At 71.3% G+C, this 55,273-nt stretch carries 41 protein-coding genes (1 of these 41 running past the window's edge); 25 read left to right on the top strand and 16 right to left on the bottom strand.

Going from position 1 to position 55,273, the window contains the following annotated elements:
• From IE332_RS10215 to IE332_RS10240, 6 genes are all read left to right on the top strand, one after another.
• Positions 1-208: the end of an MFS transporter gene (locus tag IE332_RS10215; protein WP_189915228.1), read on the top strand. 1,181 nt of this gene lie to the left of the window's left edge; 208 of the gene's 1,389 nt are visible here — the last part of the coding sequence; the start codon falls outside the window, past its left edge; it ends in the stop codon at positions 206-208.
• Between the two features lie 55 nt (positions 209-263).
• Positions 264-2,183, top strand: a complete 1,920-nt coding sequence (locus IE332_RS10220) for a helix-turn-helix domain-containing protein (protein ID WP_189915229.1) — start codon at positions 264-266, stop codon at positions 2,181-2,183.
• A gap of 146 nt (positions 2,184-2,329) precedes the next feature.
• Positions 2,330-3,127 (top strand): lipoyl(octanoyl) transferase LipB, encoded by a 798-nt coding sequence (gene lipB / locus IE332_RS10225; protein ID WP_189915231.1) that lies wholly within the window; start codon positions 2,330-2,332, stop codon positions 3,125-3,127.
• Between the two features lie 189 nt (positions 3,128-3,316).
• Positions 3,317-4,270, top strand: coding sequence for a lipoyl synthase (lipA, locus tag IE332_RS10230; RefSeq protein ID WP_189915233.1), 954 nt, complete (start codon positions 3,317-3,319; stop codon positions 4,268-4,270).
• 222 nt (positions 4,271-4,492) lie between these two features.
• Positions 4,493-4,693 (top strand): hypothetical protein, encoded by a 201-nt coding sequence (locus tag IE332_RS10235; protein WP_189915235.1) that lies wholly within the window; start codon positions 4,493-4,495, stop codon positions 4,691-4,693.
• Positions 4,694-4,871: 178 nt separating this feature from the next.
• A complete protein-coding gene (locus IE332_RS10240; RefSeq protein ID WP_189915237.1) occupies positions 4,872-5,561 on the top strand; it encodes a DUF4191 domain-containing protein in 690 nt (229 codons plus the stop codon).
• Positions 5,562-5,722: 161 nt separating this feature from the next.
• On the opposite strand, the gene IE332_RS10245 is transcribed toward IE332_RS10240, so the two are convergent.
• Positions 5,723-6,190, bottom strand: a complete 468-nt coding sequence (locus IE332_RS10245; RefSeq protein WP_189915238.1) for an RDD family protein — start codon at positions 6,188-6,190, stop codon at positions 5,723-5,725.
• Between the two features lie 287 nt (positions 6,191-6,477).
• Here IE332_RS10245 and glnA point away from each other — a divergent pair, with 287 nt between their 5' ends.
• From glnA to IE332_RS10270, 5 genes are all read left to right on the top strand, one after another.
• Positions 6,478-7,890 carry a type I glutamate--ammonia ligase gene (gene glnA, locus IE332_RS10250; RefSeq protein ID WP_189915240.1) on the top strand — a complete coding sequence of 471 codons (1,413 nt, stop codon included), beginning with the start codon at positions 6,478-6,480 and terminating at the stop codon, positions 7,888-7,890.
• Between the two features lie 491 nt (positions 7,891-8,381).
• Positions 8,382-8,750, top strand: coding sequence for a hypothetical protein (locus tag IE332_RS10255; RefSeq protein ID WP_189915242.1), 369 nt, complete (start codon positions 8,382-8,384; stop codon positions 8,748-8,750).
• Positions 8,751-9,170: 420 nt separating this feature from the next.
• Positions 9,171-10,406 (top strand): helix-turn-helix domain-containing protein, encoded by a 1,236-nt coding sequence (locus tag IE332_RS10260; RefSeq protein WP_189915251.1) that lies wholly within the window; start codon positions 9,171-9,173, stop codon positions 10,404-10,406.
• A 14-nt stretch (positions 10,407-10,420) separates the two neighbouring features.
• Complete coding sequence (locus IE332_RS10265; RefSeq protein ID WP_189915252.1) at positions 10,421-11,029, top strand: hypothetical protein; 609 nt, start codon at positions 10,421-10,423, stop codon at positions 11,027-11,029.
• A 529-nt stretch (positions 11,030-11,558) separates the two neighbouring features.
• Positions 11,559-12,182, top strand: coding sequence for a hypothetical protein (locus tag IE332_RS10270; RefSeq protein ID WP_189915255.1), 624 nt, complete (start codon positions 11,559-11,561; stop codon positions 12,180-12,182).
• A 95-nt stretch (positions 12,183-12,277) separates the two neighbouring features.
• Here the strand turns inward: IE332_RS10270 and IE332_RS10275 are convergent, their stop codons facing one another.
• Positions 12,278-12,895, bottom strand: a complete 618-nt coding sequence (locus IE332_RS10275) for a hypothetical protein (RefSeq protein WP_189915257.1) — start codon at positions 12,893-12,895, stop codon at positions 12,278-12,280.
• Positions 12,896-13,100: 205 nt separating this feature from the next.
• Between IE332_RS10275 and IE332_RS10280 the strand changes: the two genes are divergently transcribed.
• The gene (locus IE332_RS10280; protein ID WP_189915259.1) at positions 13,101-14,279 is read left to right on the top strand and encodes a hypothetical protein; all 1,179 of its coding nucleotides are present in this window, start codon (positions 13,101-13,103) and stop codon (positions 14,277-14,279) included.
• Between the two features lie 168 nt (positions 14,280-14,447).
• Here IE332_RS10280 and IE332_RS10285 read toward each other — a convergent pair whose 3' ends face one another.
• Both IE332_RS10285 and IE332_RS10290 read right to left on the bottom strand, forming a co-directional pair.
• On the bottom strand, positions 14,448-15,758 hold the full coding sequence (locus IE332_RS10285; RefSeq protein ID WP_189915261.1) for a hypothetical protein: 1,311 nt from the start codon (positions 15,756-15,758) through the stop codon (positions 14,448-14,450).
• Between the two features lie 171 nt (positions 15,759-15,929).
• Positions 15,930-16,817, bottom strand: coding sequence for an abortive infection family protein (locus IE332_RS10290; RefSeq protein WP_189915264.1), 888 nt, complete (start codon positions 16,815-16,817; stop codon positions 15,930-15,932).
• Positions 16,818-17,513: 696 nt separating this feature from the next.
• On the opposite strand from IE332_RS10290, the gene IE332_RS10295 reads away from it, so the two are divergent.
• Positions 17,514-19,580 carry a Shedu anti-phage system protein SduA domain-containing protein gene (locus IE332_RS10295; protein ID WP_189915265.1) on the top strand — a complete coding sequence of 689 codons (2,067 nt, stop codon included), beginning with the start codon at positions 17,514-17,516 and terminating at the stop codon, positions 19,578-19,580.
• A gap of 552 nt (positions 19,581-20,132) precedes the next feature.
• Here the strand turns inward: IE332_RS10295 and IE332_RS10300 are convergent.
• A complete protein-coding gene (locus tag IE332_RS10300) occupies positions 20,133-21,095 on the bottom strand; it encodes a hypothetical protein (protein WP_189915267.1) in 963 nt (320 codons plus the stop codon).
• A 261-nt stretch (positions 21,096-21,356) separates the two neighbouring features.
• Here IE332_RS10300 and IE332_RS10305 point away from each other — a divergent pair, with 261 nt between their 5' ends.
• The 3 genes from IE332_RS10305 (at position 21,357) to IE332_RS10315 (ending at position 24,673) form a co-directional block, all read left to right on the top strand.
• Positions 21,357-22,700 carry a hypothetical protein gene (locus IE332_RS10305; protein ID WP_229928486.1) on the top strand — a complete coding sequence of 448 codons (1,344 nt, stop codon included), beginning with the start codon at positions 21,357-21,359 and terminating at the stop codon, positions 22,698-22,700.
• A 186-nt stretch (positions 22,701-22,886) separates the two neighbouring features.
• On the top strand, positions 22,887-23,129 hold the full coding sequence (locus tag IE332_RS10310; RefSeq protein ID WP_189915271.1) for a hypothetical protein: 243 nt from the start codon (positions 22,887-22,889) through the stop codon (positions 23,127-23,129).
• Between the two features lie 503 nt (positions 23,130-23,632).
• The gene (locus IE332_RS10315; RefSeq protein ID WP_189915273.1) at positions 23,633-24,673 is read left to right on the top strand and encodes a helix-turn-helix domain-containing protein; all 1,041 of its coding nucleotides are present in this window, start codon (positions 23,633-23,635) and stop codon (positions 24,671-24,673) included.
• A 183-nt stretch (positions 24,674-24,856) separates the two neighbouring features.
• On the opposite strand, the gene IE332_RS10320 is transcribed toward IE332_RS10315, so the two are convergent.
• A complete protein-coding gene (locus tag IE332_RS10320) occupies positions 24,857-27,337 on the bottom strand; it encodes a SpoIIE family protein phosphatase (RefSeq protein ID WP_373313695.1) in 2,481 nt (826 codons plus the stop codon).
• 160 nt (positions 27,338-27,497) lie between these two features.
• Positions 27,498-28,304: a helix-turn-helix transcriptional regulator gene (locus IE332_RS10325; protein WP_189915277.1), complete on the bottom strand. Its 807-nt coding sequence runs from the start codon at positions 28,302-28,304 to the stop codon at positions 27,498-27,500.
• A 104-nt stretch (positions 28,305-28,408) separates the two neighbouring features.
• Between IE332_RS10325 and IE332_RS10330 the strand changes: the two genes are divergently transcribed.
• Positions 28,409-31,423: a helix-turn-helix transcriptional regulator gene (locus IE332_RS10330; RefSeq protein WP_268256552.1), complete on the top strand. Its 3,015-nt coding sequence runs from the start codon at positions 28,409-28,411 to the stop codon at positions 31,421-31,423.
• Positions 31,424-31,470: 47 nt separating this feature from the next.
• Here IE332_RS10330 and IE332_RS10335 read toward each other — a convergent pair whose 3' ends face one another.
• Both IE332_RS10335 and IE332_RS10340 read right to left on the bottom strand, forming a co-directional pair.
• A complete protein-coding gene (locus IE332_RS10335) occupies positions 31,471-32,568 on the bottom strand; it encodes a PP2C family protein-serine/threonine phosphatase (RefSeq protein WP_189915281.1) in 1,098 nt (365 codons plus the stop codon).
• Positions 32,569-32,720: 152 nt separating this feature from the next.
• A complete protein-coding gene (locus IE332_RS10340) occupies positions 32,721-33,938 on the bottom strand; it encodes a cytochrome P450 (protein ID WP_189915283.1) in 1,218 nt (405 codons plus the stop codon).
• A 142-nt stretch (positions 33,939-34,080) separates the two neighbouring features.
• Here IE332_RS10340 and IE332_RS10345 point away from each other — a divergent pair, with 142 nt between their 5' ends.
• From IE332_RS10345 to IE332_RS10355, 3 genes are all read left to right on the top strand, one after another.
• Positions 34,081-34,437 (top strand): arsenate reductase family protein, encoded by a 357-nt coding sequence (locus IE332_RS10345; protein WP_189915285.1) that lies wholly within the window; start codon positions 34,081-34,083, stop codon positions 34,435-34,437.
• 193 nt (positions 34,438-34,630) lie between these two features.
• Positions 34,631-35,191 carry a DUF1697 domain-containing protein gene (locus IE332_RS10350; protein ID WP_189915287.1) on the top strand — a complete coding sequence of 187 codons (561 nt, stop codon included), beginning with the start codon at positions 34,631-34,633 and terminating at the stop codon, positions 35,189-35,191.
• A 181-nt stretch (positions 35,192-35,372) separates the two neighbouring features.
• Complete coding sequence (locus tag IE332_RS10355; RefSeq protein WP_189915289.1) at positions 35,373-35,918, top strand: FHA domain-containing protein; 546 nt, start codon at positions 35,373-35,375, stop codon at positions 35,916-35,918.
• Positions 35,919-35,947: 29 nt separating this feature from the next.
• On the opposite strand, the gene IE332_RS10360 is transcribed toward IE332_RS10355, so the two are convergent.
• Positions 35,948-36,910 carry a DUF1152 domain-containing protein gene (locus IE332_RS10360; protein WP_189915291.1) on the bottom strand — a complete coding sequence of 321 codons (963 nt, stop codon included), beginning with the start codon at positions 36,908-36,910 and terminating at the stop codon, positions 35,948-35,950.
• A gap of 95 nt (positions 36,911-37,005) precedes the next feature.
• Between IE332_RS10360 and IE332_RS10365 the strand changes: the two genes are divergently transcribed.
• The gene (locus tag IE332_RS10365) at positions 37,006-37,599 is read left to right on the top strand and encodes a DUF6891 domain-containing protein (protein ID WP_189915293.1); all 594 of its coding nucleotides are present in this window, start codon (positions 37,006-37,008) and stop codon (positions 37,597-37,599) included.
• Between the two features lie 151 nt (positions 37,600-37,750).
• Here IE332_RS10365 and IE332_RS10370 read toward each other — a convergent pair whose 3' ends face one another.
• Both IE332_RS10370 and IE332_RS10375 read right to left on the bottom strand, forming a co-directional pair.
• A complete protein-coding gene (locus tag IE332_RS10370) occupies positions 37,751-38,152 on the bottom strand; it encodes a hypothetical protein (RefSeq protein WP_189915294.1) in 402 nt (133 codons plus the stop codon).
• Between the two features lie 226 nt (positions 38,153-38,378).
• Positions 38,379-39,185 (bottom strand): hemerythrin domain-containing protein, encoded by an 807-nt coding sequence (locus tag IE332_RS10375; RefSeq protein ID WP_189915296.1) that lies wholly within the window; start codon positions 39,183-39,185, stop codon positions 38,379-38,381.
• A 223-nt stretch (positions 39,186-39,408) separates the two neighbouring features.
• Between IE332_RS10375 and IE332_RS10380 the strand changes: the two genes are divergently transcribed.
• Both IE332_RS10380 and IE332_RS10385 read left to right on the top strand, forming a co-directional pair.
• Entirely contained in the window at positions 39,409-39,915 is a 507-nt protein-coding gene (locus tag IE332_RS10380) for a SigE family RNA polymerase sigma factor (protein ID WP_189915298.1), read from the top strand.
• 144 nt (positions 39,916-40,059) lie between these two features.
• Positions 40,060-40,962 (top strand): hypothetical protein, encoded by a 903-nt coding sequence (locus IE332_RS10385; RefSeq protein ID WP_189915301.1) that lies wholly within the window; start codon positions 40,060-40,062, stop codon positions 40,960-40,962.
• A gap of 127 nt (positions 40,963-41,089) precedes the next feature.
• Here IE332_RS10385 and IE332_RS10390 read toward each other — a convergent pair whose 3' ends face one another.
• Entirely contained in the window at positions 41,090-42,142 is a 1,053-nt protein-coding gene (locus IE332_RS10390) for an alpha/beta hydrolase (RefSeq protein ID WP_229928488.1), read from the bottom strand.
• Between the two features lie 422 nt (positions 42,143-42,564).
• On the opposite strand from IE332_RS10390, the gene IE332_RS10395 reads away from it, so the two are divergent.
• Positions 42,565-43,308, top strand: coding sequence for an SDR family oxidoreductase (locus IE332_RS10395; RefSeq protein ID WP_189915446.1), 744 nt, complete (start codon positions 42,565-42,567; stop codon positions 43,306-43,308).
• Positions 43,309-43,439: 131 nt separating this feature from the next.
• Here the strand turns inward: IE332_RS10395 and IE332_RS10400 are convergent, their stop codons facing one another.
• The 3 genes from IE332_RS10400 to pulA form a co-directional block, all read right to left on the bottom strand.
• Positions 43,440-45,179, bottom strand: a complete 1,740-nt coding sequence (locus IE332_RS10400) for a carbohydrate-binding module family 20 domain-containing protein (protein ID WP_189915303.1) — start codon at positions 45,177-45,179, stop codon at positions 43,440-43,442.
• 328 nt (positions 45,180-45,507) lie between these two features.
• Positions 45,508-47,844 (bottom strand): M4 family metallopeptidase, encoded by a 2,337-nt coding sequence (locus tag IE332_RS10405; RefSeq protein ID WP_189915304.1) that lies wholly within the window; start codon positions 47,842-47,844, stop codon positions 45,508-45,510.
• 555 nt (positions 47,845-48,399) lie between these two features.
• On the bottom strand, positions 48,400-53,892 hold the full coding sequence (pulA, locus tag IE332_RS10410; RefSeq protein WP_229928489.1) for a pullulanase-type alpha-1,6-glucosidase: 5,493 nt from the start codon (positions 53,890-53,892) through the stop codon (positions 48,400-48,402).
• Positions 53,893-54,251: 359 nt separating this feature from the next.
• On the opposite strand from pulA, the gene IE332_RS10415 reads away from it, so the two are divergent.
• Positions 54,252-55,217 carry a phosphatase PAP2 family protein gene (locus tag IE332_RS10415; protein ID WP_189915308.1) on the top strand — a complete coding sequence of 322 codons (966 nt, stop codon included), beginning with the start codon at positions 54,252-54,254 and terminating at the stop codon, positions 55,215-55,217.
• Positions 55,218-55,273 lie beyond the last annotated feature (56 nt).

The following is a 55,273-nucleotide window of genomic DNA, read 5'->3' on the forward strand; positions in this document are numbered from 1 at the left end:
GCCGCTGATCGCCACCGCGCTGCTCAAGGACTACGGCAGCGCGACGCCGATCTCGGTGTACGTCGCCGGCGCCGCCGTGATCACCGTCTTCGCGGTGCTCTGCGGGCGGGAGACCAGGGGCCAGGACCTCGCGGACGTCGCCGACGTCGCCGACACCGAGGCGCCGGAGGCGGATACCACCCCGGTCGCGAAGCCCGCCACCGCCTGACGACCCAGCCGTTACTATCGCGCTTCCGCCCCACTGCCGATTGGCGGCACGCACCATGAACCACCCTCACGAAAGCGCCGCTCCCGCGCTGCGGCGGCTGCTCGACCTGCTCGTCTCGGGCGCCGCCACCGAGGACTTCGCCGACGTACTGGCCGACGCCCGCCGCCACGGGGCGTCGGCCACCGTCCTCACCGAGATCGACGACGCCACCTGGCAGGCCCTGCGGGTCCACCGCACCCTGCGTCAACACCGCCGCCGTGAGGCCGAGTTGACCGCCCTGTTCGACACCGCCGGGGACCTCGCCGCCTCCCGCGAACTGGACACCGTGCTCCAGGCGATCGTCCGCCGGGCCCGGATGCTGCTCGGCACCGACACCGCCTACCTGACCCTGCCGGACGAAGCCGCCGGCGACACCTACATGCGGGTCACCGACGGCTCGGTCTCCGTCCTGTTCCAGACCCTGCGGCTCAGCCTCGGCGACGGACTGGGCGGCCTGGTCGCCCAGACCGCCCGCCCGTACGCGACCCCCGACTACCGCACCGACGAACGCTTCCACCACACCGGCACGATCGACGCGGGCGTGCTCGACGAGGGCCTGGTGGCGATCATCGGGGTGCCGCTGCTGCTCGGCGGACAGGTCATCGGGGTGCTGTTCGCCGCCGACCGCTCACCCCGCGCCTTCTCCCCCGACGAGGTCGCGCTGCTCTGCACGCTGGCCGCGCACGCCGCGATCGCCCTCGACACCGCCAAGTCGCTCGCCGACACCCGGGCCGCGCTCGCCGAACTCAACGCCGCCAACGAGCTGGTGCGGGCCCACTCCGCCGCCGTCCAGCGCGCCGAGCAGGCACACGACCGGCTCACCGACCTGGTGCTGCGCGGCGCCGAGGTGCCGGACGTCGCCGCGGCCGTCGCGGCGCTGCTGGACGGGGACATAGCGGTCCTCGACGCCGAGGGCGAGCCGCTGGCCGGACGGTCCGCCCCCGCCGCCGAGCTGGCCGGGGCCGTCACCGCCTCCCGCACCGAGGGCCGGTCGGTGCGCCACGGCGAGCTGTGGGTCTGCACGGTGCTGGCCGGGCACGACACCCTGGGCACCCTGGTGCTGCGCGGACGGCCCGACCTCGACGACGCCGACCGGCGGCTGTTCGAGCGGGCCGGCGTGGTGACCGCGCTGCTCCTGCTGCTGCGCCGCTCGGTCGCCGAGACCGAGAACCGGGTCCGCGGCGAGCTGCTCACCGACCTGCTCAGCGCGCCCGACCGCGACCCGGCCGGGCTCACGGCACGCGGCCGCCGGCTCGGCGTCGACCTCGCCCGGCCGCACCTGGTCCTGGTCGCGGAGCCCGCCGAGCCGGACGGGCCGGCCGGACCCGACCGGGGACGGCTGGCCGGCGCCGCCCGCCGGTACCTGTTCGGCTCCCGGGGCGTCAGCGCCGAACACGGCGAGGCGGTGGTGCTGCTGGTGCCCGCCGAGGCGGCCGCGGCCGAGGACCCCGAGGAGACCGCCCGGCAGGCCGCCGAGCGGCTGGCCCGGCTGGCCGGGTTCCCGGTCACCGTCGGCGCCGGCCGCCCGTCCGCCGGCCCGGCCGCGCTGGCCACCTCGTACGCCGAGGGCCTGCGCTGCGTCCGGGCCCTGCGGGTGCTCGGCCGCGCCGGGGAGGGCGCCTCGGCCCGCTCGCTCGGCTTCCTCGGGGTGCTGCTCGGCGACGGCCACGACGTGGACGGCTTCGTCGGCGCCGCCCTCGGCCCGCTGCTCGCCTACGACGCCCGGCGCGGCACCGAACTGGTCCGCACCCTGCGCGCCTACTTCGACTGCGGCGGCAGCCTCACCCGGGCCAAGGACGAACTGCACGTCCACGTGAACACGGTGGTGCAGCGGCTGGACCGGGTCGAGGCGCTGCTCGGACGGGACTGGAACCACCCCGAGCGGTCGCTGGAGCTCCAGCTCGCGCTGCGCCTCCAGCTGCTCGCGGGCGGCTGAGGGACTCCACCGGGCCGGGGCGTACAGTGGCGAGGTTGGTCTCGAACACCTGGCAAGGAGCGGCAAGCGGTGAACGAGCGGAGCGAGCGGACGATCAAGGGCAGCGCGTCTCGCGACGTGACTGCCGAGCGGAGCGGGGCGGGCGCATGAGCGAGAACGTGCGTTTTGTTCACCTGGGCATAGGTGAGCGCACCGTGCCCTACCAGGAGGCGTGGCAGGAGCAGCAGCGGCTGCACGCGCTGCGGGTCGCGGACGAGATCCCCGACACCGTCCTGCTCCTGGAGCACCAGTCCGTGTACACCATGGGCAAGCGCACCAACCCCGCCGACCTGCCGCTGGACGGCACCCCGGTGGTCGAGGTCAACCGGGGCGGCGAGATCACCTGGCACGGCCCCGGCCAGCTGGTCGGCTACCCGATCGTCAAGCTGCCGGACCCGATCGACGTCATCGCCTACGTCCGCCGGCTGGAGGAGGCGCTGATCCGCACCGCCGGCCACTTCGGCATCGACACCGCCCGGGTCGAGGGCCGCAGCGGCGTCTGGGTGCTGGGCGAGTCCATCCCGGACGCCGTGGTCGACCCGGCCCAGGTGGTGGACATCGGCAAGCTGACCCTGCGGATGGGCCTGCCGCTGGGTATCGACCCGCGGCTGGCCGGCCCCGAGTACGCGCCCTCCAACGCCGGGCAGCGCGGCGACGACCGCAAGCTCGCCGCGATCGGCGTGCGGGTCGCCCGCGGGGTGACGATGCACGGCTTCGCGCTCAACTGCGACCCGGACATGACCTGGTTCGACAAGATCGTGCCGTGCGGGATCCGGGACGCCGGTGTGGCCTCGCTCACCGGCGAGCTGAAGCGCGGGCTGCCGGTCGCCGAGGCGGCGCCGGTGGTCGAGCGGCACCTGGCGGAGCTCTTCGCCGAGCTGCCCGAACCGGCGCTCAGCCGCTGATCCGGGCAGCTGGTCCGGGGGCCTCCGGCCGCCGGGCCGGCCTGTACTCCGCCGCAGTGCCCCCGAACCACTGGGAATCTACTGACCGGTAGCCGTGTTGCCCTGCGATTGCAGGGCGGTAGGCCCGGCGAAGCCCGTACAACCACAGGCGTACCCTGGGGGTACCCCGTCTAGTTCTAGGAGTCGCACGTGTCCGCTGTCGCGCCCGACGGCAGGAAGCTGCTCCGCCTGGAGGTCCGCAACAGCGAGACCCCCATCGAGCGGAAGCCCGAGTGGATCAAGACCCGCGCGAAGATGGGCCCGGAGTACAACGCCCTCCAGTCGCTGGTGAAGAAGGAGGGGCTGCACACGGTCTGCCAGGAGGCCGGCTGCCCCAACATCTTCGAGTGCTGGGAGGACCGCGAGGCGACCTTCCTCATCGGCGGTGACCAGTGCACCCGCCGCTGCGACTTCTGCCAGATCGACACCGGCAAGCCCGCCGAGTTCGACCGCGACGAGCCCCGCCGGGTCGCCGAGTCCATCGTCACCATGGACCTCAACTACGCCACCATCACCGGCGTCGCCCGCGACGACCTGGAGGACGGCGGCGCCTGGCTGTACGCCGAGACCGTGCGCCAGGTGCACGCGATGACCGCCGACCGCGCCACCGGCCGTACCGGCGTCGAGCTGCTCATCCCCGACTTCAACGCGGTGCCGGAGCAGCTGGCCGAGGTCTTCTCCTCCCGCCCCGAGGTGCTCGCGCACAACGTCGAGACGGTGCCGCGCATCTTCAAGCGGATCCGCCCGGCGTTCCGCTACGAGCGCTCGCTGGACGTCATCACCCAGGCCCGCGCGGCCGGGCTGGTCACCAAGTCCAACCTGATCCTGGGCATGGGCGAGACCCGCGAGGAGGTCAGCCAGGCGCTCGCCGACCTGGTCGGCGCCGGCTGCGAGCTCATCACCATCACCCAGTACCTGCGCCCCTCGCTGCGCCACCACCCGGTGGAGCGCTGGGTGAAGCCGCACGAGTTCGTCGAGCTCCAGCAGGAGGCCGAGGAGCTGGGCTTCGCCGGCGTCATGTCGGGCCCGCTGGTGCGCTCCTCGTACCGGGCCGGCCGGCTGTACCGGCAGGCGCTGGAGCGGCGCGAGCAGGCGTCGGTCTGACGGTCGCGACCGGGGCGGCCCAGGCGGCCCGTGCAGCCGGGTCGGACGGATCGAGCGGGTCGGACGGCACGGATTGAGCCATTGGAAGGGCGGAGCCGCGGCTCCGCCCTTCTGGTTTCACCACGCTTTGACTGCCTGGTCACGGGCTGGTAACACGAGGTGGGGACGATGGACGCCCAGTGGGTGTTCGATTCTTCTCAGCCACGAGAGGAGCTGTTCGGCATGGGGATGCGGATCCGGTCGGTGGGGGCGGCGCTGCGGTTCGCCGAGAGCGTCCTGCTCGCGCCCGGCCAGCAGCACGCGCGCCGCAACGCCTGGGCGGCGGTCTGCGAGGACCGCCGGTACGCGGCGGACCGCCGGCACGACGCGGTGGCGACGGCCGAGACGACGGGGACGGCGGGGGGCCGGGCCCTCCACCGGTGAAGGCGGCACCGGCCGACTCGCGCCGGTGCGGCGGCAGCGACCGCGGCACCACCCTCCGTACCGGGGCGGGTCCACGACGTCGCTGTGCGCGACAGCGTACGGGCACACGGGTCACGGTTCGGGCGAACGGGTACCCGGGCTTGGATATCCCGCACCGGTGCCACGTACCATGAGCGTTATGGCGAGGGAAACATCCGAGAACCCCGGACGGCTGAAGCAGATCCGTCTGGCGTACACCATGACCAAGAAGGTCGACACCAAGATCGGCCTGATCATCGCCGGCGTCGGCCTGCTGACCTTCGGCGTGTTCCTCGCCATCGGCTTCGCGATCGACCACCCTGTCTACCTGGGCATCCTGGGCTTCATCGTGGCCGTGCTGGCCATGGCGATCGTCTTCGGGCGCCGGGCCGAGCGCGCCGCGTTCGGACAGATGGAGGGGCAGCCGGGCGCTGTGGCCGCGGTGCTGAACAACATCCGGCGCGGCTGGAGCTCTAACACCACCCCGGTCGCGGTCACCCGCAACCAGGACGCGGTCTACCGCGCGGTGGGCCGGGCCGGCATCGCACTGATCGGCGAAGGCAACCCGAACCGGGTGCGCCAGCTGCTGGCCTCCGAGAAGAAGAAGATGGCCCGGGTCGTCGGCGACGTGCCGGTGCACGACATCGTGGTGGGCACCGGCGAGGGCGAGGTCCCGCTGAAGAAGCTGCAGATCCACCTGATGCGCCTGCCCCGTGCCATCACCGCCGCCCAGGTCACCGAGACCAACGACCGCCTGCGCGCGCTGGGCGACCTGCTCTCCAAGGCACCGATCCCCAAGGGCCCGATGCCCAAGGGCGCCCGGATGCCCAAGGGCGGCCAGGTTCGCTGACCCTCCCCCGTCCACACAGAACGGCCCCGCCGCGGAAACTCCGCAGCGGGGCCGTTCCGACGTTCAGCCGGCGGTTCCGGGGGCCGTTTCGGCCGGCAGTCCCGGGGCCCGGACTCAGATCCGTGACCCGGTCAGCTTTCGATCCGCGGCCCGTCCGGCTTTCAGATCCGGACCTCGACGGTGCCGACCGCCTTGTCGTGCAGGCCGCGGGTGTCGCGGTCCCAGACCAGCGGGGGCACCACCAGGCAGAGCAGCAGGGTGCGCAGCAGGACCTGCGGGATGGTCGCGCGGCCGCCGTCCAGGCGGATCACCCGGAGGCCGAACAGCCGCTTGCCCACCGTGGTGCCGGTCGTGGAGAGCAGCAGGGCCGCGACGAGGAAGAACAGCGGGCTGGTCCACAGGTTGGCCTCGGCCTGGTCACCGCGGGCGATCAGCCCGTACGAGACCAGCGCGACGAGCCAGCCGTCGACGAACAGGGCGCCGATCCGGCGGCCGGGGCCGGCCATCGAGCCGGGGCCCTCCTTGGGCAGTCCGAGGCGCTCGCCGCGGTAGCCGAAGTCGGCGCCCATCTTCTCGGCGGCCGCCCTGGGGCCGTCGATCCACGATCCCAACGCTTCTCTGGTGTCCACGAATCCACACTAACCGGGCTGACGGCGCACACCGTCACCGGCACCCCTCCGGGCGGGGCGTCGTCCCCGACCGGGTGAATCCGGGGCGCGGGGCGTTCCCAGGGCCCCGCCAAGTGGTCCAGACCACTTGGCGGAGGCGCCCCAGGTGGGCGGGGTGATTTGCCCCGTCCCGTACGTCTTTGCCGCCCGGACGGAGGGGGTGGTTAACATCTAGGAAACGAGAGGGTCACCGACCGGAAACGACCCGTTCCTAGGGTGAGCCCCATTCGCAACACCGAGGAGGATGGATGTTCAACAACGCCGCCGAAGTGAAGCAGTTCATCCAGGACAACGACGTCAAATTCGTCGACGTCCGTTTCTGTGACCTGCCGGGCGTCCTGCAACACTTCTCCGTACCTGCGGCGACCTTCGATCCGTCCGAGATCCTGATGTTCGACGGCTCGTCGATCCGCGGTTTCCAGGCCATCCACGAGTCCGACATGGCGCTCGTCCCGGACCTCGCCACGGCCCGGCTCGACCCCTTCCGGGCCGAGAAGCACCTCAACATCAACTTCTTCATCCAGGACCCGGTCACCGGCGAGGCCTACAGCCGCGACCCGCGCAACGTCGCCAAGAAGGCCGAGGCCTACCTCGCCTCCTCCGGCATCGCCGACACCGCGTTCTTCGGGCCCGAGGCCGAGTTCTACGTCTTCGACTCGGTCCGCTTCGACACCAGCGCCAACGCGTCCTTCTACCACATCGACTCGGAGGCCGGCGCCTGGAACAGCGGCGCCGCCGAGGGCGACGCGCGCGGCTACAAGGTCAAGTACAAGGGCGGCTACTTCCCCGTCCCGCCGGTCGACCACTTCGCCGACCTGCGCGCCGAGATGTCGCTCGAACTCGCCAAGGCCGGGCTGGAGGTCGAGCGCCAGCACCACGAGGTCGGCACGGCCGGCCAGGCGGAGATCAACTACCGGTTCAACACCCTGCTGCACGCCGCCGACGACCTGATGCTGTTCAAGTACATCATCAAGAACGTCGCCTGGCGCAACGGCAAGACCGCCACCTTCATGCCGAAGCCGATCTTCGGCGACAACGGCTCGGGCATGCACGTCCACCAGTCGCTGTGGACCGACGGCTCGCCGCTCTTCTACGACGAGCAGGGCTACGCCGGACTCTCCGACACCGCCCGCTACTACATCGGCGGCCTGCTGCGGCACGCCCCCTCGCTGCTGGCCTTCACCAACCCCTCGGTGAACTCCTACCACCGCCTGGTGCCGGGCTTCGAGGCGCCGGTCAACCTGGTCTACTCGCAGCGCAACCGCTCGGCCGCGATCCGCATCCCGATCACCGGCTCCAACGCCAAGGCCAAGCGCATCGAGTTCCGCGCACCGGACCCGTCCTCCAACCCGTACCTGGCCTTCTCCGCCATGCTGATGGCCGGCCTCGACGGCATCCGCAACAAGATCGAGCCGCTGCAGCCGGTCGACAAGGACCTCTACGAGCTGGCCCCCGAGGAGCACGCCAACGTCCCGCAGGTGCCCTCCTCCCTCCCGGCCGTCCTGGAGGCCCTGGAGGCCGACCACGAGTACCTGCTCGCGGGCAACGTGTTCACCCCGGACCTGATCGAGACCTGGATCGACTTCAAGCGCACCAACGAGATCGCCCCGATCGCCCTCCGGCCCCACCCGCACGAGTTCGAGCTCTACTACGACCTATAGGACCCCCTCTGACCTGCGGAAACGCGGTTTGATCTCTCATCGTTTCCGCAGGTCAGGCAGGGTCCTGACCTGCGGAAACGCATGGAGAGGGGTCGGCTGCAGTACCTCTGGGGCTCGCAATGTGAAATGAGTGTGAAATGAGCAGGGGTAGATCGAACTCGCGATGATGCCTTCTTGCCCTTGCCAGCACTGGGCAGTACGCCATCTCGCTACTCTCAGTAGCCATCACTCGGGACTCCCGACTCAACGGGTTCGATCTCTTACCGGCGCTGCGCCCCTCGGGCGAGGTGTCACCCGAGCCCGCCAAGCAGCCGTGCTCGCAGCCATCGGGTTCACCCAGGTGACCACTGCTGCGCTGCTGACCTCCGCGCTGGCCGGTACCCCGATCAGCCGCCTGCTGGACCGGCACGCTTCGAAGGTGGCGTGAGCCGAAGCGTTCTAGCAGCGTGAGGATGGCCGGATGGTCCAGCCGTGGGCCCAGGACCCGGGCCGTGGACGACCTGGCCGGCGATCTCGAGCAGGGCAGGTGGCCGGAGCCGACCTGCACGGCCGAGGAGACCGCACTGCACCTGGCGCTGCGCGAGGCGCCGGACTATCTGGACGACATCGAGGTCGGCGAATTCGCCGCGCACCAGGGTCTGCCGGTCCACCGTGACGACTACGACTTCGGCGGGTGCAGGGACCTATCCTTCCAGGACACCGATGTCCTGATGCTTTACAGCCCGGCGCACGACGGCATCGAAGACCCCGGCGGCGATGCCAACCGGCAGTTCGGCATCGGCGACCTGCGTGCGGCGGCCTGGTTCGAGCCGTTCCAGAACGTGACGCCCCGCGACCCCGGGCGCGGATTCCGCCGCTGAGAGCCGAGAACCGACGGCCAGTCGTCGGCTGGGAGGGAGCGCTGGACGCCTTCCCGGTCGGATCCTTGCCGGGGCGCCCGTGAGCGTCTCGGGCCGACCGGCTTCCCTCGGCTGTCGTCTGGGGGCGTTCGCCTCGCTCCACTGTTCGTGTGGGAGCCGCAGCGCGGACCGATCGGCCTGGAGCGTCGGATCACCGGCTTGTGCAGGTCGGGATCGCTGACCGAGTGGTTGGCTCCCTCGCCTTCCCGAGGAGGGGGCGGGAGCGCGTCTCGCGGGCGGAGTTGGCCTCGCTTGTGCTCGATATCTGCCCAACGGCGGCGTCAGGCACAGATTCGCAACAGTACTGTAGGGAGAGTTGCGATCGTTGCGAACTGTTGCCACCCTTGCATCAGGGGGAACGATGCCTGGTGGGAGGCACATATGGAGCACGCACTGACAGGCTTGGAGGCATTGGGTCTCCTTGCACCTACGGAGCCGGCCCCGATCACTTCCACTGACGCCGAGGTCGGGCGGCGAGTCGAGCGGGCCCGTCGACGCCAGGCACTGACCGGCGAAGGACTGGGCGGGCTCGTAGGGCTTGCCAAGGACCAGGTCTCGAAGATCGAGACGGGCAAGCGCAAGGTGCACGTCCGGGAACTGCCGAGGTTTGCCGAGGCGCTCGGCGTCACCGTCGGCTATCTCCTGGGGCAGGTGTGCCGTCCCACACTGGCGATGGCGCACCGGCTGGCCGGCAACGTGGGGCCCGATGAGGACAGCAACGCAAAGCGCCGCGCTCTGGAACTGCTGGAGGTCGAGGACATCTTGGCCCAGCGGGCCGAGTGGGTGCCAGCGGCTGGCAGCCGTCCCGGGAAGGACGTACTCAGGTTCGCCCGCGAGGAGATCCGCACGCCGCCTCGCAATCGGGACGAAGCGCAGCGCCAGGGAAAGAGGCTCGCGGAGTACACGCGCGAGGCGCTGGGGCTCGGATCGCACGAGCTGGGAGACCTGCCCGGACTCATCGAACGCCACTTCGGCGTCGATGTCGCGCTGTCCCCGTTGGGGACCGACGTGGACGGCCTGTGTGTCCACGGGGACAGTGTGGCGCTGATCGTGGCGAGCACCGACTTCTCCCAGGGGCACGTCCGCTTCACCCTCGCGCATGAACTCGGACACCATCTCTTCGGCGACCCCAGGGACGTCATCGACGAGGACGCCCAGGACATGTTCTCCGACAGCCAGCAGGAGCGGCGCGTCAACGCCTTCGCCGGGCACCTGCTGATGCCGGAGGAGGGCATCCGGGAGACCTTGGGATGGCTCAGCGCCGGACGCGTCACTGAACGCAGCATCGTGGCGCTGATGGAGCAGTTCGGCGTCTCCCTGCCCGCCCTGGTCTACCAGCTGTGCAAGATGCGTCTGATCACCTTCGACCAAGGAGCGATTCTCCGGAGCATGCACGTGGGAGACCTTGTCGACCGTCACCCGTCCGTCGCTCCGACGCGGGCCGGAATCACTGCGTTGCGAACCGTCCGGGCGCCCGAGCGGCTCCTGACTACCGCGGCAGAGGCTGCCCGCAAGGAGCAGGTGGGCCTCGGAGTTGTCGCGACCCTGCTGGAACGCGAGGACGACGAAGCGCTCTGGGATGCGGTGATGGAACCCGATGCCGAGGTGTTCGCCTGAGCGGGGGCGGCGCGGTGTCCACCCCCGCGCCGGCCAGGCCCGAGCTGTGGTTCCTCGACACCTCGTCCCTGATGACCCTTGCGGTTGACGAAGCGCTGCGGGAGGCGGTCAAGGGGGAGCTCTCTTGGCACAAGCGGGTCCTGCTCGATGTCGTGGTTGAAGAGCTGGAGCGCCTGGCCGGTGCGGGGAGGCCTGACGAGAAGGCGCTTGCCGCCGCTGCTCTTGGCCAGCTCGACTGGCTCGGGGCGCCCGTGCCCACCGACAACCTCGGCATCGATCCGTTGCGAGTCGTCGCGGTCCAGGACATCCTGCGCAGCGGGCGCCCGTTGAAGCACCCGGGAGAGCACTGGGCCGAGTCGGTGATCATGACCATGGCCGAGGGGCTGACGCTGGCCGCCCCGCACCTGCTCTCCGAGGACTACAACGCGCGCATCGAATCGGTCCGTCACAACTGCGCGCCGTACAGCGTGCACAAGCTGCTCGCCCGGATGGTCCAGGGCGGACGTCTCGCCGCCGACGACGCGGAGTCCTTCGCCGATGCCGTCATGGCAGCCGGGCGTGGGAACGACTACACCGCCGCCGAGTTCCTGTCCGGGAACCTCGGACGGGTCGGCAAGCCGTAGTCCAAGTCCAAGGCTGGCAGCACGAGCTCGTCCAGACACCCGTCTCCCGACGGAGGGGATGTAGGTGGCCCACCTGCTGGTGTCGTGGGCGACCCAGCCGAGTAGGGTCCGGTCGGTGAGGTGTACCGCGAACCGGCCGGGTTCGCGTTCCCAGCCCTCGACCAGCAGGTCGGCGTCGGGGATGGTCCACGTGGAGGTCGAGCAACCGAGACCGTGGGCGGCCTGCGAGGTGGCAGTGCGCTGGTCGGCGAGCGCAAGGCGCAGCTGCCCGGGAACCTCCGGAACCGGGGTGGTCCGCGCATCCGTCGGCGCCTGATGCTGCGCGGGCACCGAGGACAGGCCGCCTGCTGCGCGATCGGCTGTGCGGGTGCGGCGTTCTGCGGGCTGCCGGCGTCGCCTGCGGCGGGGGTGCGCGTGTCGTATCGGTTCAGCCCCTCTCCGGGCTTCGCATAGTCGCCGGGTACGGTGCTGACTGGACACAGCCAGGCGACAGAAGGACCGTCTGGCAACGATGGCGAGACGGGGGGCCATGCAGAACAACCGGTACGGGGGCGGCTGCGCAAAATGCTCGGTGTGGGTGTTCGAGGGGGGCGGCTTCCTCCACAAGACAGACGGCGGCTGGGTGGTGAAGTGCGCAACCTGCCGTGACCTTGGAGCACTCTATGAGTCCGAGGAGTTCGACCCGGCGGACATTGGTCTGCACCTGCCCACAGTGCGCTCGCCATTGACCGCAAGGTTCGTGTCACTGCGCGTCCTCGGACTGACCCGCGAGTGCTGGAAGTGCCACAGGGATACGACATGCCTCGCCGGGCTGTATCCGGAGAGGCCGGCACGCGGGTTCAACTCGCTGCACATAGGCGACGAGGACACACTCGCTCTCACGCAGAAGCTGCTGCAGCAAGGCGGACGGTCAGATCTCGCCGCGACGATCAAGAGCCGGTACAGCAGCACCATGGGTTCGCGGTACCTGTCCGTCGGCTGCGTCCACTGTGACGCTCTGCAGGGTGACTTCTACTTGCAGGACGAGGTCATCGAGCGTCTCCATCTGCATGGGTTGGGCGGCCTGGAGAACCTGCTGGTCGTGGATTGCCCGGTTCTCGACTGGTATCCAGTGGTCCACCAGAACAGCGGCGGGATCTGGATTGACAGCTGACGGGAGCTCTATGGCTCGGAGACGGCGGGCCTGGGGGCCCTGGCCATCGGTCTCGTGCGCGGTTCGACGCGTGCGGTTCGCCCAGGCTCACGCGCCTATCGCGAGAGGGATGGCTTGGTCATGTACATCTTGATGATGGAGGCCGGCACCCGGATCGGCTCGTAGGGCGCGATTTCGTCAGCGATCACCTGGGCCAGCTCGTCGATCGTCCGCACCACGTACCTGGGCGGGGTGATCCAGATTCGAGGGGTGGCGTCCCGGTCGTCGCTGTTGTGGATAATCTGAGCGTAGAAGTGCCCGAGGCCCTCTTCCCAACCCCAGGTGCTGTAGCGCTCCCAGCCCGGCATTGCGAAGTCGTGGAGTCCGCCGACGTTCTCCTCCGTGACCGGCTGGGGGATCGGCGAGTGCTTGTCGGTGTACGACGGCCCGTAGACGATCTCCCAGGTCCCGTCGGAGTGCTCGAGCACGTCCATCTTCACGTGCTGCTTGAGCTGGCGGATTTGCTGGCGGAACTCCTCCGCGGCAAACCCGGCCCGTGCCGCGAGTGCCGGCAGGTCGGTCTCGGTGACGTCAAGGCCCATGATCTCGGGAATCTCGTGGCCCCACATGCTGGTGGCGGGTTCAGCGTGCTCGGCCAGCACCAGCAGCACCCGCTTAGCGAGCGGGTCGGCGACGGCCAGCTGCTGCACGTACTTGATGGCCTGGTCGCTCACTCGAACTCCCGTTCCTTTGATCCTGGTTGGCAAGCCAGTGGCAGACGGATCACGCTACCGCGACGATCGGCCGGCTGGCGGCCGTTCCCCGGAGCGGCCGTTCGCGGCGTCGGAGTCGAGACGAAGGTGACCGGGCCTTGCGGAGCATCCCGTAGATCTGGGCAGAAGCCTGACGCAGTGCCAAGTCGATTGCGATGATCGGCGAATGCGTCCACTCCTAACCCTTGTCGGGCTTGCTGTCGTGTGCTGGATCGCGGACATCGCCAAGCCGACAGTCCTGCGGTGGTGGGAGCGGCTGGTGCTCCGCCCGGTGCGACGTCTGCGGGATCGACTGGTGGCAGAGCCCGTGAACGAGATAGTGGTCAGCGCGGGCCGCGTTCTGCCCCTTGTCGTGGGAGACCGGGTGCCGGACTTCCGGCCCGACTTGGTCGGCATGGCGATACACCGGTGCTTCGAGAAGGTCGTCAACGCCCTCCCGATCTATGCCGTCGCCGTGATCATCCTGGTGAGGATGGACGGCCAGAGCGTCATAGACGCCGTCCGGCACGCCGTGGCGGAGGCGAGCCACCCCAGTGCGGGCCATGTTGTGCATGATCCGCTCAGCTCGCTGCTGCTCGGGATCGTCTCGGTGCCGATCGTCATCGGCAAGAAGCTCCCCGTCCTGCTGTCGGAGCACGGCGCCGTCAAGCTCGTTCCGCTGCTGCTGGCCAGCGCTCTGGTCTTCGTCGTCCTGAGGAGGCTCATGCCCGCGGGCGTGGCCGATTCCCTTCGCAGGGAGCCTGGCCACCCGGCCTTGGAACGCAGGCACAGCTCGGTGAACTGGTCGGGAGTTGCCGTCCTCATCGCCACCGCGACCCGGTGCGCGCGTGTTCATCTGCAATGGAGCGCGGACCCGTCGCTGGACGCGCTTCCCCGGGTCTCGCTCAGAGCGGCGGAGCGGGAGATCCGAAAGGCCTACCAAGCGCGTGGGCACCGGCTGAGGCGACACCAGCGCCAGGTGGCGAAGGCGCACGCGGCGAAGGTGATCGGTGCGTTGCGGGCGGATGAGGCACGGGTGCTGTCGGAGCCTGCTGCGGCGTTTCAGGACCTCGCGGTCAAGCTGACGACGATTGCGAACAGGTACGCGGAGGGACGGTGCGCCGCGCTCCTGGAGGAGCAAGATCTCGGGGCGGAGCCGGTCGTGGACCGGCCGTTCCTACGCTGGCTGGGTGTTGCAGGTGGTGGTCTCGGCGTGCTTGCCGCAGTGACGTACTCGGGACTGCCGACCAGCTTGACCGGGCCCGCCGTCACTGTGGGAATCGCAACGCTGTTCCTCGCGCTGTTCCGCGGCAGTCAGCTGACCGACGCGGCTCAGGCGGCGAGCATGTTCCGTGCCAGCGCGTGACGATACAGGCCCGGACCGAGCGGCGGTAACTTCGGGGCCAAGACGGGCAGCGCGAGGCCGCGACCGGACGAGCCGTTCGGTCACGGCTCCGCTCTTCCCCTACGGTCAGCAGCCGTCCTCGGACGAGCAGGAGCCGCTTGCTGAGTCGCCCGCCGTGGCTGGGGTCCTTCAGAGGCGAGTCTCCGGTGCGGGTGCCCGGTTCCACAGGCCCCGGTAGCGCTCCAGCTCGTCGTCGTCGAGATCGCTGGGGCCGCAGATCCGAAGGCAAGTGGTGTCCCACTCGCGCGAGCCGCTGGTTCGCGGCGTGAGCAGAACACCGAGAGTTGCAGCATCGGTGAGGCCGGTCCGCTCGGACACCTCGTGGTGGCGCAGTTGGATGTAGGAGCGGAACGCTTCCCTGGTGATGCCGTCGGAGCGGGTGCAGCAGCCAGTAATGAGCTGCTGGGTGCCGTCGGGGTCAAGCATGCGGCGGAAGCGCCACTTGGTGCTGCCCTGCGCAACGTCCTGAACGTCGCCGAGCATGTCAAGCAGGAGCTCTCCCCACTCGGTGCGGGCGGAGACCGGGAGCCGGTCGAGATCGGACAGCAGGACGTGCCGGTCCTGCTCCGTCCCGCTGCTGGGCAGGGGGCTGGTGGCAATGTCTTCGAGCATGATCCGCGTCATGAGGTGGGCGCGTGTGCCCTCTCCACCGGCTGGCGCTTGGGGCAGGAGGGGTGCGGACCATTGCCAGCCTCCTTGGCCGACGAGGTCTGTGTCGATGACGGCTGGCTCGGCTTCGGCGTCGGCGGCTGCGAGCTCGTAGTAGCGCAGTGGCTCTTCGCCCAGAGCGCCCTTGGGCTCGGCTGCGGCGCGGAAGAGGTAGTCCACCACCGCGGTGGTGGAGCGCAGCTGGTCAAAGAGGAAGTCCCAGTCGCGTCGGGTGAGGGTGATCGCTGGGATACCGATCGGCTCCCAGTCCGGCACGGTCGCGTCGGGTACGCGCGGGTGGTCGAGCACCAGGACAGCGGCCCACTCGAAGGCGTCTCCCGCCACTGACAGCGTGCGGTCCCGGCCATTGACCATCTGGGCCGCCGCGAGATTGAGGGTGCGCACAGTTCCCTTCGCCTGCCGCATGCCTTTGCCGACGACCTTGTTGATCCAGGCCCGCTCGGCCTCGTCGGACTTGGGGGCAACGGTGCGGCATTTCACCTGGACAATCAACCCACGCCGGCCGGTGAGGACGACGCGGTCGCCGAGCTCACGCCGGCCGGAGCCCTTCTCGGCCATCGACGGATGGAAGACGAAATCGGGCAGCCCCCAGGTCGCCGCGGCCGCGTGGGTCGCAAGTTCTGCGCCCTTGCCCGGGTCAGTGTCGGGTGGCAGGGGCAGCGCGTCGGGGATGTGCCGGATGCAGACGCCAGCCGATGTCTCCATGATCAGGGTGACCTCGGCACCGTCGTTCGCCCGGCGCCATGTCATCTGGGGTTGCGCGTCGTCCATGGGGCCATTGGACACCGAGGCGAGGACATCTGGTGGAGCCCAGACGACGCCGGGTGTCGGCTGCCGCGTCTCGGGCCAGGACAGGGTTGGTCTACTCGACGGGCGGCGCGGTTCTGGCCGGACTCCTTCCGGACATCTTCCCGGGTGTGGCCCTCGCCTCGGCTAATGCGGTTATGGCCCGGCGTGCCCCGGCTGCGAAGGGGCCGGGGAAGCGGTTCGGCGCCACGGTGCGGCGGGGTCGCGGAGGGTGTCGAGCATCAGCTCGCACCAGGTGATCGCCGCGTTGGCCGCCAGGTGTGCGTGCCGGACACCGAGTCCGGTGGGGGCGCTGGCCTGGCCGTGGCCAGTGCCGTAGCCGCGGTTGCGCAGTTCGGCGATCCCTACCGCGATGGCCGCCGCTCCCCCGAGGATCTTCTTCACAGCGTCAGTCCCGTCCGGGCCGGGGATGACAGCGGAGGCGTCCAGAGCGAGGGCCTTCTGGGCCTGCTTGATCAGAGCAGGCATCTTGGCGTTCTCGTCGATGGGCAGGCCGCGTTCGCGCAGGACCGTCTTGGCGGTGGCCTCGATCAGCTGCTTGGCGCTGCCGATGGCACCGGCGGGGTCGTCGGAGAGGTCGCGGTGGACGCGGTCGAGCTCGGCGAGGATGCCCGAAGGGTCGCGCAGGCCGCTCAGGTCGTGGGTGCGAGGAGGTGTCTTGATCCAAAGGATCCGGCCGCGTTCGTCGACCGTCAGGCCGTCCCGCTCCAGCGGGACGGTAAGGTCCTCCAGCCACTTGCCCTGCCACTCGTCACGCCGGGCAACCCGCATCAGGTCTTCGAAGACCAGCAGAGCCCGCTCCACGTGGCTGCGGTCGCTCCAGTCGACCGCCTGCGCGTAGGACTGGAACGAGGAGCGCCGGGCACCTGTGTCCTGGTAGTTCAGCTCGTCCGGTGCGACGGGCGCGAAGCCCTGCCCCTCCCAGGCCACCGCGATGTCGCGGAGGTTGATGCCAGTGCAATGCGACCGGAAAGCGACCCGTGTGGCAGGGCTGATCAGCTCGGACCTGGTAGTTGCGGCCATGAAGGGAAGGTACCCCCCTACCCCGCATAGCGGTTGGAGATTTTCCGGGGCAGGAAAATAGCCACCCGCCGGGCTCTGGTCACGTTGTGAGCGAGCGGATCTGTTCGACGGCGGTGCGGGCGGTGCGGCCCACCCCGATCAGGGTGGTGGCGGCGGAGCCGGTCCGGTCGCCGCAGCCGAGCAGGTGGAACGTGGGTCCTCGACGCTGCGGGCGCCCTCCAGCGGGATGCGGCCACCGCAGCGGCGCAGTCCGACCCGGGCGAAGCCGGGGGCGAAAGCCAGTGCACGCCATCTGCTGGAACCCGTCATTCCCCTCGCCTTCCGGGTGTCCCCGCGCGGATCACGTCCCGTCAACAGCGCTCATTGAAAGTCAAGTTGGGCCATCTGAAAGGTGTCCCTGGACACTACGGGCGCACACCCGTCTTCGGCAGCGCGATCACGGACGTGCCGACCGGCACCGCCACCGCGCACAGGACATCTGATCTACTCTCCGCCAGTCGTGTCCGCTCCGTCCGAGCCAGTTCGTCAGGTCGGGCCCGACATGCCGGTGATCTCGGGAGGGCCGCGGCCCCGGGGCTGGCCCCAGCAGAACGCGGACCGACACTGGATGTACAGCCGCCACACCAGCTTGCAATGAGGACCTCAAAGACCGTTAATCTCCAGACGAGTTGGCGTGTGGGAGTCCATTCTGAACGCATGACCCCGCCCGATGCCTCTCCGACCGCACCCACAACCAAGATCACCACAGTGACGCGACGGGACATCTTTGACTACCTGCGCGGCACCGACGCTCCATGGTGGGGCCGGCTTGACGACGAGATCGCGTTCCTGGAGCGGCTCTACAAGCTCGACCAGTTGCCGTCGACCGACAGCCGATTCGCCACTGCGCGCGGCGACATCCTCCAGCACCGGTTCAACAACGACGACTGGGACGACGACTGGATCTTCACAGATCCCCGCCTGGAACTCCGATCCGGGCCGGACGACGTGCTGCTCGCCTTCCTCGTGCAGACCCTGCACCCGGAGGTGCTCCCTGATGCCGACCAAGCCTCACAGCGCGTCGACCGACTGAATCGCCTTCTGGAGCCGGATGGCTGGGCGCTTCGCGCCTTCGAGTTCCTGTCGGGCCGGCCGATCTACACACCGGTTCGGGTGCAAGCCGCCGGGCCTCTGGTGTCGCTGCCCCTGAACGACGATGACGCGGGCAAGCTCGACCTCGTTCTCGGCCAGATCTACAGCCTCCTCGACTGCGACGGCCAAGAGGCTACCCGCGACCTCCTACGCAAGGCCACGCTCACGTTGCGCCGTGATGGCGGCTTCTACCACCCCATGCCTGGCGACAACTGGACTGCCAACACCTACGAGGCCGTCCTCACCGTCGACCGCCCGCTTCTCTCGACGTTCACACCAGTGGTGGTCGATGCAATCTGGCAGCAGTTGGAAGTAGTGCTCGCGCGGCTCGGACGCGAAGACGTACAGTCACTCGTGGTCGAAGGCGACATGGGGCCGATGCCTTACATCTCGCACGACTGGAGAGGCCGCGCGGTCACACCGGCCTCCCCCGTGATCCGCGGTGCCCGCATCAGCTTCGCTTCCACCGACTTCGACGTTGTGCGCCAGGACTTCTCCGACCTTGAGATCCGCTCCACTGTGGACGGCGGCTTCCACTACCTCTACGACACTCGGGCGAACAGGCGCGTCACCGACTTCGTTCTCGATGACCGACCCCAGGTAGCGACGCTCTGCAACGTCACTATCGTCAGGAAGGGCGATACCTACTCCCCCCGCATCAAGCTGTGGAAGAAGGACAAGACCAAAGCCGAGAAGGCCGTGGTCATGGAGGTCATCCCCGGCACGGAGACCACACAGATCATCAAGGCAGTCGTCGACACCAGCGACGCCCACGAGAACTTCTGGAAGGTCATCAACTTCCTTCAAGGGTGCATCGGACTCCACATCCCGGGCGGTCGTGCCGGTCTCGCTGTAGGTGATGCCGATCAGCTCGCAGAGATGCTGACTGGCCAGGACCGGACCATGCTCCTTCAGGCGCTCAAAACCGCAATCGGTGGCTCCCTCACCGAAGAGGACATCCGGCTCATCAGCAACCGCAAGGCCCAACTCCGGCGCTTCGAGCGGCTGCTGAAAGACCCCGAACATTTTCAGAAGGAAAAAGAGCGAACCGTTAAGTCAAGCGAAGCGCTCTGGCAAGACTACTTCGAAGGGAACCCCTGGATCTTCGGTTACGGCCTCAACCTAGTCGCCTGCGAGGCACTCGACGACGGCAAGCTGGAACGCATCACCACCGGAGCCAACATCTTCACCGGAGCCGGCAAGCGGATCGACGCGATCATGCGCTCCAAGGGCTTCATCAGCAGCATGCTGTTCTGCGAGATCAAGACCCACGAGACGCCGCTGCTCGCCAAGACTCTCTACCGTGCCCCGGACGTCTACCAAGCTTCGACGGAACTCGGAGGCGGAGTCGCCCAGGTACAGAAGACTGTCCACAAGGCCCAGCGGCTGATCTCCGACGAACTGACGCGCCTGTATCAGGACGACGGCACCCCAACGGGCACCGAGCTCTCGACCACCAAGCCCCGCCAAGTCCTTGTGATCGGCAGCCTGAACGAATTCAAGCAGGACGGCGCCGTCAACCCGGAGAAGCTCAGTTCCTTCGAGCTCTACCGATCGTCCGTCCAAGGCATTGAGGTCATCACGTTCGACGAGCTCTACGATCGGGCCTGCTTCATCGTGGAGGACCGATAGGGCTCCGAGCCCCTACGCCGCCACGAGAAGCTGGTTCGAACCTCGTAGCGCCCTGTAGTGCCGAGCAGTGGGCCATCAGCGTGACCTGTCAGCACCGCGCGGCGCTTCTCGGCACCTCTCATCCGTTGAGGCCGCCGTGTGTGCACTGGTTGTGAAATGATCTTCCATGCGACCTATGTTTCTGCAGGTCAGAGGCATGTTCGATCAGAACTACGACCTGTAGCAGCGCCTCCGACCTGCGGGAACGCAGGTCGGCCTCTCACCGTTTCCGCAGGTCAGCACCTCGCTGGCCTGCGGAAACGTTCGCGCTCCGGGTAGCGGGTCACACCCCAGCTGGTTGTCGATGTGCAATGAGTGTGCCCGCAGATCGAACTGGTGGCGACCCGACTGTTCCTCGCGTTCGGCGCAGCCGACTTGTTGATCAAGATGTGGGACCGCCGGAACGCGGTACCAAGCCTGGTGGACGCAGAGAGCAGCTCGACCAGCCCGCGGGTGCTCTTCCTCTCCACCCCGCCCGGGCCTGTACTGTCGGCCGGCGGGTACGGGTCGGGACTACTCCGCAGAAGGTTCGGGAACGCGCCAGAGGATGGGGAAACGATCCGCGTCCGGCAGGCTGAGCGGGCCGGGTGGGCCTATCTGCTTGATCAGATAGCCGAAGACCATGTGGTGGGCCTCCTCGGACACGTCGTCCCAGGTGTCCGGGGTCACGATCATGACCTCTCTCATCAGGCTCAGATCCGACTCGTTCTCAAGCATCTCCGCCCGGTCGTCCCGGTCCATAGTCTCGTCGGCCCGCATCGCGCGAATCGACTCCGCGAGGAGATTGGGCTCCGCCCGCAAGCGGCGGCGCACTTCCCGGCAGCCGTACTGAAAGGCCGCGTACGCGTCCATCGCCTCCCGGTCCATATTCTGGTAGCCGAAGGGCGTGCCTTCGACGGCTCCGATGTAGTCGCCCTTCAGTGTGTGCAGCAGAACCCTCAGCGCGTGCTCGGCCCCGTCCTCCTCGATGAACTTCTCCATCGCCCGGATCCACACGTCCTCGGAGATGATCGGTTCGTGCGGGGCGGCGAGCCCGGGGGCGATCTGGATGGCGCTGAACGGGTTGACCAGGATGCCCATGACCATCTCGGGTGGCCACTTGCCGTCCTCACCGCCCCAGCCGCTGTTGGCCAGTTCCTGGAACGACTTCCGAGCTCCCTTCTCTCCTTCGCGGGCTCCCCGCCACAGCAGCAGGAATCTCCCGACCTCGGCTTCCTCATCCCGAGCGGGGCTGCACAGGGCCGCAAGGACCATGACGATGTCGTGCACCGTCTCCCAGCGCGGCATCTGCTTTCCGTTGATCGCGGACCGCACGGTCTCGTGGCTGGGTCCGGACAGCGGGTCCTCCCGCTCGCGGATCAGCGTGCTCACCTTTCGGAAACTCAGCTGACCGGCCGCCCGGTGCAGTTCCTGCAACGCGTCGACCAGTTCCCGGTGCCAGCCTTCTGGCCGGGACTCGTCCGGGGCGTCTACCACTTGGATCCTCCTGTTTCGGGGCCGGTGAACGGGCTCCGGCCGGGGGTGTCAAGTTTCGCTGCCGCGGCCTGCGACGCAGTCAGCTTCCGTCAAGTTCGACTCCCAATCGTCCGCTTGGTGACTAACGGCTAAACGCCGAGGTGAGCATGGTGAGGTCACCAGCGGAGCACGACACCCGAGGAGTTCACCCCCGTGCACATACCTGCCTACGCACACAGCACGATCCGTGCCGCCCTACCCGCCATACCAACGGGCCGGCAGATGGCGAGCCTGGACTGCTGCATGTGCGGCGCCCCGTTCGGCCGGGATCTCGGGGCGGTGCCGCTCGGCCCCGCTCCGGAGGCCGGTCTGTCCGGGTGCCGCCCGTGTCTGAGCCGACTGGTCACCTGGGCGCGGGAGACCCGGGACGCCGGCCTGACACAGAGCGCCGAGCAGGCTCGCAAGGATTCCGAGGCCTGGGAATCGGTCCGCGATCACTACTTGGCCCGGCTCGACGCCGTCCGGCAGGCCGCGGAGGAAGTCGCCGAGTTGGCCGGGAACGAAGAGGTCCCGCCGTTGCGGATCGCCTGGCTGTCGATATCGCTGGAGTCGGCCCACACCTGGATCCCCGACGCCCCGGAGCCTCCGGCCTCGGCCGACCGGGAGGACCACCTGCTGACGAACGCGGAGATGCTGATGGGCAGCGCCATGATCACAGCCCGTGGGGCCGTGGCCGACAGGCTCGTCTACCACCTGGTCAATGAGTCGCAGCCCGAGGAACCGGAGATGTGCCAGGAGTTGGACTGCCCTGAGGACTGCTCGGGGCGGCATGACACGTCGCACATCGACTGCGGACCGGACACCATTTTCCAGGACCTCCTGGAGTACGGCGTCTCCATCGAGGAGCCTGGCCCAGCTCCCCTGTCCCCGCAGCTCGCCGCACTCTTCGCGCCACGGCCGGAGGAGCCGCCCCCGCTGTTCCCGCTGCTGGAGGAGCAGGCCTCGGCCGCGTTCCCTCGTCTCGGGATCGATCCCGACGACCCGGAGGTCCTACTGAGCGCGGCGGCTGCCGGGCTGGCCGCCGAAGCCCTGCTGAACGAACCGCTCGACGCGATCCGCGCAGCACCCGGTGGGCCGGATGCCGGCGATGTCTTCGCACAGGGCGTCGACTTGTACCGTCGGGCTCGCAAAGCGCTCATCGCCGCCCGTGACGGCGGACCTGAACGACTGGGTGCGTTCACGGCCGTCGCCTCGGACCTGGATCTCCCGTGGGCGGGCGGCTCCCGTTTCACGCTACGCGCTGCGTCCGGTCCAGTCGCCGACTTCGTCCGAAACATCGGGGAACAGGTCTGGATCACCGAGGAGTTGATGCGTCGGCAGGGCTGGCGCGACGCCCTTCTGCACCGGGCGTTCACAGCTGCCTTCAAGGCCACACACCACTTCGGCATGCCCGGCTGGCCCGCCGTTGTCGACGCCGCGATGACGCGTCTTGCCTCGCTGGACCGACTGTCCGCACCCCCGGAGCTCGCCGATCTCGGTGACGTGGAGATCGCACTGCTCCAGGAGCCGGACCGGTTGGGAGTGAACGCGCTCGGGTGGCTCGCCCGTCATGTCCTCCTTGGCTAGCGGACGACCGCCTCGCCGGCCGCGGAGTCAGTCGTGCGAGCAGAAGGGGCGGAGTGTCGACATGTCCGGAGCCACCACCGGAGTCCTCGACCCCATCTGGCCGAGCCCTCGCGATGAGGAGTCGGGCAGGTTTCTGATCACGTCACCCCGAGGTGGGTCGGGCATCTGGGAAACGGGGGCAGCGCGGTGAGCTGGGATCAGGTGACTCTGCTCGTTCTCGCGTCGTTCGGCTGCGTCACCCTGCTACTGACGCAGATCAGCGAAGTGCTCTCGAAGTTGCCTCCGATCATCCGTGCTTGGCGGCGGGTCCAGGACGAACTGCGCCGCAGCGGCCATGACCGTTCGGTTCCCGACCGGACCGACCCGGAGGAACCCACGGAGGAGGGAGGAGAAGCGAGGGAAGCCGTGGAACAACGGGAAGGGGGCTGAAGCGAACTGGCCGGTGCCCCGGCCACGGTTCGGCAGGTCGGCCGGTCCGGGCAGCACCACACCGAGGGCGACGCCGCATCTCCGTGCCTGTACTCGAAGATGGCCGCCGAAGACCGGTCCTTGCGGCTCAGGGGGTATCAGGTGTGCCGATTCGGTGACCACGAACTCGGGCCACAGACAGCACCCGTGGCATGTCGGGCATTCGTCGCGGCTGCAGTCGACCTCAAAGTCGCTGAGTTCAACGACCCCGTACCTCAAATGATCAGTAGCACTGCGTAGCACCTCACGGTAGACCGCTGACGCGACCTCGTGGCCCCCGCTCGGCGCTTCTCTCCACCTCTCGTCGCCATGGCCGCACGCCGATGACGTGCCGGGACCCGTCACCCCGTCGCCAAACCATAGTTCACTCGATCGGACCAAAAGAACCGGTGCGCTTCCCCCTTGGCTCGGCGCGTCGGCCAAACTCATTCGAGCAGACGACTTTCGCAATGAGGAGCAGGAAATTGGCGGATATCTTCGATTACATCCAGAATTACGTCAGAACTTCACTCGGCCCGGGACCGATCTGCGTCCACGTAGAGAACATCCGGGACTGCAGCATCAAGCAGCATCCGGATTATTCCAAATTTCGAGACTCGGCCATCACCGCAGGACGCCGCTCTCGCCCAGGGTCTCGATGTCGTTTGTGGGAGTCCATGGTCGGCATGGGCCGCATCTACGACTCAGACGGCGACGACACCTGGCAGATGATCATCATGGACTGCCTGTCACCCGTCCTCCGCTCGCGATCCTGGCGCATATCCCGGGAGCTCGGCGCCGATCGGGCAGACATCCAGTCAGACATGGTGGAGGTCGCGCTCGAGGTCTGGCATAACACAATAACTGGTGTCCCTGCGCACCATATCCGGGGCACCATGGCGAAAGAAGCCGTCTCCAAAGCCTATACAAGGGTGAAAGTCAGCGGCCGCGAAACCACTCGGGAGGGCATGGGGGCTTTCGCTTCACCGAAGAACTCGCCCCAGGCCACCGCGTTTCTTCCACCATTGATCGTCGGTGCCTCCAGTTCCCAAAGCCCCCACGCCGCTGAAATCATCAGGGGCGAGCAGGTCGGAGCCATGCTTCAGGCGCTGGAGCACATCGGCCTCGCACGAACCCACCATGCGGAGATCCGCTCCGGAACCAAGAAGAGCACTGCCCCGTCCATGCCGAATCTGGCCCGCGCGGGACTCCCCGGAGTGGACCACTATTACAGGCTCTCCGACCTCCTTCCTGCACACATCGGAATTCAGCAGGCTGCAGAATTCCTGGGCATCTCGGAGACGACCGCGCTCCGGATGATCCGTGATGCATCGTTCCCTTGCCCCGTGACGCGGATGGGCCGGTCCTACAGGGTGCCGGTGAAGGCGTTCATGGCGAGCCTGGGGATCCCGGACTCCCCCATCCACCCGGACGATGTCGAGAACGGAGCCGACCACGCTGCCAGTGTCATCAGTGGGATCGACATCGCCGAAGTACCCCAAGGGCTCGACTGCCCCGACTTCTGATCACACACAGGTCACGCAAAGGACCTCAGGCTTCTCGCCACGCTCACGCCATTGCCGGCGTCACCTGGGTCCTGGACGTCGCCGCGCCGTACACCGGCTGACCCGACCGACCCGCCTGATCCGCCCGCGCCGTCCGGCCGCCGCCACGCCCCCGCGGGCGGCCCGGACGGCGCGGGCACCGGCTCAGTGGAGGGGCATCTCGGCCCAGATGGTCTTGCCGGTGAGGCTGTGCCGGGTGCCCCAGCGGTGGGCCATCTGGGCGACGAGCATCAGGCCGCGGCCGCCCTCCTCCCAGTCGCGGGCGCGGCGCAGGTGCGGGGCGGTGCTGCTGGCGTCCGAGACCTCGCAGATGAGGACCTGGTCGCGGATCAGGCGCAGGGTGATCGGCGGGGCGGCGTAGCGGATCGCGTTGGTCACCAGTTCGCTGACGATCAGTTCGGCCGGATAGATCTGCTCGCCCGCGCCCCACTCGGACAGCCGTTGGGAGACCGCCTTGCGGGCGGTGGCGACCGCGGACGGGTCGGGCGGGATCTCCCAGGTGGCGACGTGGTCGTCGTCCAGGGCGCGGGTGCGCGCGATGACCAGGGCGACGTCGTCCCGGGGGCGCCCCACCACCAGGTCGTCGACGACCGCGTCGCAGGCGTCCTCCAGCGACGGCCCGGTGCGTGCCAGCACCCGGCACAGCCGTCGGTACCCCTCGTCGACGTCGCGCTCGCGGGTCTCGATCAGACCGTTGGAGAACAGCGCCACCAGGCTGCCTTCGGCCAGTTCCACCGTGGTCGCCTCGAAGGGCAGCCCGCCGACGCCGAGCGGCGGGCCGATCGAGATCCCGGCGGCGTCCGGCGAGCGCCCCGGCGGCACGATCACCGGCGGCGGATGCCCGGCACTGGCCATCGTGAACGTCCGGGACACCGGATCGTAGACGGCGTAGCAGCAGGTGGCCCCGATCTCGCCGACCTCCCCACTGGCCCCGGCCTCCGACGACAGCCGCACCACGAGGTCGTCCAGTCTGGTCAGCAGCTCGTCCGGCGGCAGGTCCACGTCCGAGAGCGTGCGCACGGCGGTGCGCAGCCGGCCCATGGTCGCGGTGGCGCGGATGCCGTGGCCCACGACGTCGCCGACGACCAGGGCGATCCGGCCGCCGGAGAGCGGGATCAGGTCGAACCAGTCACCGCCGACCCCTGAGCGTGTCGACGCCGGGATGTACCGGGAGGCCGCCTCCATCGCCGCCTGCTCCGGCACGCTCCGCGGCAGGAGGCTGTGCTGCAGGGAGAGCGCGGTCTCACGCTCACGGGTGTACCTGCGGGCGTTGTCGATCGCGACGGCGGCTCTGGCGGCCAGCTCGTCGGCCAGCAGGAGATCGTCCTGCCCGAACCGTTCCATGCGGTCGGCGCGGCTGCGGCGGTAGAACACGGCGACACCGAGCGTCACCCCGCGGGCGCGCAACGGCACCGCCATCATCGAGTGGTAGCCCTGGTCCCGGATGATCGCGGCGCGGCGGCTGTCCACCGCCATCCAGTGGACGAATTCGGGGTCCTCGGCGTTGCAGAGCACTCCGGCGCCCGTGGCGAGCGCGCGCGCCGGCGGCGAGAACTCCGGGTAGCTGTCGGTGGTGCCGATCTCCAGCACGGTGGGCAGCCGCGTGCCCGGGGCGAAGCGGTGCACGATGCGCCGGAGCATCACACTGCCGGAGACCTCGCCGTCGGTCGGTTCGGTGTCGGCTTCGAGGGCGGTGAGCAGGTCGACGCTCGCGAAGTCAGCGAGCTCGGGGACCGTCACCTCCAGCAGCTCGCGCGCGGTCCGGCTCAGATCCAGCGTGCTGCCGATCCTGCTGGCGGCCTCGTTGAGCAGCACCAGACGCTTGCGCGCCCAGAACTGCTCGGTCATGTCCCGGGCGACGAGGGCGACGCCGTGCACCGTGCCCTCGGGGTCCTTCAGGGGGGCGAGGTCGACGGACCACGCGTGGATCCGCCGCTGGCCCCCCGTGCGCTGGAAGGTCTCCAGGTGCACCGGCTCGCCGCCCTCCAGGGCGCGGCGCAGTCCCTCGGCGAGCTGCACGGCCTGCGGCTGGGTGGTGATGTCGAGGATGCCCAGGCCGCGCACCGCGCTGTCCGGCAGGCCGACGACGGGGACCATGGCCTGATTGGAGCGGCGGTACCTCAGCTGCGCGTCGTACAGCGAGACCGAGCAGCGCGGCAGCTGCTCCAGGGCCCACCGTGCGAGGTCCTCGTCCTCGGGCCGGGGATCCGACCCCGTCAGCGGGCAGACGACGCGCCAGCTGTCCGGCGGGTCGTCCGGTGCGTCGTCCGGTGCGTCGTCCGGTGCGTGATCGCGCGGCACGCCGCGGTGCGCGACCACGGTCACGTCCACGCGCCGCCCGTCGCGGTGCCGCAGGGCGAGCGGGCCGCTCAACCGGTCCGGGTTCCGGGCCAGGGCCTGCCGTACGTCGGGTGGGACGGGCTCGACCAGCAGGTCCGCCGCCGGCCGGCCCACGACCTCGTCGGCGCGATAGCCCAGTAGCCGCTCGGCGTTGGCGTTCCAGCGTGTCACGCACCCGTGACCATCGACGATCGCCACCACCGTGCCCGATTCGCTGCCACCCCGTGGGGTCGGCCGGCCCTCTGGAAGGCGCCCATCCTGGTTCGTCACGGCATGATCACTCACACAATCGCGGGGGCACCAGCCTAGCCCGGCCGGTCGAGGGGCAACAACAGCACCGAAGGGCCGTCGGCCGGACACACCCGGCCGCCGGGGCGGCGCCTGGAAGGGCCCGGCGGCCGGTCGGTGGCCGGCGGGCCCTTCGGTGGTTCGTGGGCGCGCGGGGTCAGTGCTCCGGGCGGAGCAGGCCCAGGCCCGCCGCGTGCACCCCCGCCTGGAAGCGGCTGACCGCACCCAGTTCCTGGAGGATCGCGGCCACGTGCCGGCGGCAGGTGCGGAGCGAGAGGCCGGTCCGGCGGGCGATCTGCTCGTCCTTGGCTCCCGCCGCCAGCAGCGCCAGGATCTCCCGCTTCACCCGGTCCTCGGCCAGCGGCGAGGCTCCGGCGGCCGGCTCCCGGCGGGGTGGGGCCGCCCGGACCCACACCGCCTCGAAGAGCTGCTGCGCCAGCCCGACGGACACCGGGTCCCGGCTGACCGTCACCCGGGGTTCGCCGCCGGCCGTCCGGTCCGGTAGGACCACCGTGTCGCCGTCGACGAGCAGGAGGTCCCGCACGGGGGCGGCGGCGACCCGTACCCGTGCGCCGCCGGAGCCGCACAGCCGGCGGATCCGCCGGGCGGCGGCGGACGCCCCCGGCCCCCGGTCCAGCACCGCCACCAGGTCCACGCCCGGCGGGAGGAGGCCGGCCCGGCCGGCCGGCGGAGGGAAGAACTCCTCCGGGGTCCGGCCGACCGAGCCCAGCCAGGCGACCTGGGAACGGGCCTGCGCGGCCAGGCTGCCCAGCAGTCCGCGCACGGCCTCCGTCCCGGCCACCCGGGTGACCGCGCCGCCGCCGGTCCGGCCCACACCGGCCGGCGGCGCCGCGGTCGGCTCCGATCGCAGGGCCCGTAAGAGCGGCGGCGGCTCAGCCAGTTGATCTGCCGCCAGCTGCAACGCGTGCTGCCGGTAGGCGACTTCACCCGTCCCGTACGTCATTGGCCCTGTTCCCCCTGACAATCCGAGGCCTGCTGCCCGACCGGATCAACCCGAGGGTGACGGGGCTTGACGGTCGGTCGGAAGGATCCGCGGATCCGGAATCTATGCGCGCCCAAGATCGCTGGGTATCCGTAGAAGTACTGAAACGCTCTTACGTAGGCACGGTGTCGCCCCGTAGGGTCGGACCGATCGGGGGCAGCCTCCGCCGGAGGACCGGCGGGCGTCGATCGGGGTACGAGCTGAGCGGGAAGCGCGGATCCGAGCCGCGACCGGCACCGACCGGCCTGGTCGGACGGCACACCGAGGTCCGGCGGTGGGACGAGGTGCTCGACCTGCTCACCGAGCGCGGGCACACGGTCGAGGTGGTGGGCGACCCAGGGATCGGCAAGACCCGGCTCCTGGCCGAGTTCGTCTCGCGCGCCGCCCGCCGGGGAGCCCGGGTGCTCTCCGGGCGCGCCGCGGAAGCCGGGTCGACGGTCCCCCTGCACGTCTACCGGGACGTGCTGGGCGAGCGGCTGGACGGCGACGGCCCGCGGCCCCCGCGGTACGACGCGGTACGGCGGCTGCTCTGCCGGACGGCCGAGCAGCGGCCGACCGTCCTCGTCCTCGACGACCTGCACTGGGCCGACCCGGCCTCCGCCGAACTCACCGACTACCTGATCCGGCACCCGGTCACCGCGCCGTTCGTGCTGCTGCTCGCCCACCGGCCGCGCCAGTCGCCGCTGCGGCTGCTCGGCGCCCTCGCCGACGGCGCCGCCGCCGGGACCGTCGTCCGGATGCCGCTCGCCGCCCTCGACCGGGAGGCCTGCGCCGACCTCGTCGCCGCCCACGGCGCCGCCGCGTACACCCCCTCCCACACCTCCCCGCACGCCCCCGCCCACACCTCGCCGCACACCTCCGCGCACACCGAGGCCGAGGTGGACCGGCTGCACCGGCAGAGCGGCGGCAACCCGCTCCTGCTGCTCGCCCTGGCCGCCGCCCGGCGCGCCGACCCGCCGGACCCCGGCCGGAGCGCCGACCGGCCGCCCGAGCTGGTCACCAGCGCCCTGCTCGGCGAGATCGCCGGGCTGGACCGCGACGCCCGGCTGGTCCTCGACGCCGCCGCCGTGATCGGCGACCGCACCGGCCTGGAGACCCTCGGCCTGGTCGCCGGGCTGCGGCCCGACCCCGTCCGGCACGCCACCGCCGACCTGGTCCGCCGGGACCTGCTGCGCCCCGTCCCCGACACCGGCCTGTTCGAGCCGCGGCACCCGCTGCTCGCCCGGACCGTCCACGAGCACACCGAACCGGTCTGGCGGCTCGGCGCCCACCGCCGCGCCCTCGACGGCCTCACCCGCGACGGCGGTCCGCTGGCCGACCGCGCCCGGCACGCCGCGCTCTGCCTCGGCGGCCACGACGACGACGCCGTCCGCCTCCTCGAACAGGCCGCCACCGAGCACCTCCACCACACGCCGCGGCGCGTCCTCGGCTGGCTGGAGGCCGCCGACCGGGGCCTGCCCGACCGGCCGTCCACCCGGGAGCAGCGGCTGCGCCTGGCGCTGCTCCGCGGCCGCGCGCTCACCGCCTGCGGCCGGCTCCCCGAGGCCCGGGCCCTGCTGCACGACACCCTGCGCCGGATCCCCCGGCAGTCCGGCGCGCTGCGCACCGAGACCGTCACCCTCACCGCCCGCGCCGAGCGGATGCTCGGCCGGTACCCGGAGGCCGCCGCCCTGCTCGCCGAACCGGCCGGCCCCGGGGCGGGCACCGCGCCCGGCGTCGAGTTCGTCCACGAGTACGGCACCGTCGCGCTGCTGAGCGGCGACTACCCGGCCGTCGCGCCCCGGATCGACACCGCCGCCGACGACGCCAGGCAGCTGGGCGACCACCCGGCCGAGGCCCTGCTGCGCGCCCTCGCCGGCCTCGGGCGCGCCCAGCTCGGCGACGGCGGCGCGGCCGTACCGGCGCTCGACCGCGCCGCGGCCCTGGTCGACGGGCTCGCCGACGCCGACCTCGTCCAGCACATGGAGGTGCTGGCCCAGCTCGGCTGGGCCGAGGTGCTCACCGACCGTCCCACCGACGCCGCCCGCCACCTGCGGCGCGGCCTCGACCTGGCGCGCCGCCACGGGCAGCGCCACCTCCTCCCCCACCTCGTCCTCGGCGAGGGCTTCCGGCTGCTGTGGACCGGCGGCCTCGCCGCGGCGGCCTCGGCGGCGCGGGAGGCCGCCGCCGAGGCCCGGGCGCTGGACAACCGCGACCTGCTCGGGCTGGCGCTGGCCCTGGAGGCCGGGGCGGCCCAGTGGCGCGACGGCGCCCGGGACGCCGGCCTCGCCGTCGACCTCGCCACCCGGGCCGTCCGGGCCGGCGGGCACCCGCACACCTGGTGGCACCGCAGCGCCGCCATGGTGCTCGCCCAGACCCAGCTCGCGGCCGGCCGGCCCGCCGAGTGCCGCCGTACGGTCGTCGAGTACGGCGGTGGCGAGGGCCTCCCCCGGATCGGCACGGTCCTGCTGCCCGGGGCGCTCGCCACGCTCTCCACCGCGGCGCTGCTCGAAGGCGACCTGTACACGGCCGCGCACTGGGCGGACCGGGCGGTGGCCGAGGCCGAGCGGGGCGCCATCGGCTCCCAGCTCGGTTTCGCCGAACGGGCCCGCGCCGCCGTGCTGGCCGCCCGGGGCGAGCACGCCGAGGCGCTGCTGCTGTTCTCCCGCGCCGCCGACCGGCTGCGGGCCGCCGGGTTCCGGGTGCACCAGGCCTGGACGCTGACGCTGGGCGCACCGCTGCACCGCGCCCTGGGCCGGCCCGCCGACACCGAGCAGTGGCTGCGCCAGGCCGCCGCGCTGGCGGCCGAGACCGGGGCGAAGCGGGTCCGCGAGCGGGTCCGGGCCGTCCGGCAGGAGGCCGCGGCGGCCCACGCGGCCCCCGGCCCGGACGAACTCCTCGGCTCGCTCACCACCCGGGAGCGGCAGATCGCCGAACTGGTCCGGGCCGGCTCCCGCACCAGGGACATCGCGACCGACCTGTTCCTCAGCCCGCGCACCGTGGAGAGCCACCTGGCCAGGGTCTACCGGAAGCTCGGGGTCGCCTCCCGCTCCGCGCTGGCCGCGGCGCTGGACCCGGAGCACACCCGCCGGCCGGGCTGAGCGCGGCAACCCGGCAGCCCGGCACGGGCTTCAGGGACGTCCGGGTCTCACGGGACGTCCGGGGTGAGGGCCAGCACCGCGAGGTCGTCGGCGAGCAGGCCCGCGTAGCGGTGGACGTCCTGGGCCAGGAAGGAGACCAGCCGGTCGGGCGCGGTGGTGCCGAGGGCGGCGAGGCGCGGGGCCAGCGGGTAGAAGGTGCCGGTGGCGTCGCGGGCCTCGCTGACGCCGTCGGTGTACAGCAGCACCGTGTGGCCCGGGGGCAGCGCGACGGTGGTCGGCTTGCCGCGCTCCTCGGCGGGCCCGAGGTGGCCGAGGCCCAGCGGGAGCTCGTCCGCGCACGGTACCGGGGATATCGCGCCGCCGCCGAGCAGCAGCGGGGTGGTGTGGCCGCGGTTGACGATCTCCACGCAGTCGGAGCCCGGCCGGTACTGCAGCAGGACGGCGGTGGCGAACAGCTCGTCGTCACCGCGGTCGTCGGCGTCGCGCAGCACCGCGCGGTCCAGCTGGTCGGCGAGGTCGACCAGCCCCGGGGTGTCGTACGCGGCCGCCCGGAACGCGCCCAGGACGTCGGCGACCGTACGGACCGCGCCGAGGCCCTTGCCGCGGACGTCGCCGAGCAGCACCCGGACGCCGAAGCGGGTGTCGCACACCTCGTACAGGTCGCCGCCGACCAGCACGTCGGCCTGGGCCGGGCGGTAGAGGCCGGCCACCCGCAGCCCGCCGGACCGCTCGGGCACCGGCCGCAGCACGGTGCGCTGCAGGGTCTCGGCGACCGTACGGGCCTGCAGCAGGGTGCGGTTCTGCCGGGTGCGCTGCCAGGACAGGGCGGTGCCCATCACCCCGGAGAGCAGGGTGGCGATGTAGACCCAGACGTGGTGCTGCTCGTCGACGTGGCCCGCGCGCAGGGCCAGGGCGATCTGGAGCGCCAGGGAGCCGACGGTGGCGGCGGCGGTGAGCGCCGGGCCGTAGCTGAACGCGACCACCACCGGCAGCGCGGTGAGCAGGAAGCCCGCCGCGACGGCGTCCGGGACGACGGCCTCGGTGATCAGGTCCAGCACCAGCAGGACCACCGGGAGCCAGAGGACCCAGCGCGGCGACCGGGGCTCCAGCGCGGCTGGGCGCGGCGGGCGGGACGCTGTGGGCACGGCGGGACCTCCTGGCAGGCGGCCGTTCCAGGGGAATGATCCTGGAATGACCGGTTCGTCCCTCCATGCTCTCCCACGGACGGCCCAGCCACGAACGGCCGAACGTCCCGTCCACCGGGGCCGCGCGGTTCACCGGACGGCGCAGGACAGGGCTACCGGACGGTCACCGGCAGCGTCTCGTAACCGCGCAGCACCAGCCGGTCCCGCCGGGTGGCGACCCCGCCCGGGGCGAGCCGCGGGAAGCGGTCGAGCAGGGCGGGCACCGCGACCTCCGCCTCCAGCCGGGCCAGCTGGGAGCCCAGGCAGAAGTGCTGGCCGCCGCCGAAGCTCAGCGGCTGGCTGTCGGTGCGGGTCGGGTCGAACACGTCGGGGCGCTCGTACCGGGCCGGGTCGCGGTTGACCGCGCCGATCAGCAGGGTCAGCTCGCTGCCCGGCGGGGTCGGCACCCCGTCGACGGCCAGGCCCTCCGCCAGCGCGACCCGCCCGGTGGCCTGCACCGGGGAGTCGAAGCGCAGCACCTCGTCGGTGAAGCCGGCCGGGGTGACCGCGCCGGTGCGCAGCCCGGCGGCCGCCTCGGGGTGGCGGAACAGCAGGGCCAGGCCGTTGCCCAGCAGGTTGGTGGTGGTCTCGAAGCCGGCCACCAGCAGCAGCACCAGATTGGCCAGCAGCTCCTCGGCGGACAGCCGCCCGTCGTCCTCGGCGGCGATCCGGGCCAGGTCGCTGACCAGGTCGTCCTGCGGGCGGGCCAGCCGCTCGGCGGCCAACTCGGTGAAGTAGCGGGACAGCTCGTCCGCGGCCGCGTCGGCCTCGGCGAGCCCGCCGAGGCCCTCGCTGATCTCCAGGACGACGGTCAGGTCGGAGGTGAGCCCGCGGAAGCGGTAGCGGTCCCGCTCGGGGACGCCGAGCAGCTCGCAGATCACCCCGACCGGCAGCCGGAAGGCGAAGGCGTCCATGAAGTCCACCGGCGAGCCGTCCGCGCCCTGCCCGGCCATCTCGTCCAGCAGCCGGTCCACCGCCCGCTCCACCGCCGGGCGCAGCGCGGCGACCCGGCGGGCGGTGAACACCGAGGCGATCAGCGAGCGGACCCGCGGCTGGTCCGGGGCGTTGCGCTGGAGGATCGAGCGGCCGAAGAGGGCGAGCGAGGAGTGTTCGACGTACTCCGGAAGCACGCCCGCCATCATGTCCGCGGTGGCGACGCCGAAGGCCGGCGTGCGCAGCACCTTGTTGACCGCCGCGTAGCCGCTCACCACGAAGACCCCGTCCCCGGCCGGCACCGCCGGGCCGAGCTCGCGCGCCTTCGCGTACAGCGGGTACGGGTCGGCCCTGACCGCCGGGCTGGTCAGAAACTCGATGATCGCCGCGCCGTCCATCCGGTGCTCCCCTCCCGAGACCACGCTTCCCGGGTCGTGAACCCCCGGCGGGTACCGCACAGTTCCCGGGGCGGGCGACCCGGCCGGCTCCCCGGTCGGACGCGGGCCGGTCGGGCGCGGGCGGCTCGGTAGGCTGGCCGGCATGGAGATCTGGATCAACCCGCGCTGCGGCAAGTGCCGGACGGCGCTCGGCGAGCTGGACGCCGCCGGGGTCGAGTACACCGTGCGGCGCTACCTGGAGGAGCCGCCGACCGCGGCCGAACTGGAGGAGGTGCTGGGGCGCCTGGGCCTGGAGCCCTGGGACATCACCCGCACCGACGAGCAGGCCGCGAAGGACCTGGGGATGAAGGACTGGCCCCGGGAGGCGGGCGAGCGGGCCCGCTGGATCGCGGCGATGGCCGAGCACCCGATCCTGATCCAGCGCCCGATCATCACCGCGGACGACGGGCACGCCGTCGTGGCCCGCACGCCGGAAGCGCTCGCGTCCGTGCTGTCCTGAGGCGGCCGGTCCGAGGGCGGGCCGTCAGTGGGCCGGCCCGTCAGTGGAGCCTGACCGTCTCCACCGGCCGGCCCGCGTGCCAGTTGCGGACCATCAGGTGCCCGCCCTCGACGGCGGTGTGCCCGGTGTCGGGGCCCGGTGTCGGGGCCCGGTGTCGGGGCCCGGTGTCGGGGCCCGGTGCCACACTGGCGGGGTGACCACCACGACCACGTACATCGCGTTCCTGCGGGCCGTCAACGTCGGCGGGCGCACCGTGAAGATGGAGCGGCTGCGGGCGCTCTTCGCCGAGCTGGGCCTGGGGAACGTCCGCTCGTACATCCAGAGCGGCAACGTCTTCTTCACCACCGACGGGCCGGCCGGCGCACCGGAGCGCGCCGCGCTGACCCGGCGGATCGAGGAGCACCTGGAGCAGGCGCTCGGCTACCCGGTGCCGGTGATGCTGCGGACGGTGGACGAGGTGGCCGGGCTGCTCGCCGCCGACCACTTCCGGGAGGTCGAGGTGACGCCGGACGTCCGGCTGGTCGTCGCCTTCCTCTCCGAGCCGCTGCCCGCCGAACTCGCCCGTCCGCACCGCTCGCCCAAGGGCGACGTCGAGGTGCTCGGCGCCGATCCGGGGGCCGCCTACGTGGTGATCCACCTGCGGGACGGCAAGTGGGTCACCAAGGACATGTTCGGCAAGGGCTACCGGGGTTCGGTCACCTCCCGGTTCCTGCACACCACCGAGAAGATCCTCGCCGCCGCCCGCAAGGCCTGACGGCTCGCGGCACCCGCCGCCCGCAAGGCCTGACGACCCGTACGGCCTGCGGGAACCCCGGCGCGGACCGCCCGGAACCACGTGGCCGGACAGGGCGTCTGGACTCGCGTGACGTACGAAGCACGCGCCCGCGCCCGGCGTGATCTGGACAGCCCCGGTCGGCCGAGCCGACAATTCGGCCATGACGCCTCCTGAGTTCCCCACCGGCCGGATCCGGCCCTCCGACGCCGAACGGGACCAGGCGCTCGGGGTGCTGAAGGACGGCGCGGGCAGCGGGCGGCTCTCCCACGACACCTTCCTCGGCCGGATGGACATCGTCCTGCAGGCCAACAGCCGGAGCGAGTTGGACGCGGCGGTGGCCGGCCTGCCCACCGGCGGCCCGGTGGAACGCTTCGTGCTGCGCACGGTCGGCCGGGTCTCCGGCTTCGGCGACCGGATCAACCGGGCCTGGCGCACCGAGCGGCTGCCCGGGCTGAGCCTGCCGCAGGCCGGCGCCGGGACGCTCACGATCGGCCGGATCCCCGGCTCGGGGCTGCGGCTGCACAACGCCTCGGTCTCCCGGAGCCACGCCGAACTGCGGCAGGAGAACGGCGACTGGGTGCTGTACGACCTCGGCTCGACCAACGGCACGCACGTCAACGGGCGCCGGATCGCGGGCGGCGTCCGGGTGCGGCCGGGCGACCAGGTGCGGTTCGGGGACCTGGAGTTCCGGCTCGTCGCCCTCTGACCTCCCGCTCCGGGGCGGCGGCGCGGCGGTCAGTGCGGGAACTGCCGGGGCGGCCGCTGCCGGGGCAGCTCGTCCTGGAACTCCGCGATGGCGGTGGCGATCTGGCGGGTCACCACGGTGCGCTCCAGCCGGTCCAGGTAGCGGTTCTCCGCGGCCAGCGCCTCGACCGTGACGCCGAAGTACATCGCCATCAGCGGGTTGACGAACAGCTCGCTGCCGTCGGTCCGCTCGGTGAACCGGACGTCGCCGAACTCGCCGCGCAGCGCCGCCGCCACCGAGCCGTTGACGATGCTGGGGTGCTCGGGGAAGGCGGCCCTGGCGTGCTCGACGGCGTCCAGGTAGAGCACCGCCTCCCGGCTGGCGCGTGGGATGGAGAAGGCGCCGAGGTAGCCGCCGGCCCGGTCCAGCGCGGCGAGGTTCTCCAGCACCAGCGAGTGGTTGACGCCGTGGTAGGAGTCGACGCCGAAGCCCAGGCAGGCGACCAGCCGCTCCGGCACCTCCCGGAGCCCGGCCACCGCCGCCAGGCTGGCCATGTCCTCCTCCGGGGTGCCGAGTCCGGCCTCGTCGCCGCGCATCAGGATGTCCGTGCCGCCGTCCACCAGCAGGACGGCGTCGACGCCGAGGCGGCCGACCAGTGCGCGGTAGGCCTCGCGCAGCGGCTGCACGCCCACCGACGGGAAGGCCCACACGGTGTCGGGCATCCCGTGCAGGTTCAGCCAGCGGGCCAGGGTGCGCTCGGGGAAGTAGCCCACGGGGCCGGCGGTGTCCGGCCCGATCCTGGCCACGTCGGGCTCCGCCCACACGTCGAGCGGCAGCCCGTAGAGGTGGGTGAAGGAGAGGTTGGCCAGGTGCACCTCCTTGCCCGCGGCGCGCAGGGCGAGGGCGATCGGCAGCCCGGCGTACACGTCGAAGCCGCCGCCGGCCCCGGCGATCAGGATGCGGTCGGCGGCCAGCAGCCGGGTGATCAGCGGGGGTTGCAGCAGAGAGGTCACCGGCGGACGGTAGCACCGGGCGCCCGGGGCGGACCGGGCGGCCCTGGCGGGCCCCGGCAGCCCTGATTGTCAGTGGCGGGTGCGACGATGCGGGCATGACCCAGGAGACGGCTCTCACCCCCGACGTGCTGCGCGAAGCCCAGGAGCGGGCCCGCGAGTTGATCCGGTGCGGCTTCCAGGAGCCGGACGAGATAGCCGAGTCCCTGGTCGAGGTCCTCGACGACCAGGGGCTCACCGAGGAGGAGGCGGAGCGGATCGTCGCTCCGCTGTGGAGCGAGCGGCTGGCCGAGCAGGCCGCGTGGCCGGAGGTCACGGACGTCGACCGGCTGGCTGACGCCTTCGACGCGCTGGAGGACCAGGGCATCGTCGCGGCCATGGACTTCACCTGCTGCGCCGGCTGCGGCTACGCCGAGATCGGCGCCGAGGCCGAGGCGGGCTCCTCCGGTTTCGTCTTCTTCCACCAGCAGGACACCGAGTCGGCGGCCGCCGGGCGCGGACTGATGCTCCGGTACGGGGTGTTCCACACCGAGGGCGAGCCGGTCGAGGTCGCGGAGCGCCGGACGGCGGGGATCGGGCGGACGGTGGTCGCCGCGCTGGAGGCGGCCGGGCTTCCCGCGGAGTGGGACGGGTCGCCGCGCACGGCGATCCGGGTCGCTCCGCTGGAGTGGCTCAACCGCCTTCCGGAGTAGGCCTCGGCCGGGCAGGCGTCGGCCGGGCGCGCGCGGCGCGGGTCGAGGGTGGCTCGGGTCGAGGGCGGCAAGGGTCGAGGGCGGCAAGGGTCGAGGGCGGAACCTCTCGCGTTCAGGGGGTGCCGAGGGCGGCGGTGAGCACCGGGAAGGGTCAGTCGCGCTCGATGTGCACCTCGGCGAAGTGGTCGCTCCGGTCCGACTTGCGGATGGTGACCCGGACGTTGCCGACGGCGGTCTCGGAGTCCTTGCTCACGGTCTTCTTGTTGTCGCCGATGGTCACCTCGGCCCCGCTGTCGCTGATGTGACCGACCGTCATCTTCATCGGGTTGTCGCCGCCGAAGACCTTGACGGTCTTCGAGGCGTCCACGCCGTCGGTCTTGATGCCGACGGTGCACTTGTGGTCGTCAAGGCAGAGCGCCACCCCGCCCTCGCAGGCGGCCAGTCCGGCGCCGAGCGTCAGGACGGCGCCTGCGGCGACGATCGCCGAGCCGATCCGGAAGCGGGTCCGCAGGCTGGTGCGGTGGGCCTTGGCAGTGCTGCTCGCTGTGGTCATGTCCTCGACGGTAGTGGACCGGACACGCCCCGCCATCAACCGTCGGCGGGAGGCCTGCCCTGGTGGAGCCCGGATCGGCCGGGCGATCGAACCCCGAGAGCGGTGGGTCGAATCCCCTAGGGGACTCCGGGAGTTGTCCGGCAGCCGGGCGCCCGACGCGCCGTCAGCATATGCCGGAGGTCTGTGCCACGCGCGTAGATCGATGAGCCGCGAAAAGGCCCGCCGGTCAGTCGGCGATGATCCCCAGGACGGTCCCCGGAGCGTCGCCCGGGCCCTCGCCGAAGCCGTCCTCCGCACCGCCGCCCGGCCCCCACAGCGGCGCGGTGCAACGCTGGTAGGTCGCCTGCCAGTGCGGCCAGTTGCGGGCCACGTCGTCGTCGCACTCGGCCAGCAGCCGGTCCACCTCCGCCGGGTCCACACCGTCCAGCAGCCAGGCCAGCGCGTCCGCCGTGCCCGGGCCGTCCGCCACGCGCAGCAGGTCGAGCAGCTCGCCCAGGCCGCCGAGCCGGGAGCCGTCGGCGACCACCCGCTCCATCCGGGGCAGCAACTGGCGCTCCTCGATCCGCAGGTGGGTCTCCAGCCGGGCCGCCAGGTCCTCCATCGCGTAGGCGACCGGCCAGGCGCTGCCGGTGTCCCGGCTGGCGATCCGGACCAGCGTGGTGACCCGGGTGAACGAGTGGTCGAGGTTGTGGTGGTCGGCCTCCAGCCAGTTGAGCAGCAGTCGCAGCTCGGGGGCGAAGCGGCGCACGATCGGCCAGATCCGGGTGTCCTGCTGCTCGTGGTGGCAGGTCAGCATCGCGGTCATGAAGGTCCAGTGCCGCAGCAGCGCCTCGCCCTTGTCCTCCTCCTCGGGCTGGAGCAGCCGGAGCGCGTTGGGCAGCCGGGCGAGGTCGCGGCGCAGTGCGGCGTGCACCAGCCGCAGCCCGGAGAACCGCACGGTCGACGGTTCGTCGTCCCCGCCCCGCGGGTCGGCGCCGGGCTGACCCTGCGCGGGCACGGCGGGAGCGGGCTGGGGCAGCAGGCGGATCGGCATGGGACTCTCTTCACGGCTTGGGGCAGGACGGGTGGGGCGGCCGGTGAGGACCACCCCAGCCAAGGTGCCCGCAGTCGATCAGAGGCGAATCAATGTCCGATTGACGCGCAGGTCAGGGCGTTTATCGGGGCGGACGCAACGCCCCGCGACCCCCGCCCCGTGTAACCGGACGAGGGTGCGCACGTCGCGCGCGCCGGGGAGTCCAGGGGAACAGCGAGGCCGCATGTCACCGGAGCAGGAGCAGTCGTTCGACGAGTTCGTCGCGGCGCGGTACGCCGCGCTGCGCCGCACCGGCTACCTGCTCTGCGGCGACTGGCACCTCGCCGAGGACCTCGCGCAGACCACGCTGGTGAAGCTGTACGCGCGCTGGAACCGGCTGCGCGACCCGGAGTCCGCGGCCGGATACGCCCGGACCACCCTGGTCCGCAGCTACATCGACACCCGGCGGCTGCGCCGCTCGCACGAGATGCCCTCGCCGGAGCTGCCGGAGCCGACGGCGGCCGACCAGGCGGACCCGGAGCGCCGGCTGGCCCTGCTGGCCGCGCTGGCGCAGGTCAGTCCGGCCTACCGGGCGGCGCTGGTGCTGCGGTTCTGGGAGGACCAGTCGGTCGAGGCGACGGCGGCGGCCCTGCGCCAGAGCCCCGGCACGGTGAAGTCCAACACCAGCCGAGGGCTGGCCCAGCTGCGGGTGATCCTCGGCGACTCGCTGCGGGAGATCGCGGCGAGCTGAGCCGGGCCGCCGGGCCCGGACCGGACCGGAGCGGACCGGACCGGACCGGACCGGACTGCGGGACCCGGACCGGACCGCGGGGCGAACGAACAGAACGAGAAGAACGAGATGAGCGGGACGAGCGAGAGACGAGAGGGAAGCGGGTTGAACCGGGACGATCCGGCGTTCGACGCCGACGACATGGACGCGCTGTTCCGCGCGGTCCTGGACCAGCAGGAGCCGGCCACTCCCCTGGCGTTGCTGCCGGAGGTCCGCCGCTCCGGCGTACGGCTGCGCCGCCGGCGACGGCTGCTGGCCACCGGCGCGACCGCCGCGGCGGTGGGCCTGCTGGCCACGGCGGGCTGGGCGGTCCACGGCCGGACCGCGGCGGCGCCGGAGCGGACGCTCCCCCCGGCGGCGGGCGTGCGGGGCGCGCCCGCCGCGCCGACGAGCCCGCCGCCCGCCGCGACGACCGGCCCGCCACCCGCGACCACCGTCGCGACGACCGCCGCCACCGCGGCCACCGGGACGGGCGGGACGGCCACGACCGGCGGCCGGGCCCTGTTCGCCCTCCTGCAGAACCACCTGCCCGAGGACTTCCGAGAGATCTCCGCGGGCACCACGACGGACGACTTCCTGCTGACCAGGCACGACGGCGGAACGGTCCAGGTCAGCCGGCGCTCGGACGGGCCGTCCGGGCCGTTCGGCGGCACCACCTCGCCGTGCGAGCTGCGCACGACCGACTGGGGCCCGATGAGCCCGGACGGCGAGGACTGCGTGGGCATGCCGCTGCCGGACGGCTCGATGGTCTGGGTGCTGCACCCGCTCACGTTCGTTCCGCACGGCCAGGAGTCCGAGATCCGCGTCATCACCCCGGACCGCCTGGTCTACGCCCTGCACTTCGCCCGGGCCGAGGCCCAGCCGGAGCCGTCCGACCAGACCGTGGCACTGCCGCAGCTGCTGATGCTGGCCGGGCGGTCGGGGTTCCTGGCGGCGCTCCGGGACGGTTTGGGGGATTCCCCGGCCCCCGGGTCGTCGACCCCCCGGCCACCGTCCGCGACGCCCTGACCGCGGCCCCTGACCGCACGCGACGCCCTGACCGCGGCCCCTGACCACGGCCCCTGCCGCGGCCCTCTGACCGCGCGCGGCCGCCGGAGTCAGTGACCCCGGCGGCCGCGCGGAAGCCGGACCGGCCTCAGTCGGCCGCCGGGCCGGCCAGGTTCTTGGTCAGCCACTCCAGGGTGTCCGGGATCATCTTCTTGAAGTCCGAGGTCAGGTGCTTGCCGCCGGGCTGCTCGTAGTAGGTGATGCCCACCGGCGGGGCGGCCTTGGCCACCCAGTTCTTGACCACCTTGGTCTCGTACGGGTTGGCCCCGCCCGCCGTGACCAGCATCTTCACGTCGGCCTTGCCCTCGGCGACCATCACGTCCGGGTTGTTGGCCGCGCGCTCGGCGTCGTGGCCCTTCCACAGCAGCGAGTCCGGGATGAAGTAGCCGTCGATCGGCACCGCGGCCTTGTAGACGTCCGGGAACTGGAGGGCGAGCTTGGCGCTGCAGAAGCCGCCGGTGGAGGCGCCCATCACGCCCCAGCCGTCGCGGCCCTTCACGGTGCGGAAGTTGGCGCGGACGAAGTCGGGGAGGTCCTGGGCCATCCAGGTCGCCATCTTGGGCTGGCCCGGGATGTCGGAGCAGTCCAGCGCGTTCTTCTCGTCGCTGTTGAAGTTCTGCACCGGCATGATCATGATGAACGGGTGGGACTTGCCCTCCTTGACCAGCCGCTCGTTCTCCTCCTGGATCGGCAGCTGGTTGTCGGTCCAGGTGTTGTAGCCGTTGCTCTGGCCGCCCGCGAAGAGGGTGAGCACCGGGAAGCCGGTCTTGGCGAACTTGGGGTCGTTGTACTCGGGCGGCAGCCAGACCCAGACCTTGCCGGAGACGCCGGACTTCGCACCGGCCACGGTGGTCACGAAGATCGGACCGGCGGCGGTGTCCCGGGCCTTGGTGAGGTTGGCGTTCGGGCCGGTCGGCATCAGCACCTTGCCCGTGGAGGGCGCGGTGCTCGGGGTGCCCGAGGCGCTGCCGCCGGCCGTCGCGGTGCCCGTGGTGGTGCCGGTCCCGGCCGGGGTGGCGCCCGCCGTGGCACTGTCCCCCTTCCCACCGCCGGAGCTCCCGCAGGCCGCGAGCGAGGCGGCCAGGGCGAGCACGGCGGCGCCGGACAGGACGGCACGGTAACGGGACGACTGCCTAAGCACGGTGAGGACTCTCCGACCGATGTCGCGCCCGGTCCGTCTGACCGGGCGGCGGCCCCCCGGTGGGGCCGGACAGACCCGGGGGCGCAACGCGGGTAGGGCCCCCGGGGTGGTGGTGCGCCGTCCCTCGCGGGGGCGCGCCTTCCTGCGATCTTATGACGTGACCCGGGGTGGGCCGGTTGCGCGTCGGCCACCGGAAATCCAATGTTTGTTCGCGATCGGGTAAAGCCCTCGGCTCAGCCCGCCGGACGGCGGGGGTCGAACGGCGGGTTTCACAACCACGTGTGCGTCCGAGCGCCGGATTCCGGGTGTTTTCGACCAGTGACGCCGGGCCGCGGATCCGGAACGATCTCTCCCGGGACCGGCTGGAGAGCGACCGGGCCGCCACCGCCACCGCCACCGCCACCGCCACCGAGGAGAGTGCCATGCCCCAGCAGATCGCCGTCGTCACCGGAGCGGGGAGCGGCGTCGGCCGGGCCGTCGCGGTCGAGCTGGCCGCGGCCGGCTGGCTCCCCGTGCTGGCCGGCCGCCGGGCCGAGCCGCTGCGGGAGACCGCCCGGCTCTGCGCCGCCCCGGCCGACGTGCTGCCGACCGACGTCACCGACCCTGCCGCCGTGGACGCCCTGTTCGCCGCGACCGCCGAGCGGCACGGCCGGGTGGACCTGCTGTTCAACAACGCCGGCAGCTTCGGCCCGGCCGTCCCGGTGGAGGAGCTGGAGGTCGAGGCCTGGCGGGCCGTGGTCGACCTCAACCTGACCGGCGCCTTCCTCTGCGCCCGGGCGGCGTTCCGGCAGATGAAGGCCCAGGACCCGCGGGGCGGCCGGATCATCAACAACGGGTCGATCTCGGCGCACGTCCCGCGCCCGCACTCGATCGCCTACACCGCGACCAAGCACGCGGTCACCGGTCTGACCAAGTCGCTCTCCCTGGACGGCCGCCCGTACCGGATCGCCTGCGGGCAGATCGACATCGGCAACGCGGCGACCGACATGACGGCGGCGATGGGCGCGGGCGTCCGGCAGGCGGACGGCCGGATCGCCCCCGAGCCGACCATGGACGTGGCCGACGTCGCCCGCACCGTGCGGCACATGGCCGCGCTGCCGCTGGAGGCGAATGTGCAGTTCGCCACGGTCATGGCGACGGCCATGCCGTACATCGGGCGCGGCTGAGACCCCTCCCCGAGGCCACTCCCCGAGGCCACTCCCCGAGGCCCCGGCTCACGACGGGGGAACCCCGTCAGGCGAGGCTGACGGGGTTCCCGGGACCGGCGGCCGGGGGCGTCCGGAACCGCGGCGGCGGGCTACGGCCGCCAGGCGTCGTTCAGGGTGACCGTCCCCGAGGAGGGCGCGGTCGCCGTCCGGTTGGCTCCGGACTCCCAGGTCACCGCGCCGCTCGCGTCCTTGCGGAGGTACTTGTACTGGAAGGCCGTACCGCCCGGCAGCGAGAGCGACAGCGACCAGACCGGGTAGCCGGCCGAGGAGAGCGGCAGCGCCTTGGCCGGGTCCCAGCCGCCGAGCGCCGAGACGTCGCCGACCACGTAGATGTTCTGGCCGGGCGTGGTGGTCGCGTTCACGTTGAACGAGGCGCCGGTGGCCGTCGCCACCCCGCCCTGGACGTACAGCGCGACCGCGTCGCCCGCGCCGACCGTCGCGGTGAACTGCCCGTTGCCGTTGACCTGGTAGGTCGGGCCGGTGCAGCCGCCGCCCGGCTGCGGGTCGCCGTGCTGGACGTCGCAGTAGGTGCCGGCCGGCAGCCCGGTCTGGAAGGTCTGGGTGATCGCGCCGCTCTCGTGGTTGATCGCGACGTAGCCCTTGTTGCCGCGGCCGAAGGCGATCGCGTTGTTGCCGTTGGACCACCAGTTGGTCACCCCGGTGCCGGCGACGGCGTTGCGGAAGCCGACCATGTTGGCGACCTGACGCCAGGCGTGGACGCAGTTCCAGCCGTCCTGGTAGCAGGCGTTGACGGTGCCGCCGTTCGGCGGGCCGTCGTCCTTGTTGGTGAAGGCGTAGCCGGAGTAGACGTTGGGCGAGCCGTACGGCGAGGCCAGCAGGAAGACGTTGGCCAGCGTGTAGGTGTTGCCGTAGGTGTAGTTGAGGGTGGAGCCGTTGCGCTCGGTGTCCCAGTTGTCGATGAAGCTCCGCGCCTGGTTGCCCGGCAGGTAGCCCCAGGAGGCGCCCCAGCCGTTGAGGTTGGCGAGCTTGTCGGCGGTGAACATCCGCTTGAGGTCGGTGCCGACCCGGAACTCGTCGACGTCGCCGGTGCCGGTGTACTCGGTGGGCTGGATCGGCTCGCCGGCGCCGTAGATGACCTCCTGCGCCCAGTAGGCCTTGGGGTTGGCCGTCCTGGCCTTGATCGCGGCGAGGTCGGCGGCGGCGATGTGCTTGGCGGCGTCGATCCGGTAGCCGTCCACGCCGAGTGAGCCGAGGTCGTCGAGGTAGTGCGCGATGGTGGTCTGGACGTACGCGCTGCCGGTGTCCAGGTCGGAGAGGTTGACCAGTTCGCAGTTCTGGACGTTGCCGCGGTCCTGGTAGTTGCTGATCGCCTGGCGGCAGGAGTGGAAGTCCTGGTCCTGGTAGGTGCCGGGGTAGCCGTACTTGGTGTACGCGGTGCCGCCGGTGCCGGTGCCGGAGCCGGCCGACATGTGGTTGACCACCGCGTCGGCGATCACCTTGACGCCGGCCGCGTGGCAGGTGTCGACCATGTTCTTGAACGAGGTGCGGTCGCCGAGCCGACCGGCGATCCGGTAGCTGACCGGCTGGTAGGAGGTCCACCACTGCGGGCCCTGGATGTGCTCCTGCGGCGGCGAGACCTCGACGAAGCCGTAGCCCTTCGGGCCGAGCGTCGAGGTGCAGGCCTGGGCGACGGAGTCGAAGCGCCACTCGAAGAGGGTGGCGGTGACGTCCTTGCCGTTGTTCGCGGGCGGGGAGGCCTGGGCGGCGGGGGCGCCGAGGGTGGTGCCGAGCGAGAGCGCGAGCGCCGCCGAGGCGGCGAGGGCGCCGGCCGCGCGGGCGGGCCGTCGGGTGGGGGCGGTGGTGACCACGTCGTCTCCTGGGGGGTGGCTGGGGTGGGGCAGCCGAGGTGAAGCCTGCAGGAAGTTTCTGTAACTTGCCGGAAACTTGCAGCGCCGAACTTAGAGTCAGCGGGAGGCACCGTCAAGGTCTCGGGAAGATACGTTTCTGCATCGCCGGAATCCGCGCGCCGCCGCCCCTGGCTCCGCGCGCCGCGCCCCCTGGTTCCGCGCGCCACCACGCCGGAGTCCGCGCGCCGCCACCCCTGGCACGGGCGCACGACAAGGGCCCGGCAGCCGTAGCCACCGGGCCCCTCACCTGTCCTGGTTCACCGGTCCCTCACGGGGAGCCGGTCCGGGTTCAGCCGGTCTGGACGGCGGTGTCGTCGATCACGAAGCTGGTCTGCAGCGAGGAGTCCTCGACCGCGTTGAACTTCACGGTGACCGTCTGGCCCGCGTAGGCCGACAGGTCGAAGGTGCGCTGCTGGTAGCCGGCCGCGGCGTCCACGTTGGAGTAGGTCTTCAGCGCGGTGCCGTTGACCGACACGGTCAGCTTGTCGTAGGCGGTGCTGCCCGACTCGGCGGTGTCGACGTGCAGCCAGAAGCTCAGCGTCGCCTTGCAGCCCGCCGGGATGGTCACCGTCTGCGACAGCGTGTCGGTGTGGCTGGAGCCGTAGCCGTCCATCCACGCCTTCCACGAACCGCCGTGCGCGGCCTGGCTGGCGCTGTTGTCCACCACGCCGGAGGTCGAGGTCCACGGCGAGGCGGAACCGGTCTCGAAGCCCGCGTTGCCGAGCAGCTGCGCCGGGGTGCAGGAGCCGCCGCCACCGGTGGTCACGGTCCAGGTGAAGCTGGTCGAACCGGTCTTGCCGGCCGAGTCCTTGGCCGTCACGGTGACGTTGGAGGTGCCCGCCGCGGTCGGGGTGCCGGTGATCACGCCGGTGGAGGCGTTGATGGCCAGGCCGGCCGGCAGACCGGTGGCCGAGTAGGACAGCGGAGCGGTGCCGCCCGAGGCCTTGATGGACAGGTTGACCGCGGTGCCGACGGCGGTCGACTGGTTGCCCGGGCTGGTGACGGTGACGCCGCCCGGGTTGGGCAGCCCGCCGACGTTGACGGCGGCCCAGGCGGTGGCGACCGCGTTGTACTCGGCGCTGTTCGCGCCGTACAGGTCGGTGGCCGCGTCCAGGGTCGCGGTACGGGCCTTCGCGTAGTCGGTGGTGGAGGTCATGTGCGCGGTCAGCGCCTTGTACCAGACCTGCGCGGCCTTGTCCCGGCCGATGCCGGTGACGGTGATGTTGTTGACCGTCGGGCTGTTGTAGCTGACGCCGTTGATGACCTTGGCGCCGCTGCCCTCGGCCAGCAGGTAGAAGAAGTGGTTGGCGACACCGGACGAGTAGTGCACGTCCAGGTTGCCGACGCCCGAGTACCAGGAGTCGGCCGAGGTGCCGTCCTTGGAGGGCTTGTCCATGTAGCGCAGCGGCGTGCCGTTGCCGTTGATGTCGATCAGCTCGCCGACCAGGTAGTCCGGGTTGTCGGCGGGCAGGTTGGCGTAGAACTCGACCATGTTGCCGAAGATGTCCGAGGTGGCCTCGTTGAGGCCGCCGGACTCGCCCGAGTAGTTCAGGTTGGCGGTGGCCGAGGTGACGCCGTGGCTCATCTCGTGGCCCGCGACGTCCAGCTCGGTCAGCGGGTGGGTGTCGCCCGAGCCGTCGCCGTAGGTCATGCAGAAGCAGCCGTCGTCCCAGAACGCGTTGACGTAGCCGGTGTCGTAGTGGACCCGGCTCATGGCGCCGACGCCGTCGTTGCGGATGCCGTTGCGGCCGAAGGTGTTCTTGTAGAAGTCCCAGGTGGCGGCGGCGCCGAACTGGGCGTCCACGGCGGCCGACTCGCGGTTGCTGGCCTGGCCGTTGCCCCAGGTGTCCGAGGACTTGGAGAACAGCGTGCCGTTGCCGGTGGTGCCGTTCTTCATGTCGGTGGTGTTCTGGCCGCCGCGGCTGGCGTCCTTCAGCGAGAAGGTCGAGCCGCTCTGGGTGGTGGTCAGCGGCACGTTGCCGACGAAGACGCCGGTGCCGGAGCCGCGCTTGATGCCGTCGGCCTTGCTGAGCACGTCGCCGGTCTTGGCGTCGGTCACCACGTGCAGCTTGCTCGGGGTGCCGTCGGACTCGCGGCCGGCGACGACGGTCTCCCAGGCGAGCTTCGGGGTGCCGTCCGCGGCCCATACCACCAGGCGCGGGGCGGTGTCGACGGCGGAGCCCTCCTCGGCGGCCAGCGCGGCGGCCTGGGCCTTCGGCGCGGCCAGGGCCGGGGTGGTCTCGACGCCGGCGAGGTTGGCCTCGCTGGCCTTGGTCACGCTCTTGGTGGCACCGTTCGCGTCCTGGTGGACGATCAGGTCGCCGCCGAGGACCGGGAGTCCGGCGTAGGTGCGCTCGTAGCGCAGGTGGCGACTGCCGTTGGCGTCCTGGACGACGTCCTTGGTGACCAGCTTCTCCTGGCCGCTCAGGTTCAGGGCCTGGGCGATCGAGGAGGTCTGCTGGTTCGCCGAGGCGATCAGCGCGGCCCGGCTGGCCTGCTGGGTGGCGACGGCGGTCGGCGCGTCCGGCGTGGCCGCCTGGGCGATGACCGGTATGCCGGTGACCAGCAGCGCGGTGGAGGCGGCCAGGACGACCGCCGCCTTCCGGGCGTGAGCGTAACGGGACATGCGGACTCCTTTTCCGACCGACGCTGGTTCGCGCCGGTGGAGAGAAACCTGGGCCGCGGGGTTGCGGCGCAGTGGGGGCCCCCGCCGGGTGCGACGGAGGTGCGGTAGCGGGTTGCGGTGCACACAACCCGTTGCAGGGTCGGGACGCGCTGCACCTTGGCTCGAACAGCTGCACCGGGAGGTGGGGCCCCCACGTCTGCAGCCGGAGGAATCGTGGCAGCAAACCGGCCGCCAATGACAGATGCATGCCACTGATTGGCCGGTTCATTACCGAAACCGTATGCATGGCGGTCCGTCAGTTGTGTTACCCGGACACGAACTCGTGAACACGGTTTTCATGACCTGCACAAGGTTCGATCACTATCGGCGGTCACTGACCAGCAGTCGGAACCACCGTTCGTACCGCCGGGTAGCGCGCAGCGCCGAACGGGCGCGGCACGTCACAGTTCCGGCCGTGCCTGCGGTTGTTTCCGGCCATTGTGTGGCCGGAACGGAACCGGGCCCCGAACCGCCTCAACGGCGGCGCGGGGCCCGGTAATCAGCGGGGTGCACCGGTCAGTGCTGGACGAACACCGCCACGGTCCGGCCCGGCACGGTGAACGTGCCGGTCGCGGCGTCGAAGCCGGCCCCCTTCACCACCGGGTCCGCGCCGCCCGCCTGGACGGGGTGCAGCGCCTGGCCCGTCCCCCGCAGGGCCGCGACGGTCTGCGCCTGCGCGGTGGGCGTGGCGTTGAAGACCACCGTGACGCCCTTCTCCGCGCCCGCCAGCCCGGTGCCGTCCAGGTGCAGGGTGATCACCCCGGGCGTCTCACCGGCGGTGCCGGAGAGCGGGTACGACAGCCGCTGCTGGACGGCGGCCAGGGTGGGCAGCGCGAACAGCGGCGAGGACTGCTTGATCCGCAGGAACTCCTGGTACTGCGCCGAGGCCGCCCGGATGTCGGCCGCGCCGACGGCCAGCCTCGGATCGGCCAGCAGGGACTGCGCGGTGGGCCACATCGCCTTGTTGTCGGCCGCCGGCGGCAGCCCGCGGCCCCAGCCGTTGCCGGCCACGGCCCCCGTCAATGGATCGGGCCAGTGGATCGCGTTGAACCAGTCGCCCGAGTCGTAGGCGTTGGAGTCGAGCGACTTGGAGCGCAGCAGGTCGCTGCCGGCCTGGGCGAAGCCCGCGCCCTGGGTGAGCGCGGTGAGCGAGAGCCCGAGGGCCTGCATCCGGGCCCGGTCGGCGGCCGCGGTGCCGGTCGGCAGCTTGTACGCGAGGGCGTCGAAGAGGTCGGTGTTGTCGTGGGCGTCCACGTACTCCACCGCCTCGCCGGGCTCGGCCGCGTACCCGGTCGGGGCGCCGTTGTAGTCGACCTGGGCGCCGGTGACGGCCTTCCCGGAGCTGTCGGTGAAGGAGTACCCGGCCAGGTTGCCGGTCAGTCCCACCTTCAACTGGTCCATCTGGTGCAGCAGTCGGGCCTTCTGCTGGTCCGGGGTGCCGTTCGCGGCCGAGCCGTTCGGGTCCGTGAACAGGCCCGAGGCGAAGCCCTGCTGCGGCGCGGAGTCGAGCATGAAGTTGCCGCCGCGGGCGGCGTCCCGGAACCGGTCGTCGAAGGTCGCGATGCCGGTGCCGGCCATGTTGGCCTGGGTGGCCTGCTCGAACCGGGCGTTGTTCGCGACGACGCCGAAGTTCCAGCCCTCGCCGTACAGGAGGACGTTCTTCCCGTCCACGCCGTCCGAGTCCGGCGTCATCTTGCGCAGCGCGGCCCGCACGTCCAGCATGGTGGACTTCGGGTCAAGGCCCATCAGGTCGAAGCGGAAGCCGTCCACCTTGTACTCGCGGGCCCACAGGGTCACCGAGTCGACCACCAGCCGGTTCATCATGGCGTGCTCGGGCGCCGTGTCGGCGCAGCAGCTGTCCGTCGTGACCTTGCCGTCGGCGTCCAGCCGCTGGTAGTAGCCGGGCACCACCTTGTCCAGCACCGAGTGCTCGGCCTGGCCACTGGCCGCGGTGTGGTTGTAGACCACGTCGAGCACCACCCTCAGCCCGGCGGCGTGCATCGCCTGCACCATCTGCCGGAACTGCACCGTCCGGGCCGTGCCGGTCGGGTCGGTGGCGTAGGAGCCCTCCGGCACGTTGTAGTGCAGCGGGTCGTAGCCCCAGTTGTAGGCGTCGTCGGCGGCGACGGCCGCCACGCACTCCTGCTGCTTCGGGCCGTCCTTCGGCAGGGACTTCAGGTCGCAGGCGGGCAGCTTCTGGTCCGCCCGGTTCTCCCGGATGGTGGCGATGTCGAAGGTCGGCAGCAGGTGGATCGTGGTCACCCCGGCCGCCGCGAGCTCCTTCAGGTGCTTCATGCCGGCCGAGTTCGACTCGGTGAACGCCAGGTAGGTGCCGCGCTCGCCGGCCGGGACGGTCGGGTCCTCCACCGAGAAGTCCCGGACGTGCAGTTCCTGGATCTGCTCCCGCCCAAGCGGGACGGCCTGCGGGCGGGCGTGGTCGTCCCAGCCCGCGGGCTTCAGCTCCTTGGCGTCGAGGTTCGCGACCAGGCTGCGCCGGGAGTCGGTCGACAGCGCCACCGAGTACGGGTCGGTGACGGTGTCGACCACCACCTGCCGTACCGAGGGCGCCCAGACCTTCACCTGGTACAGGTAGTACTTGCCGTCCAACTCCCGCTTGTCACGGACGACTTCCCAGACGCCGGTCTCGTCGTCGAGCTTCAGCGGCAGGGTCCTCGGGGTGCCGCCGGTGGCGACGTCGAAGACCTGGACGGACACCTCCTGGGCGGTCGGCGCCCACAGCGAGAGCGCCACCTTGCCGTCGTAGTACGCCGGGCCGAAGTCGACCTTGCCGGTCCGCCCGGCGTAGAGGTCGTCCAGCGCGCCCGGGGTCTGCACCCCGGTCGCCGCCAGGACGGCGCCGCTGGGCAGGTGCTCGGTGAACAGCAGCTGGCCGCGGAGCGCGGCCGGGACGCGGGCGGTGTCCCGGGCGTCCACGGTGAAGGCCCGGTAGCCCGCCAGGTGCGGGTACTTCGCCTTCTGCGCGTCGGTCAGCCCGCCCTTGACGGGGGTGAGCCGCAGCCACCGGCCGGGCTTGCTCAGCACGCCCTTGTCGGCCGTGATGCCGCCCGCCGGGTCGTACACCAGCTGGGCGCTGGTGCCGCCGGCCAGGGCCTCGTCGCCGGCGCCGTAGTTCGCCGGGACGACGACGGTCCTCGCGTCGATCCACTGCGCCTTGGCGCTGCCGAGGTCCACCTGCGAGGAGGCGGCCGGGTTCTGCGGCAGCAGGTAGCCCTCGCGGCCGCCGAGGATCCACACCTCCCTGCCGTTGACCGCGAGGTCCAGCGACTGGTCGGCGGGCAGGTCCTTGTCGTTGCCCCGGTGCAGGATGTAGCTGAGGCTGGTCGCGCCGGGGGCCAGCGGCACCTCGAAGACGGCGCCGAAGGAGTCGCGGCGGGCCGGGGTCAGCGGCTTGCCCCAGTCGGTGGGGGTGGCGGCGCCGGTCCAGTCGTGCAGGCCCCAGCCGTCGTAGTCGCCGTCGGCCCGGTTGTAGTGGATGACGGCGGTGTTCGCCGGCGGCGTGCCGGCGGGGCCGGGGGCGGTGGTGCGCACCGCCGGGTCGCCCTGCTTCAGCCAGACCTCGCCGGTGCTGCCGACGTCGATGTGCCGGTCGGCGTCCACGTCCTTGACGCCGTTCTTCTCCACGATGAACCCGACGTCCGAGGCGCCCGGCTTGAGCTTCACGTAGGCGAAGGCGCCGTACGCGTCCCGCCCGGTGAAGGCGTGCCCGGCCGGCCACGGGGTGGTCTCGCCGTCGGCGAGGTCGCCCCAGGCGTAGAGGTTCCAGCCGTCGTAGTCGCCGTCCGGCCGGTTGTAGTGGACGACGGCGTACGGGCGGGCGCCGGCGGTGGGCACCGGCTTCGGCGCGGGGGTGCCGGTGGTGAAGCTCGCGGTGGCGGAGCGCAGGTGGCCGCCGGAGTCCTGGACGACGGCCTTGTACCGCACGACCGTGCCCGGGGCGACCGCGCCCAGGTCCTGGGTCACCGCGTACGTCCCGGTGTCGGCGGTGCCCAGCGTCTGCCAGGGCCCGTCGCCGATCTGGGCGGCGAAGCTCACCCGGTCGAAGCCGCCGCCGTCGACGGTGGCGCCCACCGTGACCAGCCCGGTGGAACCGTCCGCGGGCGGCCGCACCGAGAGCCGCGGCGCGGCGGCCGGGGCCGCGAGCCTGCCGCCCGCCTTGAGCACGAGGGAGGAGAGCGCCGGCACGGTGACGGTGACCTTGCGGTCCGCGCCGCTGGTGATCCGGCCGCCCGCCGCCGGGTAGACCGGGTCGAAGCCCATGCCGGCCGAGAAGGTGTCCAGGGTGACGGTCTTCGCCTCGGTGGCGTTGTTGACCGCCACCAGGTACTCGACCTGCTGCCCGGCGTCGATCCGGGAGAAGGCGTAGACGCCCGCGCCGTCGGCGGCGTACCGCTCGATCTGGGCGCCGTCGGCCAGCGCGGGGTTGTCGCGGCGCAGCTGGGCCAGCCCCGCGATGCCCCGGTAGAGCGCGCCGTCCTGCCCGTACCGGTCGGCCGGGCCGGGGGTGCCGCCGAGCACCCGGTCGGCGTTGTAGGAGGGGGTCTTCGAGGCGAACAGGTCCTGCCGGGCGTCCTTGTCGCCGCCCGCGCCGGTGAAGCCCTGCTCGTCGCCGTAGTAGACGACGGGCTGGCCGCGGGTGAGGAACTGCAGCTCACTCGCGAGCCGGTCCTTCTTCAGCAGGGTCGCCTCGTCGGCGCCCGGGTTGTCGGCGAGCAGGAAGGAGCCGAAGCGGCCCATGTCGTGGTTGCCGAGGAAGGTGGGCAGCTCGTACGCGTCGGTGTCGGCGCCGGTGTAGCGGTAGTCCTGGCCGTAGACATCGGCGAGGTTCTTCGCCGAGCCGCCCTGGGAGACGTACGAGCGGGCGGCGCCCTGGAACGGGAAGTCCAGGGTGGCCTGCAGTTTGCCCTTGGTGACGTAGGGCGAGGTGATCGCCGGGTCGCCGGAGTAGACCTCGCCGAACATGAAGAACTTCTTGTTGCCCTGCTTGGCGGCGAAGTCCTTGAGCGCGGGCGCCCACTGCTGCCAGAACGCCATGTCGACGTGCTTGACGGTGTCGATCCGGAAGCCGTCCACGCCGGCGTCCTTCACCCACTGCTGGTAGACCTTCTCGAAGCCCTTCACCACCCGGGGGTTCTGGGTGTCGAGGTCGTCCAGGCCGCTGAAGTCGCCCTCGGTGGCGGACTCGCCGACGAAGGTCGAGTCGCCCCGGTTGTGGTAGAGCGAGGGGTCGTTGAGCCAGGACGGGGTCTTGGCGGTGGCGTCGCCGGGGTTGCGGAAGACCGGGGTGTAGGGGAAGGAGTCCTTGGTGGTCCGCGGCCAGGGCGCTCCCGCGTCGGCGACGGCGGTCTCGTCCACCGGGTTCCCGTCCGCGTCGAGCGTCGGGTAGGCGCCGGCCGAGCGGTAGCCGTGCTGCTGCTCGGCGGCGTCGATGACGTCGGCGGTGTGGTTGGTGATGACGTCGAAGAAGACCTTGATCCCGCGGGCGTGCGCCTTGGCTATCAGCTCCTTGAGCTGGTCGTTGGTGCCGAAGTGCGGGTCGACCTGGGTGAAGTCGGTGATCCAGTAGCCGTGGTAGCCGGCCGAGGCGTCCGCCCCGCTGCCCTGCACCGGCTTGTTCTTGAAGATCGGGGCCATCCAGATGGCGGTGGTGCCGAGGTCCTGGATGTAGTCGAGCTTGCGGATCAGTCCGGCCAGGTCGCCGCCGTGGTAGAAGCCCTTGTCGGCGGGGTCGAAGCCGTTGTCCAGCCGTCCGCCGGTGATGCCGCCGGTGTCGTTGGCGGTGTCGCCGTCGGCGAAGCGGTCGGGCAGGACGAAGTAGAACTGCTCGCGGGTGAGGTCGTGCCGCCCGGCGGTGGCCGCGAGCGCGGCGTCCGAGGGCGGGGCCGGCGGGGCGGCGGCGAGGGCCGCGGGGGCGCCGCCGAGGGTGGCGGCGGTCAGTGCGGCGGCCAGCAGGACGGCCGTGCGGCCGGGCCTGCGGGGTGATCCGTTCACGGGGGATCTGCTCCGTCGGGGGCGGAGCGGGGCATCGGCCACTGAGGGCTCCCTTAGGGGAAGGGGCGATCGGGTTCCCAGGAAGCTAGCGGCCTGCAATATGTTTCAGCAAGATGCAGAAACCGTTTCGTGCCGGGAAAATCCAGGCCCCGGGCCGTCTCCGCCCACCCCGATTACTCCCTCGGAGCGACGGGCGTGACAATGGGAGCTATGTCCGTCCCACCGGTTTGCACCAGAACACAGAGCACCCCCTACCCCGGTGGGAGCCGGCCCCTAGCCCTCAAGGGGGACAACCGGTGAAGAATCCACTTCCAGAGGATGAGCAGACGGCTACGAGCGGTCTGGCAGACTTCTCGTCCATGGGGGAACCGACCGAGATCCAGCGAGGCGACGCCCGGCGCGCCGACGCGGCCCACGGTGGCGGTTCCGCGGCAGCCACGGCCCTCCCCGGCCGGCTGCCCGACGGAGCCACCCGTGCCGCCCAGTCCCGTACCGCGGCCCTGCGCAGTCGTTTCCGCGACCAGCGCCGTTCACCGGCCCGGCCGAGGATCTGGTTCGAGCTGGCCCTGATCGGGATCAGCTACTGGATCTACTCCATCGTCCGCAACGCGGTCCCGGAGCAGGAAGCGATAGCCCAGAAGCACGCGCGCTGGATCTGGGACCTGGAGCAGAACCTCGGCATCGCCGTCGAGCGCTCGGTCAACCACGCCGTGGACGGCGTCGGGTGGCTCATCACCGGGATGAACTACTACTACGCGACGCTGCACTTCATCATCACCATCGGTGTGCTGGTCTGGCTCTACCGCAGCCACCCCGGCCGCTACGTCGCGGCCCGCACCGTGCTGTTCGTCACCACCCTGATCGCCCTGGTCGGCTTCTACTCCTTCCCGCTGGCCCCGCCCCGGCTGATGACCGACGGCGGCTTCATCGACACCGTGCAGACCCACCACACCTGGGGCTCCTTCGCCTCCGGCCCCGCCGCGCACGTCTCCAACATGTACGCCGCGATGCCCTCGATGCACATCGGCTGGTCGATGTGGTGCGGCCTGGCGATCTTCTTCCTGGCCCGCCGGACGTGGGTCCGGGCGCTCGGCCTGCTGTACCCGGCCGCCACCCTGCTGGTCATCGTCTCCACCGCCAACCACTTCTGGATGGACGCGGTCGGCGGCGAGATCTGCCTCGCGGCGGGCTTCCTGGCCGCCCGCTGGCTGTACCACGAGTGGGTCTACAAGCTGCCGCGGGTGCCCGCCCGGGAGCAGGCCGAGGAGCCGGTCACCGTCCCGGAGCAGTGGAGCGAGCCGGCGGTCAGCAGCGCACGCCGCTAAGGCCTGTCTGATAATTGATCTCGTGGCAGGTCGAGGTGAGTTGACGGACGCGGCGT

Origin of the sequence: Kitasatospora xanthocidica (assembly GCF_014656195.1) — a bacterium.
Classification (GTDB): Bacteria; Actinomycetota; Actinomycetes; order Streptomycetales; family Streptomycetaceae; genus Kitasatospora; species Kitasatospora xanthocidica.

Coding starts and splice junctions, on each gene's coding strand:
- IE332_RS10220 (WP_189915229.1), top strand. CDS start 264: ATGAACCACCCTCACGAAAGCGCCGCTCCCGCGCTGCGGCGGCTGCTC.
- lipB (WP_189915231.1), top strand. CDS start 2,330: ATGAGCGAGAACGTGCGTTTTGTTCACCTGGGCATAGGTGAGCGCACC.
- IE332_RS10235 (WP_189915235.1), top strand. CDS start 4,493: ATGGGGATGCGGATCCGGTCGGTGGGGGCGGCGCTGCGGTTCGCCGAG.
- IE332_RS10240 (WP_189915237.1), top strand. CDS start 4,872: ATGGCGAGGGAAACATCCGAGAACCCCGGACGGCTGAAGCAGATCCGT.
- glnA (WP_189915240.1), top strand. CDS start 6,478: ATGTTCAACAACGCCGCCGAAGTGAAGCAGTTCATCCAGGACAACGAC.
- IE332_RS10260 (WP_189915251.1), top strand. CDS start 9,171: ATGGAGCACGCACTGACAGGCTTGGAGGCATTGGGTCTCCTTGCACCT.
- IE332_RS10270 (WP_189915255.1), top strand. CDS start 11,559: ATGCAGAACAACCGGTACGGGGGCGGCTGCGCAAAATGCTCGGTGTGG.
- IE332_RS10280 (WP_189915259.1), top strand. CDS start 13,101: ATGCGTCCACTCCTAACCCTTGTCGGGCTTGCTGTCGTGTGCTGGATC.
- IE332_RS10285 (WP_189915261.1), bottom strand. CDS start 15,758: ATGGACGACGCGCAACCCCAGATGACATGGCGCCGGGCGAACGACGGT.
- IE332_RS10290 (WP_189915264.1), bottom strand. CDS start 16,817: ATGGCCGCAACTACCAGGTCCGAGCTGATCAGCCCTGCCACACGGGTC.
- IE332_RS10295 (WP_189915265.1), top strand. CDS start 17,514: ATGACCCCGCCCGATGCCTCTCCGACCGCACCCACAACCAAGATCACC.
- IE332_RS10305 (WP_229928486.1), top strand. CDS start 21,357: ATGGCGAGCCTGGACTGCTGCATGTGCGGCGCCCCGTTCGGCCGGGAT.
- IE332_RS10325 (WP_189915277.1), bottom strand. CDS start 28,304: ATGACGTACGGGACGGGTGAAGTCGCCTACCGGCAGCACGCGTTGCAG.
- IE332_RS10330 (WP_268256552.1), top strand. CDS start 28,409: ATGCGCGCCCAAGATCGCTGGGTATCCGTAGAAGTACTGAAACGCTCT.
- IE332_RS10340 (WP_189915283.1), bottom strand. CDS start 33,938: ATGGACGGCGCGGCGATCATCGAGTTTCTGACCAGCCCGGCGGTCAGG.
- IE332_RS10345 (WP_189915285.1), top strand. CDS start 34,081: ATGGAGATCTGGATCAACCCGCGCTGCGGCAAGTGCCGGACGGCGCTC.
- IE332_RS10355 (WP_189915289.1), top strand. CDS start 35,373: ATGACGCCTCCTGAGTTCCCCACCGGCCGGATCCGGCCCTCCGACGCC.
- IE332_RS10365 (WP_189915293.1), top strand. CDS start 37,006: ATGACCCAGGAGACGGCTCTCACCCCCGACGTGCTGCGCGAAGCCCAG.
- IE332_RS10370 (WP_189915294.1), bottom strand. CDS start 38,152: ATGACCACAGCGAGCAGCACTGCCAAGGCCCACCGCACCAGCCTGCGG.
- IE332_RS10375 (WP_189915296.1), bottom strand. CDS start 39,185: ATGCCGATCCGCCTGCTGCCCCAGCCCGCTCCCGCCGTGCCCGCGCAG.
- IE332_RS10380 (WP_189915298.1), top strand. CDS start 39,409: ATGTCACCGGAGCAGGAGCAGTCGTTCGACGAGTTCGTCGCGGCGCGG.
- IE332_RS10395 (WP_189915446.1), top strand. CDS start 42,565: ATGCCCCAGCAGATCGCCGTCGTCACCGGAGCGGGGAGCGGCGTCGGC.
- IE332_RS10405 (WP_189915304.1), bottom strand. CDS start 47,844: ATGTCCCGTTACGCTCACGCCCGGAAGGCGGCGGTCGTCCTGGCCGCC.
- IE332_RS10415 (WP_189915308.1), top strand. CDS start 54,252: ATGGGGGAACCGACCGAGATCCAGCGAGGCGACGCCCGGCGCGCCGAC.